The following is a 56710-nucleotide window of genomic DNA, read 5'->3' on the forward strand; positions in this document are numbered from 1 at the left end:
TCACAATTTTCCATTCACCAGGTTTTCCATCTGTTAACCAGTACAATTCATCACCATTATCAGTGTATGCCCATGGAAGTATCCCCCCACTTGAAGGGTAAACATCATGTTTATAATATTGCGGAAAATTTTTCTTTGATTGAATATATGAATTTACCATTTCCTTCTGCCTACCAAGATAAATTTCCCGCTATAGTTCGTTCCAGTTCTAGCGACACTTCCATCTGGCAGTATTTCTACACCTTTAACGAATGGGGATACAGAGTCCACACCTTTTGCTAATGTATTTTCAATTATATAATACTAGTAATTTCTGTTAATCTTAATTCATAAAAATAATTTTTAAACATTTATAACATGCCTATCTAATAAAAAAGCGCTTGTTGTCTTTCGTAGACAATCAAGCGCTTTAAGTTCATATGTTTTTAAGTAGCATAAATTTGCAAGTTTTGTAGTAGTTGTCATGATACCTTTTTTATGTTATGACAATTACTACGTTAAACCTTACGAGTTTGTACGAGTTCGTTGGTTTTATACCCATTCTAGGTATTTATATTTATCAACTAATCACTATAAATTGTAATTTCAGATTCTCTTTTACCTAAAATAAAACATCATATCTATTACGCTTCATCAAACAGACATCCCGATTTGTATAATTATTTTCGGATATAAATAAAAATATTAAATAACTAAATCAATTTGGCAGCTGAATAGTTACCTTATTTTCTCCTGAAAACACATTAAAAATCTAGTTTATTTAAATCATTATGTTTTATAAATCGAGCTACTTCCATTTCTAAATCAATTCTATTAATATTTTTATCAAAAATAAATCCCATTTTTCCATTATATTTTTTAAATTTAGTTGGCATATCCCAATACTCCATCTCATTTTCAAACTCATATAATCCAAAAGTAAGGCACATGTTTCTTCCTTTTTTTTCAAAAAAAATAATTATGTTATCTTTATCAAAGTCTTCATAAATAATATTTATTTTAGTGTCATTCATTCTTGCACACCTTCCCAAGTAGTATAAATTACTAGATTATCATTTTTAACCATACAATAAATTATTACTTACTCCCGATTCTATATAAATGATAATATTTATCATATAAACCACAACATGCATCCATTCCTGGGTTTGCACTCATTGACTTTTCGATCACTTTTTCCCATGAACCATACTTATTAAATGAAGAATCTGCCGTTGGACCATGTGGATTACCATATTTAACCTCATTTCTAGCCATTACACGCTCTAGCCCTTTTGGATCATCTATATAATCATTTAATCGATTCTGATTTCTTTGATTATTTACCGCTCTTGCAATTTCTTCAATTGAATTTCCCTCATTCTTCATTTTATTAACTAGTTCTATAATATTATCATTTTTATCATGATAACTCTGCCTTCTTACAGTTGCCTGAGCCACTTGTTCTGGATTTGTCCAGTCTAGTGCATCAGCAAATCCACCTATACTCTCCGATTTTGGATTTGGAGAAAACCCATAAACTGCATCGGGATTTTCATGTATATCTTTTGCCGCCTTTGGATTATCCATAGGATTATTCTTATAAGTAAATCTAGTATCACCCGTACCCTTAGCAACCCCCGCACTCCCAGACGTTGCTTTCTTCACATCTCCAACCTTTTTTAAATCATGAAGTTTATCAACTATTTTTACACCTTTCCCATATGGAGTCATCATCCCAACTGCTAGGAGTTTTTCACCATAGGTAGCTTCTGGGTCAAAGAGTGTGAAAAGATCACCAAATAGAAAATCGAATCCAAACTTCGCCACACCGATTAAAAACGGAATGGATATTATCAATCGTTTGTTGAAAAGCAGCGCAAAATTGTTTCGTGATCTGTAAATTTTGCTGATTTGCTTCTTGTGCTTTAAAGTTCACAGATAGTGTCGTACGCGTTGCCTTATTTATAGAGCGACTAGTGGCACTTTGCATTCTATCTGAAGCATTTCTCATTTTCGTTGCAAGTTGCGTTGCCGTATGCAACTTACTCTGAAATTCTCCCATCACTTACTCCTCTCTACCATTTATTTACAAGGGAATTATACCACGGAAAAATATTCTAATAAACCGAATGTTCGAATTTAACACATAATTAATCACCGTTACTAAAGGTAAGAATAACACTTATCTTTCAACATAACTGTGTCGGAAGTAGGTTCTACTTATACAAAAAAGATGACCTCAGCTATACGCTAAAGTCATCTTTTTCTACCTTATTATTTCACTAACTCTCCATTATAAGCTTTTATATCAAGCGGAGCAGTTAAAAATTGTGTTGCTTTACTAACGAAAGATGTGAAGTGTTCACTCGTATTATGACTCGCAACTGCCGCTTCATCTTTCCATACTTCTACCATCGTATAAACACTTTCTTTTTCTGTATCTTTATATAAGTCATAAGATACATTTCCACTTTCTTCTCTTGAACCGTGAATGAGTGGCTGAATTTCTTCTAAAAATGATTGTTGTTTTGCTGGATCTACTTGAAATATTGCGTGAATTATAATCATGGTGCTTCCCCTCTCATCTTTCACTTATTGAAGTTCTTTTATAAAATTATATCCACTCTGCAACTTTTTCAACTGGAAGACGTACTGATTGGTAACCACTGTCAGCAGCTTTTCCGATTGAAATTAACATTACTGGTACGTGACGTTCTTTATCTAATCCGAAAGCTTCTGCGATTTGGTCTTTTTCAAATCCGCCAATTGGACAAGTGTCATAACCGTGAGCACGAGCTGCTAGCATAAATTGCATTGCTACAAGACCACCGTCAATTAGTACTGTATCTTTCATTACTTCTGGTGTAACCATTGAAAAGTAACCAGAAAGTTTTTTCATTTGATCTTCTTTTACTTCTGCTGGCATTAAACCGCGCTCTACTGCTGTACCGTAAATTTCTTCTGCGTTATCAAAGTTGTTTAAGTCACCAAACACAGCGATCATTGCTGAAGATGTTTCTACTTGAGATTGATTGAATTTCGCAAGTGGCGCAAGTGTTGCTTTGGCTTCGTCACTTTCAATTACTAAGAATCTCCATGGTTGCATGTTTACTGAAGATGGTGCAAGTGTTGCTTCTGTAAGAATTTCTGTCATTTCTTCTTTGCTAATTTTTACTGTTGGGTCGTACTTACGAATTGAACGACGTCCTGTTAAAATTTCGTTAAAATCATTTGTTTTTACTGAGTTAGTCATAGTTGTATTCTCCCTTTTTTATAATTCTTTTATATTTTCTTGAATGTGATTTAACATATTTAAAAGATTATCGCGTTCTTCCTCACTTAATCCTTTAAATGCAGATGCTGCAAAACGTTCTTTTTCCTCTTGAAACGCTTGAATTTTATTTCGTCCCTCTTCTGTAAGAGAAACTAACGTAATTCTGTTATCATCTGGATTTTTACGCCTTACTATCATTTCATTTGCCTCAAGCTGCTTTAAATGCCTCGTTATCGCAGCATTATCAATATTCACTTCTTGCTGAAGTGCTTTTTGACTAATTTCACCTACTTCATATAACTGAAGTATAAGCTCTAATCGAGACTGGCTCATACCCGTACACCCTTCAAACTTCGAACTTACTTCTTTATTTAGAAAGTGTAATTTATATAAAATAATCGCTTCTTTTGAGCATGAACTTGTCAAATTAACCCTCCTTCACAATCAAAATAAAAACATTTGATGTATCAATAGTTGATATGTCAATTAATATAATCTATATCGATTTAGAATGCAAGCATTTTGTTTTCATTTATATTTTTCCAAATTAAGGCGCTTTGTCGCGTTACAAAAAATGTTAATTGCACTATAATAGTACTAATTTAAATGACTGGAGAGTGATTGTAATGCGGCAATACACAAATAGAAATGAGGAAATAAAAATGGAAAATGAAATGAGGATATTCACATATGACAACAATAAATATAGGGATTGTCGCGCACGTAGACGCTGGCAAGACGAGTTTGACTGAGCGTATTCTTTATGAAACGAATGTGATTAAAGAAATTGGCCGAGTAGATAGTGGCAATACGCAAACTGACTCAATGGAATTAGAAAGACAGCGCGGAATTACGATTAAAGCATCTGTCGTTTCTTTTTTTATTGATGATATAAAAGTAAATGTCATTGATACACCTGGACACGCTGATTTTATCGCTGAAGTGGAGCGATCATTCCGCGTTTTAGACGGTGCAATTTTAGTTATTTCTGCCGTTGAAGGTGTGCAAGCACAAACAAAAATTTTAATGCGAACATTACAGAAACTAAATATCCCAACAATATTATTCGTAAATAAAATTGATCGTAGCGGTGCAAATACTGAAAAAGTTATGAAACAAATAAAAGAAATTCTTTCAAATGAAGCATTCCCTTTCTACTCTGCCCTATACGAAGGAACGAAAGAAACCCGGATCATTGAGTACAAATCATATGACGATTGTATGGAACTGTTAGCACCATATAATGAATCATTACTTGAGTCATACGTAAATAACGAAATTGTACCGGACACTCTATTAAAAGAAGAACTCATTAAACAAATAGCGCAAGCAAATGTGTATCCAGTCTTTTTCGGTTCAGCAATGACAGGCATGGGCGTAACTGAACTGCTCGAAAATATTTCAGCCTTACTTCCAGCTAATTCTTCATCTCAAGATGAAAAATTGTCCGGTGTAGTTTTTAAAATTGACCGTGAATATTCTGGAGAAAAGATTGCTTATGTAAGAGTTTTTTCAGGTAGCTTACAAGTTAGAAAATATGTGGATATACAGCGCAATGAATCTCTACCACATAAGGAAAAGATTAAAAAAATGTGCATATTTCATAATGGAGATGCTTTACAAACTTCTACCGTTCCAAGCGGTGAATTTTGTAAAGTGTGGGGACTAAGTGATATAAAAATTGGTGATATTATCGGTGAACGAACTGATTATATAAAGGATATTCACTTTGCCGAACCACAAATGGAAGCTACTATTGATACGGTGCCTACGGAACGAATTCATGATTTGTACGCTGCTCTTATGGAACTATGTGAAGAAGATCCACTCATTAAAGTGTGGAAAGACAATGTTCATAATGAACTATACATTCGCCTTTTCGGTGAGGTGCAAAAAGAAGTCATTGAAACAACACTGTATGAGAAATATAATTTGCAGGTTACTTTTTCAAATACGCGAGTTGTATGCATTGAGAAACCAATTGGCGTAGGTAATAGCATGGAAGTAATGGGTGAAAAAGCGAATCCATTTTACGCAACAATTGGTTTTAAAATTGAACGTGGTGAACTTAACTCTGGCATAACGTATAAATTAGGTGTTGAGCTTGGTTCATTGCCTTTAGCATTTCATAAAGCAATTGAAGATACAGTATTCCAAACGTTAAAACAAGGTTTATACGGATGGGAAGTTACGGATATTTCCGTCACACTTACACATACTGGTTATGCTAGTCCTGTTACAACAGCGAGTGACTTTAGAAATTTAACACCGATCGTATTAATGGATGCTTTAAAGCAAGCTGAAACATATGTATATGAACCAGTAAATGAGTTTGAATTAACTGTACCGGAGCACGCAATTAGTACTGCAATGTATAAGCTCGCTGCCGTTCCAGCAACTTTTGCAGAGCCTATATTATATAATGATTCTTACCAATTAACAGGAGCGTTACCTGTTGCAAAAACAGAGAATTTTAAAAGAATGCTCCATTCCTTTACAGAAGGAGAAGGTATATTTACAACGAAGCCAGCTGGTTTCACAAAGCTGAAACCTCCCTTCCCTACTCGAAAACGTGTTGATTATAATCCATTGAATCGGAAGGATTATTTGCTTCATGTGTTGAAGGCTTATTAAAGTCAAAGAGGTGCAATTCGCACCTCTTTTTGCATGTATTGATAAGTTAGTTTTCCCTAACAACTTCTTTAAGTTTCTCTATTATTTTCGCTATCGCTTCAATTGAATTCTCTGTTTCAAATTCCCCAACATTTACAGAATGATTTGCGTTTTTAACAACATCAATCGTTAAATTTGTTTTATATAACTGATCCATTTGATTTGCATTATAATGGTGATCGTTATCCCCAATTACTAAAAGCCCTTCGTGACTACTATGTAAAATAGAATCAAAAATAGATTCAAAAGTTAGTAAAGGTGTAAGTAGTATCATTTTTGACTGTAAAAACTCTTCTCTCTTCATTACATCATTTGCAATCGGTATTGTTCCGAGTGACTTCCCTAAAAACATCGTATGATTGTATTGCTCACCTTTTAATACTTCCTTCATTACAGGATTAATATCATCCATCATTACTTTCGTTAGTTCTTCTATTGGTTTATTCATTACTTGTTTGTCGTAGGAATAGTGAATATGTACAACATCAATTTTGTTTTCTAGCATTAACATCGTTGCATAATAGAATAACGGCTTATCATAATTATATCCTGAACCTGAAAACATAAAGCAAACCCTACTAGAACCTTTTTCGATATGTGTGTAATGAATTACTTTGTCATTTATATGTATCTCTTTTTTAGTCCCCTTCACCCTTTTCCCCTCCGAATACGTTTATTTTTGCAAAACAATATGTTCTGTATGAACTGCTATATCCTTTACTTTTTCTTTCATAAACGCAGGCTGTAAATTATATACCTCTAAATCTTCTACCGGCACCCACTTAAACAAATACGATCTACCCTCTTCTTCCAAAATATATTGATTCGCTCCATTTGCAGGTAACTCATGTAGCTCTACTTCATAATAAAAACTAATCTCATGAAACTTTCGCTCAGAAAGTATAAAGAAATTTTCTACTGACCATATTAATCTCTTCACTTTAATAGGTACGTCTAGTTCTTCTGCCAGCTCCCGTTTTAACGCATCTTCACTATTTTCTAGCATTTTCACTCGTCCGCCCGGTACGTACCAAAAATCTTCACCGTCCCCTTGCAAAATAAGGATTTTATTATCATGTTTACAAATTGCTCCGACTCGGTAATTAAAACATGTTTCCTCAACTTTAAACGTAAGATCCACACCCATTCCCCCTTACATATTTTTTAAATATCGAACCATTACAAAACTAATATGTATGTGCTGTACAAATAAGATTACTAAATTTCTCTAGTTCGTTCAATAATTTTCGAACTTTCCAAAAACAATACACATCATTTGTCATCACAAGTATAAATACATATGTCACAATTACTGCGCACACTTTGGAAGCATTATGGGGGACGAATGCATCTCTATCAATATACAAAACTGAAAAATCAAATGATTTTCAAGAAATCATTGTAAAAGATAAAGTGAAACATCAATAAGTGGAGTTTTTATCTTTTTCCTGTTGTTTTTCAATATAGTTAAGACATTATTAAAAAGACGCAAGGTCAACTTATGTGCTAATTAATTCTTTTTCTAGAAAAAGCGTCTTTTATTGCACTTGTTACTACATTTAGGAATAATAAAATAGCCATAACTGCCGTTAGTACATTAAATTGCTTTGTTTTATAAGGAGCGAACCATTCCGTAAAGAACTCTGAATTAACGAGACGATCCCCAACTCCTCCTTCCTTGAAGTTCGGTATCCACGAATTCATATCAAGGATGATAAAAATTAGTTGCATAACGAAAAATGCTCCAATAGTTTTCAGCCGATTTCGTATTCGACTAGGACACTCTTTTTTTGATGTCATTTAAACCATCCTCCTTTTAGAACTTGCTATTAAAGAGCCTTGTTCTGATAGATACGAATAGATAATATCCATGAAACCCCATAGCACCCCACTGCTATGACAGCAAATAAAAGAAATAATTTCAAATCTGAAATCTCTTTTAAAAAGGTCAGTACGCCATTAGCATATTTATTTAATAAATATGGAGTATTTCGCATTAAATATATAACTCCAATAGATAAAAATATAAAAACTGGTACAAGTGTTTTCACTTTAAATGCAACAAAAAATGGGATGTAAAATGCTGTTATCAGCATGACTGCCAAGAAACCTAGTATGTAACTTTCTAAGGAAAGTTGAAATTCCATGCTGTCTAAAATAAAATATTTTCCAACTAAACAAAATGGGATGATTACTATTGTAAAAAGTAAGGTTCCAACGTATTTTGAACTTATAATTTCCTTCCTAGTATACGGTAATGAGTTTACTAAAATATTAGCATTATCTTTATCATCAGATTGATATGTGTTAATTACAAAAACGGCACTACAAATGATTATGACATATGCTACATCCATGCCGGCCCACAAATAGGTAACTAGAAATAAGAGATAAGCAGGCAAGAAAGTTTTTTGTAAAATCAAATCCTTTTTAATTAAGTTAAGCATCTTGAATCCCCCTTTTTCATGAAATACATAATATCCTCTAAACTTGGTTTTTCAATCACCACATCCTTATCAAATAAGTTTTCGATAGAATGTGCATTTTCAATCAATCCCTCGAAACCTGTATTTGCCTTACGTACAGAAATAAATTCACGCTCAGTATCAAACTTTAACAAATCTAGTGGTCCTTTGACTAAAACATAATCCTCTGCAATGGCATAAATATCTTTTGTGAAAATATGCTTTCCATTTTGAATTAATGTAATATAATCGGCAATGCGGTCTAAATCCGTTGTAATATGTGATGAGAAAAAGATAGTTTTCTCTCCATCCTGCATAATATTTTGTAGAACATCCAATAATTCTCTTCTGAATACAGGATCAAGTCCAGATGTAGGTTCATCCATAATAATTAGTTCAGCATGATGTGAAAGGGCAATTGCGAGAGAGGCTTTCATTTTCATTCCTTTGGAGAATGTTTTCATTTTTTTATTTAATGGTAATTCGAACAGATCTTTATAATATGTAAATTGGTTAAAATCCCATTTTTTATAAGCAGGCGCAATAATTTTAGTAATTTCCTTTAATGTGAGTTCATCATAAAACACATTATCGTCATAAACGAAGCCAATTCTTTCTTTAATTCGTTTCGCATCAGTCGAATAGTTCATGCCAAATAAGGAGACGTTTCCACTATCCGGGTTTATTAGATTCATAATCATTTTAATCGTTGTAGATTTACCTGATCCATTTCCTCCAATAAAACCCGTAACAAATCCTTTTTTTACTTCCATCGAAAAATTGTTTATTTGAAACCCTTTAAAAGATTTACTGACATTTTGAAGTTCTATTACGTTTTCCAAGAGTTTTCCTCCTCGTATAAAATTGTAAGCATTTCTTTTAGCTCATTTAAAGAAACATCCATTTGCTTAGCATTTTGAATCGCTTCACATAACTTTTCTTCAACTGTTTTTAATTTTTCTTCTTTCATAGTTTCAATGTTTTGTTCTGCTACAAAGGACCCTCTTCCGACAATCGAATTAATAAAACCATCTTTTTCCAGTTCTTCATATGCTCTTTTCGTTGTAATAATACTTACTCTTAAATCTTTTGCTAACTGACGCATTGAAGGAAGAGCATCTCCTTGCTTTAAATCACCTAGTAAAATAAGTTTTTTTATTTGGAGTCCAATTTGTTCGTAAATGGGTTCCTTTGAAGTGTTCTTAATAATGATTTGCATGCAAATACCTCTTTTGAAAAATATTGTATATATACTTTATATACAATATATACTATCGCACATTTCAAATCAACAGAAAATTTCCAAAATATAGTTACAAACACAATCTAATAATGTAATTAATACAACTTATTTATACGGGCCTCCCTTGTATTAGCCGGATTTTGAGGTGGAGGTCTTGCTACTAGCTAATACACGATAAAGACTTCGTTGTGTTTTACAGAAAAATTGGCACAACTGATAGTGTGAAAGAGAAAGAGTTTGAAATAGAAGAAAAATTTGAGGAAGTTGATATCAAGTTAGACTAGGATGAGGATGACGAAGAAGGACTGAAAAATATGTTTTCTAAGCTGTGGGAAATGTACGGGGAAGAACCAATTGAGTTATAAATTTACATACGAAAAACACCTTGTTTCTTTAGTAACAAGGCGTTTTTTCTTAATACTATGTTTAAATTGTTATCTTTCCGCTCTCCCACCACTCCATAAAAATTTCTAACGAAGGAGCAATCCACGTTCTACTATCATTTTCATGGTTCCATACGTATATATCATCGCTTTGCACTATCCCATTCAAAATGGAATAGCCAAACAAATCACCATTTCCGCCATCAGCAAAAAATAATAAACAGTCAAAAGGCATATATAAATCCTTGAAATCAACTATATTTCTCATATTCATATTTTCAGTATTAATTTTTGAAGCATCCCAAATAAAGTCTCCGTATTCACCAGCTATACCGTTTGTTTCCTGTAATAATTGATATAAATCATTCGGTAACTCCAAATGTAAACATTGTTGTATATCAGTAAGTTCCTCCTTCGTAGCCGGATTTTTCAAGCTTAAGTTTGATGAGATACTGTGAATGGATGTTTTTCCACATCACCTTTTCTCCTCCTTATGTGCAATCAAGTATATTCAAAGGACTCATCTAATTTATTGATACCACTTTTCTAACAATTCCTTCTCCCTTTTCCCTGAAATCCCTGCTTTTAATTCCCATTTCTCCACACTCTTCATCCACTTATACACGTCTGTAACTGTATCTTCTAAACTTCTAAAAGTAAGCCCTACTTTAACGGCACTCTCGACACTAATAGAAAATCCACCTTTCCACGGCTTCGTTTCACCTTCTAATGGGAAAGTTTCGGGAATCCACAAAGGCATTTCTGTCCAAGGCTGCACATTATGTTCACTCATAAACGATTCGTCTACCCAAACAAATTCAGCATCGCTATTCGTAACCTTTTTACACGTATTTAATAGCTCTTCCATCGTCAATTTATCATTCGGACCTGTTATATTGAATGTACCTGCTTTATTATTTTCTGCCATGTTGAGTCCAAAGCACGCGACATCTTTTATATCAACCATCTGCACTGGACGGTCTTTTCTTCCTGGAACTAACACTTTACCTCCTTTTGCAACACGCTGAATCCAGTATGTTAGTCGATCTGTATAATCAAACATTCCTGAAAGAAGTCCTGCTCTTACATGTAAAACACGCCCCGGCCAATACTTCTCTGCTTCTTTTTCACATAATACTTTCAGCGCACCATAATGCTCATAAGGAGAAACTTCACCATTCTCTACAGCCTTTATTTGCTCTTCCGTCGGTTCAGGTTGTAATATATAGTCTTCTTTTATGTCATGTGGAATCCAGTCTTTATATACGGAAAGACTTGAGATGAATATATAATGCTTTATATGATTTTTTAATACTTCTCCAACATTCCGAATATGATGCGGAGAAAAGCCACACGTGTCTATGACAACATCCCACTTTCGATTCTCTAAGCTTAATACATTACCATTTCTGTCACCGATTAAATGTTCCACTTCAGGGAAAATCTCTTTGTTTGTTCCACGATTAAATACTGTAACCTCGTGCCCCCTGTTCAAAACTTCTTCTACAAATGCTCTTCCTAAAAATCGTGTACCGCCTAGTATTAGAATTTTCATGGTTCTCCCCCATTCGTGATAAAAAATCTATTCTTTTGTTTAACGATTTTTTGTTGTGAAAAGTTACGGGGGATAATTTAATTTTTTCTACAAGTTCAATATATGCAATTCCGACAATTTTTCTATCTTAAAAACAATAATATGGAAATATTCATTCTGTCGATTTCCATTTCATATATAATTAAAATATCGGATATTCGATTAACCACTTATACATACTTAGGCAGGTGAAAAATATTAATAAACACATAGTTTATCATTCAACATTATGTATTTATTTTCTTACATCACTTGTATATATCATCTTGCTGAACATAGAAAATGGTCGTAATTATTTGGGGTTTACAATGGTTGTTCCGCTTTTAGCGGTTATTTCATATCAAACATTATATAAGAAACAAAAAATAGTTCATACATTTGGAATTTCACGCCCAATAATAAAAACACTAATTTTCTCCATATTATTTCCACTACTTCTAGGGCTATGTCTCCATTTTTATTTTTATATTTATGATATAAAGTTCTTATATCATCATTGGAATGAATTAGGATTTCTCTTGTTCGTTGGTCTTACAATTGGATCTTTATCTGCATTATTAGAAGAGATTATATGGCGAGGGAATTTTCATTTCTATTTACGAAAAAAATATTCATTTATGCAAACAGCTATTATTATAGCTTTGCTTTGGTCTTCATGGCATTTACCAGTAGCTATCTTTTATAAAAATTATGAGTTTCAGTTTGTAGGAATATTAAGTTATCTCTCTTTATTATTTATATTGTCTTTAATTTTGACGTACACGAGAGAATATGGTGGTTCTGTAATATCACCCGCAATTTTACATGGTATGTTTAATGTATTTTATTTAACAGATGGAGTAGAAACAAAATGGGATATTAGCCTAATGGAATTAATTAAATTTATCTTGCTGGTAATTGTGTTTGGCATGATGTATCTAATACATCGAAAAGTTAAAAAATAGTTAAAAGTACCTAAACAAATTATAAAGTACTTCAACACCTATTCAATAATCGTATAGGTGTTGAAGTTTTATAATCTTAGTTGCACAACTTGGTTAATACAACACTTTTTTCTATCGTAGAGAACAAAACAAGTTTAACTAAACCTTTTATTCTTATTTTTATAAAAATAACCATATTAATCTTTTAAATAAGGAAGTATGCACTCTTTAATTAACTCCCATCTATCCTCTGCATTTCGTATAACCTCAGTAGCAATCACTACCACCAGTTCCTTCTCTGGTACGCAGCAAATCATATTCCCACCATCACCCATAGCACAGTATGAAAAGATTCCATCTTCTTCTCGTAACCACCATAAATAACCATATTGATTTTGGTTCATTTCTGTCGATTCTTTTATCCATGATTTTGATAGTATTTGTTTTCCATTATGAATACCTTCATTCAAATACATCTGTCCAAACTTAGCCATATCCCTAACCGTTAACGTTAGTCCCCATCCGCCCGTCGAAATACCATTTGGATCGTGAACCCATCCTTTCACATCTTTTCCAAATAAGTCATCAAATCCAAATGCTTTCATTTTATAGTTTGGAATTTCTCTCATGCCGAGTGGCTGAAATAAGTATTCATTCGCAAATTCACGCGCATTTTTTCCTGTTGCGTTCGTTATAATCGCTGATAGTATATGAGCTCCTGCAGATGAATATTTAAAAGATCCAATTTCTCCGCCGTTTCCTATCCTATTTAACGTATACTGTATCCAATCTTGTTGTGTACATAGTTCTTCTAACGGTTCCTGCCAGTCTACGAATGGATGTGGAGCTGTCATCGTAAGAAGATGTCGTACTGTTATTTCAGGTGAATTAACGTTATATTCCGGGAAAAATTCTATTACTCTTTGATCAACGCTTTTTATATACCCTTTATCTACACATAGTCCAATTAACGCAGAAGTAATCGTTTTTGTGACTGACGCTATATGAAATGCATCATCTGAACCGTGACCGTTATAATATTTTTCAAAAATAACATTACCTTTCCGCACTACTAACATACCATTCATATTTTCATATTCTTCTTGTATAATCTGATCTAACTTTTCAGCAGTTTTCATTATTCTTTCCCCTTTAACCTATGATTAAAAAGGTTCGATAGGTACATATATATCAACTATATGTTTATCTTCGGGATGCTGCTTTGGATCATTTCTATATACTTCAAAAGGATATGAGTCCCTCGGCTTATATCCGCTATTTGGAAGCCACTCACCGTATAAGAAATCCCATGCTCCTTTATATTCATCCTGAAATATTTCAAAATGCCCTACTGCATACTTTCCAGAAGGTATTACCATTATTCCAATATCACTCGTTTTTACTGCGGACGCATCCGGAATTGTTATACATAAACTTGTTCTTAAATGATAGTCCTCAGTAAATTCATGATGATCGTGGTAAATGGTTAATACTTTCGTATCCTCAAATACATGATAGTTTTGCTTAGCTGCGTAATAAAATAATTTCTCTATCATTTCTGGAAAAGCTATAGTTAACTCCTCATATGTACCAATATGTCTTATGTATGCGACGTTTATATCATCCGCTGTTACAATTTCAACATTACCTCGAACCTTCTTATATTCATTGTATTGAGGAATTCCCCTTACGTCTTTGCAATTCTTGCTATTGTCGTTTCGATATTGAGATGGACTTACGCCGTAATAATTTTTAAATGTCCGAGAGAAAACTGCTGAATCTGTGAAACCGAAGTGATACGCAATATGTGTAATCGTCATGTCTGTGCGATATGTAAGTAGATGTGTTGCCCTTTCTAACTTCAAGCGATTCACATACCGAGATAACGGCTCGTCTACTATTCCTTTAAAAATTCTATGAAAATGAAACTTTGAAAATCCTGCTACATCGGCTAGCTCTTCAATTGAAAGTGAATTATTTATATGCGATTCTATATAATCTTGCACTTTATAAATGCGTCGTAAATATTCATTTCTACTTTGTTTACTCTCCATACTTCTAACCCCTCACAACAAAAAGGCTAACTTTATGCTAGCCTACTGTTACACATGTTTCAAAAACAAAACTCTACTCCCGCCGTTTCCATCATAATTTGTATGTACCGATACACCCTCTATCTCATCATCCCCAGCCTCAATTCGAAAACCAATCTCCTTATGAAACTGTATCGATTTTTTATTAACTGGTGATGTGATTGCTTTTACAACTTTACGGTTATTTGCACGAGCAACATCAAAGAAATAAGAATACAATGTCGATGCGATTCCTCTTCTTCTATACTTAGGATTTACACCGATAAAATGAACGTATGCTTCATCTTTATGCGTTTGGGAAAAGAATCCGCATAAAAAACCTAACGTTTCTCCCTCTTCTTCAATGATAAAACTCGTTTCTTGAAAGTGAACGAAGAACAATTTTGGCAACATGTCCGCCATGTCTCTCCCGCCCCACCAATTATTTAAAACAGAATGAATCTTTACATAATCTTCCCCTTGTATGTTTCTTACTCGCATGTATTTCTCCCTCTCACTCACTTCATTTTTTCATAAATTTTAATGACTGTTTCTACTAATAGGATGAATACCCAAATACCGCAAAATACAAGTACAGACTGGAATATGGATCCAATAATAAAAATAACACCAACTGCACCTGATCCTGAAATTGATACTTCCCCAAATCCTGGGTCATATATAAGAGATCCAGCAGAAAAAGCCATTAAAATAGATCCTATTAAATAAATCACACTCATTATTTTTAATATCTTTATAGAAAGATAAGAAGTTTGTTTTTCTTCCACTTGTGATAATTCGATTTCTCCACTCGCAATTCCTTTTTGCAAACAGTCTTCACATAAAAATTCTTCCTTAATTTTTTTACCACCGTGTAACGTACCTGTTATCTCTTTACACCTTGAACATTTTCGATTTATCATTTTGGTATCACTCCAATCTCATAAGATTATACTTATATAATTCTGCACTTACCTTAATATTCCTTTTATGTATTTTATAGGGAAATTAGGTGTTTTATGATGTCTAAACTTACTTTTGGTTATAAAAAGCCTACTGAACAATATGTATTAAGACCTAGTTGTTATGCGATTATTTTTAATTCCTCTTCAAAGATTGCTGCTATCCAAAAAGGAAACCATTATTTTTTACCTGGTGGCGGTATGGAAGGTAATGAAACAAAAGAAGAATGTATACATCGTGAATTACTAGAGGAATTAGGATGGGCAATTGAAATTGAACAGTATATCGGTAATGCAATGCGATATTTTTATGCTAAAAAGGAAGATACATATTATTTAAATGATGGGTTCTTCTACATTGCGAACATGGTGCAGAAACAAACTGAAAACTGTGAGGAGGATCATGTTCTAAGGTGGATGTCTCCTTTACATGCTGTAGAGCTTCTCATTCACGATCATCAAAAATGAGCGGTTGAACAAGCGCTTTTATTACGAAATAAAAAATGATCTCCTTCTATATGAAAGAGATCATTTTTACTGTTAACTTACTTTTTTCAAATTGAGAGCTGGCTTTTTGATTCCGCCTTTTTTTACAACATATAGACCCACAAAGATAATAAGTCCGCCAACAAGTTGCATCATATTGATTTGCTCCCCTATTGTTACTGCTGCAAAAATAACTGCGAACAATGGCACAAGATACATATAAACCATTACTTTCGTTGAGCCTATTTGACTAATACCGACATACCACATTGCTAACCCAAAGATGGTCGCAAAGACAATTGAATATGCAAGAGATCCCCAGCTTGGCGTATCTACTGGCCACGTTAATGTATTTACGTTAAATAAACAGTATATAACGAGAGGTACAATTCCAATTAACGTAGACCATGATGTGACTCTCATTGCAGAGTATTTTGTAATAAGAGGTTGTGCTAAAATTGGATACCATCCCCAAGCAATTGCTGCGACTAATCCAATTATATTTCCGAGCCACGCATACTCGTAAGTAGCTCCTCCTGTATGCCCTGTTAATAAAACGAATGCTGCACCAATAAACGCTACTATTGAACCAATTTGAACTTTCATCGAAAAACGTTCTTGTTTGTGTAATACTGCTAATATCCCTGTAAAAATAGGTGACATCGCAATTAATAATGAGGCCTTCGTTGCTGAAGTATATTTCACAGATAGCATAAACATCGTTTGATACATTGCCGTACCAACGATACCGACTGCTATTAATCGTAACCAATCTTTTCTTTCAATACGTAATGAGCGTTCCATCATAAATGTAATAAGTAATAATACCGGAGATGCTACTAAAAATCGTAAACTATTAAATTGAATGGATGACATATATGCCACGCCATACTTTCCAATTGTATAATTTGCTCCCCATACTAATGCTACTGATACTAGGAGCCACTCCATTTGCCATCGTTTCATCCGAATCTCCCCTTCCCTATTTAGCATAGTAAAATTGGCTGGATATAGCACCGTCCAATTGGCTGTTTTTTTCCCCAGCCAATTTGTTATACTGAATGTATATAAGAGATACGGAGGCGTTTGTATGGAATGGAAGCTAGATAACGATAGTAAAATCCCTATTTATCAGCAAGTTGTTGACTTTATTGAAAAACGTATTACATTCGGAGAACTTCCTCCAGGTAGCTTCCTCCCTTCCGAACGGAAATTAGCTACGCAATTAAATATAAACCGAAGTACAGTAACAACTGCTTATAATGAACTTCGTGCTATGGGAATTGTAGAAAGTACGACTGGTAAAGGTACACGTGTAAGTACACATATGTGGGGCGTTTCTCCAACATTAACTCCGAATTGGAGAAATTTCGTAGAAGGTGGTACTTTTTTACCAAACTTACCGTTACTTCGCCATATTCGGGCAGAAGTACAACAAAATGAAAATATTATAGATTTTGCAAACGGAGAGCTCGGTTGTAATCTCTATCCTCACGAGCAACTACAAACGATTTTACGAGAACAACCGTTAACGCATTCATTAAGTTATGATCATCCGCAAGGCTATCTCCCGCTAAGACAAGCGGTCGTAAAATATATGAAAGAATATTTAAAAGTTGAAGCGACTGAACAATCCATTATGATTACATCTGGCGCACAGCAAGCACTTCACCTTATCGTTCAATGTTTATTAAATCCCGGTGATGCTGTCGCTTTCGAAAGTCCATCGCACTGTTATTCCTTACCGTTATTCCAATCAGCAGGTATTCGTATTTTCCCATTACCTGTCGATGAACACGGTATTAATCCAGACGATGTACAAGAGTTATATAGAAAACATCGTATTAAAATGATTTTTTTAAATCCAAATTTCCAAAATCCTACGGGAACAATGCTTCATCCAAACCGTAGAAAAAAATTGTTATCACTTTGCGCAGACTTACGAATTGCGATTGTGGAAGATGATCCGTCCAGTCTACTTACGCTAGAAAAGAAACAACCTTGCCCTACTTTAAAATCAATAGATGAAAATGGGACAGTCATTTATGTACATTCCTTATCAAAAATGATTGCACCAGGCTTACGAGTTGGCTGGCTTGTCGCTCCGCAGTCTGTAGTAGAAAGGTTATCCGACGCAAGGCACCAAATGGAATTAGGAATGAGCATTTTCCCACAGTGGCTTATGCAACAATTTTTCGAAACTGTACCATTTCAGTCTCATATCGTACCGTTACGAAAACAATTAGCAGAAAAAAGAGACGTTATCGTTCGCGCCTTAAATGAGCAACTTCACGACAAAATCTCTTTTTCAAACCCGACCGGCGGTATATACATATGGGGAAAACTAAAAGAACCGATAAACGAAAAACAACTTATTATGCAAAGTTTAAAACAAGAAATCGCATTTATGCCAGGTAGTATTTTCGGTGCGAAAGATGGTTATATTCGTTTATCTTATGGAAAAGTGAATATTGATCAAATTGAGGAAGGTATTTCTCGTTTGCGTGAGGCTATTTTGGTTTGTGGAAAATAACTTTAAATAAAGCTTTCTCGTTTGACAAAAGAAAAATCTACCATTATTATCAACACGAGCCTAGTTATAGGAGTGATAAAAATGAAAATTTACGTTGATGCAGATGCTTGTCCTGTAAAAGATGTGATTATTTCCGAAGCTACGAACGTAGAAATCCCTGTTACCCTCGTTACTAGCTTTTCTCATTATTCTAATGCAGAACAGCCAACAGGCGTAGAAACAATTTATGTTGATTCTGGAGCAGATGCTGCAGATTACCGGATTATGCAGTTAGCAAAAAAAGAAGATTTAATCGTAACACAAGATTACGGTCTTGCTTCGCTTGCTTTAGCAAAAGGGTGTATCGTTCTACACCATAAAGGGTATAAGTATACGAATGAAAACATTGAACAATTGTTACAAACTCGGTATTTAAGTGCAATGGTTCGAAAAAGCGGTAAGCGTACAAAGGGACCAAAACCATTTACAGCAGAAGATAAAGAGAAATTTAGAGCGCTCTTTAAAAGTATGATTGCACTTTAGAAATGAATCTTCTATTTGTAGGGAAAGCTTTATAAAAAAGAAGAGAATATCGGAATGAACATTCTCTTCTTGGGGTTTACCCTTTTAAAATGAAGGTAAATTATCTAAGTTATTTTCTTTTATGCCATCCGGTTCACTACGTATAATATCTCTACCATACTTATGAAATACGTCCACATGAGCTAACTTCCCTGATTTTGCTTCACTAAGAGCGGTCATATAATCTAACTCTCTCCCGCTACTTGTTTTAAAAGCTATTAAATCCCCATCATCATTTTTACGAACGGCAACAATTTGTTCTTCTCCTGAATTGACTTCATGGTCTACTTCAAATTGAGCTTCCGCTTCTCCTTGATGTAAGTAATCATTATAAACTTTTTCAAAGTCTTTTTTGTCCATAAAACTCACCTCCAGCACATTTCATTAGTATGGTTGGGAGGTGTTGGTTTTATGTACCTTTTTATTACCGTAACAAGTCTTTACTACTCCAAATAAAGAATACTGGTCATTTTTTGTAGCCTAATACAAATCTATTTATAGTTCCTTACCTTCTTAATTTAAGCTAAATTTAAGTGTTAATATTTTCCTGACAACTTTATAATTGATTATGTCGAAACGAAATTTGAAATGGAGAATGGCTAAGATGAATATAGATATTAATCGTTTAACTGATATTTGTTTAGAGTATCAGCAATCTAGATTTTATGTTACTAGAATCCCTAAAGATTTCTTATCAATTGCCCAAAAACGTTTTTCTATACCAACGAATGATCAAATTATTGCTTTTTTAAGTTGTAATTTATTTGGATCAGGCAAGTATGGTGTTTACTTTACGAGTTCGGGTTTATACTGGAAAAATTGGTTATTAGGTAAAGGAAAATTGAAATGGGATCAATTAATTGAAGTGCAACAAATTGAAATTGATAAAGATGGTTTCTTATCTTTTGATGCACAAAAAAGCTTTAATATTAACGGGAGTGATTATCCACCACTGTTATTTAAAGAATTACTTATAGCTCTTACAAATTCATTCCAAAATTCTAAACAACATGATATACATCCAGTTATAAAAATTAATGAGATAAAATCAATTTGCTCATTATTTGAAACATACAATGAATTATTAGAACCTGATAACGGATTATTTGTAGACACTCATATTTCAGATAAAAAATTAAAATCAATTGAGGCACGATTTATCGTTTCAAAAGAAGAACAAATCATCGCTTTTTTAGATACATCTGTCCTTGGGAATATGGGGAAAGGATCTGATGGAGTATTAATTTGTGAATCAGGTATATATTTTAGAGAAACCTTTGTACACTTATATTTCCCATGGCATGTCTTTAAAAATATCCCTATTACTTTAACTTCAGATGAATTTGAAATTGGAAAAAGAAATATTTTTCATCTTCAACATGCTAGAATGGCTAGTCAAGATATTTTATTGTTTATCAAGAATTTAAAACAGTATATGAATAGTTTATATGAAGAACATCCACAATTACATATTTAATACATTTCTTATTACATACAAGCACATGTATAGTTAAGTCGAAAATTTCAATTCAACTAAAAAACCGATTATTTTTGTAGAGAGCCTACATGTATAATCGGTTTTTTAATCTTATTCTTTTCTTACGTACTCATTTATAATGGCATCTAGTGATTTTTTAATACCTCCGCAAATCCTTCAAAGTCTCCAATATATCATCTGTAAAGGCTGTACTACCTTCTGCCTCTAAAACTCTGAAATAAAAACTTCTTAGGAAAGTTCTAATATTTTGTACTAAAATAGCATGCTGCGGATGTCGGATGTCTTCAACAGTTGCTATACTATGTAGCCAGTTGCCCCACTCTTCTTCTGTTAAAAGATTTTGGTTACGTAACGACATAATTGGCGTTACTAATCTCTCATCCTCAAAGTGTATATATACGTAATCATGTAAGCGAACCTTCTGACGAACAGCAGCTAGTATTGCATATGAAAACTCACGATTTTGTATTGTACGTGCTAACGCATCTAGTGCATCAGCCGCATGCGCCGTAGAGTGTGCCCAACCTTTTCCTTCTACGTAGCCTCTTACATCTTCTTCTAAATATACATATTCCAGCACTTGTTCTGCTACACTGTACAGTTGTTCTTCGGATAATAACGGTTCTCTTTCATGAACAGATAAAATAAGTGGTGGAATTAATACGGAGAATGCACGTTTAAAAACAGAGTCTGTGCCCTTTTCACCAATTTTATAAAATAAATAATCAGGACTAATTGCTTGTAACATTAATCCTCTTAACTCTTTTTGTCTAAACACATCATTTGTAATCCATGTATGAAGCGTACTATAAATTAAATCATCGCGTAATTCAGCATCTGGTGATCCGATATAATCTAGCATCCACTGTGCATACGGATATGCATCTACATCTTCTGGTACAGCATAATTATTATTTTTAATTTGTAGTAGTTCTTCTTTTAATTCTAGTACTTCATTCATTATATTTCCTGTCCCCTTTTTACTTTATTAACATATTTTCGTCTTATCCCCTGTAATTACCTATCCTTATATGAACTTGATTCAATTATATATAATTTATCCTGATAAATAAAAGGAAATACATTAGAACATCGCAGTCTCTCACTTTGTTTACATGCATTTCATGTAAGTTTAAGTTATAAAATAAAGGATGTTTTTTCTTTTGTATTCACACATAGTTACAATCAAAAATTTAATCATTTTAGAACTTGTTTAATAAATTCTGTTTTAGCTTTTGTGTATGCTTCTCTATCTTGGTTAAATCTTTTAGCTAAATCTTGTTTAAGATTTGAATACTCATAAACTAATTGTGGATTTTCTCGTAAGCGGTTACGAAATAAAAGTTGTTGCTCCCATCGCTCAGTTCCTTTAACCATTAAATGCAAGTGAGCTACACGCCTATTATTATTAACTTTCACAAAGAACCTTCTCCAAGGTCTCTCATCTAATTCTGGGCTTACATAATGCCAATTATATATGGCCAATGCAGCTGAAATATCTAGTACTCTATCAAATGAGTCTATTTCAGCCATTAGATCAATGATAGGTTTTGCAGGTAAACCAGGTATGGATGTACTTCCTATATGTATTACTTTTCTTATACCTAGAGGAGCAAGCAGTTCATATAATTGCTGCTCTTCACATCGGCCTTTATCTTGCCAATCAGGATTTGCATTAACTATCTCTACTGACTCATTCGCCCATACAGGCCAATCGTTCGGATTCTCTTTTTTATCCATCCAAAACATCACCCTTTCACAAATTTTTTGCTATATAAACGATATTAAATTCCTTTACATATAACTAACGGATCGTCAAAATTGCTATTCTGAAAAACAACATCCGCACACTCTTTCGGATTATGCTCATTCGTTTGCGAATGTTGTTTTTCCTGACGCTGTAATACCACTTACTCCAACCCTTGTTGGATGGGTTACGTTTAATTTTAAAATATGATCTACAATTTCTTTCATACGTTGTTTTCGGTTCATGATATTTCCTCCACACAAACAGTTTACATAATATTATTATGAGTGAGATTTTGTGTCACTATTTGTCGGTAAGTCGATATCCTTTGTCGAATCGTTGATATATTTTAAGTTACGATAGATATATTTGAAAAATCGTTGATATATTATGATTGGCTTACTTTCCCTTAAATCCTCGATATAAAGCAGTGCGTAACTCTTGTTTGTATTCTTCAATCTCTGGCATATTGAGTTCTTCTGCTAGCCTGATGGCCAATTCAATATCATACGGTACACGTACGAGTTGAATGGAAAAGCTCGCTGCTTCTTTTTTATCGTAAGTTCCTTCAAATATTAAATAGGACGCTTGTGTAATTTCAAGAGGATTACCTACACTACCAGCATTACATAACGTTTTCCCTCTGAAATTTTGAACGAATGCTTGGTGAACGTCACCGTAGCAAACGACATCTGGTTTTCTTTCTCCTTCTATATTCTCTGTGAGCTCACTGTTTTCGAACATACTAATACGCTCTTCTCTTGAGGCATGTGGTTGTATTCTTTCATATAAACTTCTTGGTGAGGCGTGGAACATACGAATCAGTTTGCCGCTCATAAAAAATTCGATTGAAAATGGTAAGCTTCTTAAATAGTCATTTTGTTCTTCCGACAGTTGTTTTTGATGCCATTTTAACGCCTCAAATTCAGTCGGTTTTGTAATGAAATCATCCCAGTTCCCCATTACAACTCCTTCACATTCTTTACGAATGATTTCAATCACTTCGCTAGAATGAGGACCTTTCCCGACTAGATCTCCAAGACAAATGATGCGCTCGATTCCTCTTACTTTAATATCTTTCAGTACAGAATCTAATGCTGGAATATTACCGTGAATATCTGAAATTACCGCTATTTTATCCATATGAATCCCTCCATTACTTATTGTTTATTATATCCTCATGTTGTGATTGATACCATTTTGGAATATAGGATGAAAAATTGTTATGATCTTCGATAATTCGGTTTAATCTCTCTTTCATATCATTAACTAAATGTGGCGTACTTCGGTTTGTCCATACGATATCAGCTGGGAATGTCATTGCTGCATATAATGAGTACAGTTGCCAAAAATGAAGCGATGGTTCGCCTCCGCAATAACCTTGAACTTGTCCAACCGCAAATGGTTTGCTTATTCTTGTAGTAAAAATCGCTACGTTATAAAAATCGTGTATTGGATCGCCAAAATCATATCCACCAAAATCGATAACGATAAATTCCTTATTATGAATCATACTATTTGCTGGATGGAAGTCATCGTGTAAAAATGTGATTGGGCGATTTTTCAATAATTGTTTATGCTCCCCTACAAAACTTAATACTGGCTTCAAATCAAGGAAGTCTATTTCATAGTTTGCTAACGCTTCTACGTATCTTTCGTATTTATTCCATCGAACCGTTTCCCATTTATTACTTGCACTTTCTCTTTCAATTGAGTGGATTCTCTTTAATACTTCCCCTGCTTTTCTTCCTGCATAATACTGTTCTTCCACCGATAGCTTCCCTAAACCTTCTTCACCATTTACACCTTGGGCCCATTCAAATACTTGAACACATTTATTTAAATCCTCCAGCTTTATAAAATGAATTAACTGAGGCGTAGGAATATGTAATAACTCTAATTGTTTCATATACGTATATTCTTCTTGTTTACGTTCAAAATGAACAGCATCACATACTTTTACAAAATAAGTTTCTTCGTTCTTTAATTCAATTTTATATTTCTCTTCATGTGAAAAACCTTTTGAAATAGCTGTACACTTTACAATACGAGGCCATTCTAGTTTTCTCTCTATCTCTCTAAGTATTTCCTTCACAACGTTCACCTCTATCAATATATGTACAAACTACCTAACACTTCATGCTCTCGTTTATTTTCTCCTTTAAATTCCACTGCAAATGGATATTCGCCATGATTCTTTATGTATTCTTGCACTAGACCTTCTCCAACCGGTTCACAAAACTGTACTTGAATGTCACCAAACGATACACTTTGACACTCCGTATTCCATTCTTCATTTTTCACGACTGGGCTTGCAGCTAGCCCCATGACTGCTTTCCATTTCCGCACTGTTTCTCGAACATTTTTCACTGCGTAATGAATCGTTTCAATTTGTTGTACTTTGTTTTTATGTTCAGTGATCGTCCCAATGTTACGTAAATCGTTTCTTCTTTCTTCGTCTGTTTCATTCCACTGTATAAAGAAGGGGAATTTCGGTCCGTTTTCCTCTTGCTTTACAAATAACATTTTCCATTCTAAAAGGCGGCCATCTTTCCTCATACGTTTTCCTTCAAATGGTCCTATCGTATGTAAACCGTGCTTACTAAACTTAACTGCTAGCTCTTCAATGGCATCTGTTCGAATTGCGATTTGTAGCATCCCTTCTCCACCTTGTAATTTCACTACTGTTTCTTGTACTAATGGATTGTCTGCTTCTTTCGCTTTTTCTTCATGCTGAACTGCTAAAAACTCTATATACGATAAATCAAAATAACATAAACTATTCCAAGTACCCCAGTTCGTATGTTCTCCACCTATTGCAGTATGGAATCCATGCGCCTGCATTTGTTTTGCCGCTTCCTTCGGTGTACAATTCACTGCGTGTACGAGATGATCAAATCGTAACATGTCTTTCTCCCCTTTCTCTCCATCCTTTTATTGTATATTTTATTTTTCTTTCATTCAATTCAAAAAACTTTAAAACCCAGTTGATTTATACGATTAATATGTATTATAATGAAACAAATTTAATTATTGCTGATTGGAAAAACCAAAGGCACTTTTCTCATACGGGAAAAGTGCTTTTTTCATTTATTATTACAGGGGGATTATTTATGCAGAAATTAATTGTCTTTGCTATTATTGGATTTTTCGCTCAATTGATTGATGGAGCACTTGGAATGGCGTACGGGGTAACATCTACCTCACTATTACTAATGTTTGGTATCGCACCGGCTGTAGCTTCCGCTTCTGTTCATTTAGCTGAAGTCGTTACAACCGCCGCTTCTGGTGCATCTCATATCAAATTTGGAAACGTTGATAAATATACCGTTTCCAGGCTTACATTGCCAGGAGCAGTTGGTGCATTTATTGGGGCATGTTTTTTAAGTAATTTACCTGGCGATGTCATTAAACCGTACATTTCCGTATTTTTATTTACTTTAGGGGTTTATATTTTATTACGATTCCTCATTCAAAAACAAATTGTCACTTCAAAGAAACGTATGTCTGCAAAACAACTTGTTCCGCTTGGCTTATTCGCTGGATTCGTTGATTCAACTGGTGGCGGTGGCTGGGGACCGATTACGACACCTGTACTTTTAGCAAGAGGAAATGAAGCTAGAAAAGTTATCGGATCTGTAGATACGAGTGAATTTCCTGTTTCACTTGCTGCAACAATTGGTTTCTTCATATCACTTGGCTGGGAACAAGTAAGTTGGGTTTGGGTATTTTCTCTCATGCTCGGTGGTATCGTTGCGGCACCAATCGCTGCATGGTTAGTACGCATCGTTCCTTCTCATTTACTTGGCGTATTAGTTGGTGGCCTTATTATCTTTACAAACATTCGTACATTGCTTACTACATTTAAAGTGGATCCAACGATTATTTCACTTTCTTACGTGGCAGTTGGTCTTGTCGTTATTATTTCTATTTTTATTGCTGTTCGTAATCATTCCAAACGTTCTAACGCATCGACAGCCGGATATCCGAATGATCAAAAACAAATGCTTCCATAACGATAAAAATACCGCCCGATATACTTCGAGCGGTATTTTTCATTTTTCTATTTTCCAATTAATCATCGTTTCTGTAGTGCCAGTTCTCTTCATATGTAATTTCTCTAATACACGAATCGATCCCTCATTTTCAAGAAGTGTCTCTGCAATAATTGTTTCTACCTCTCCTGTTTGAAAAGCCCAATTTATTAGTTCTCTTACAGCTTCTGTCGCATACCCTTTATTCCAATATTTCTCAATAAATCCGTAACCAATTTCTACTGTATGTTCCTCATTTGGTTTCCCTTTAAACCCAATATCACCTAGAACGATGTCATCTTCTTTGCGAATGACATACCACGCACCCCAAGGTAATACATTCTCATCTTTTTTTACTTTTTCTACATGCCCTACAATATGTGGACCACTATTATATCCTTGCTCGTTAGCAACGTGAATACTCTCTTCTCTACACGGCACTATATAGAGCCTTTCTGTTTCTAATTTCATGTTGATTTCCCCTTTTCAATTAAACAATACCTCAATTTTATCAGAAATAAAAAGAATATTCATTCTACTTATCAGATTTATACTTATTCTTTGAAACGAATTTAAGGAATAATCCTCTTTTAATAGTTATGTCGAATTATATTTTCAGAATTTTCTTTTATTTTTAAAGGGTTTTCCAATATTTTTTGCGAAACATTTGTATAACAATTTCTTTCTTTATTTTTTGTTACATAACAGTAGGTTCGGGTGGAGTTTTGCAAGCGTTTCCTATACAATAACCGATATTTTTTGACTTTTCCTAACAAAATATCTTGCAATATATTCAGAAACTCATTACAATTGCCATATATTAAATATCTTAGCAATATATAAATCCTCATCAATCCGATGAGGTAGAGGTTGCGACTTTTAAGAGTAAAACGGACGAGACACAGAGAATGTCACTGACTCCGTTTGAAAGGAAAAGTTGCCGAAGTTTATATTTCTTCTCTGGAAATATGAGCTGGGGCTGTCTCCGAAAGGAACAGAACTGTCACGTTTACAAAATTACCGTGTAAACGTGGGGTGCTATCTTAACGGAAGGGTATGATGGGGTGGTTATTTGTGAAACGTTCCGCCTAATTCCTGTGGCGGTTTTTTGTATTTTTCTCCCCCGCTCCTTCCTAACCTACAAGAAAAGGAGTGTTGAACATGAATAGCGCAACAAATCAATCTACCTCTAAAACGCAAACTACACAAGGACAAGGTGAATTAAAACGCGGATTAAAATCTCGTCACCTTACGATGATTTCTCTCGGTGGTACAATCGGTACCGGACTATTTCTTGCCAGCGGTGGTGTCATCCATTCAGCTGGTCCTGGCGGTGCACTAATCGCATACGCCGCAATTGGAATTATGGTGTATTTCTTAATGACAAGCTTAGCTGAACTTGCAGCTTACATGCCTGTTACTGGATCTTTTAGCACGTATGCAACAAAATTTGTTGATCCATCACTTGGCTTTGCACTTGGATGGAACTATTGGTATAACTGGGCCATTACAATTGCTGCTGAACTCGCTGCTGTAACATTAATTATGAAATTTTGGTTCCCAGATACCCCTTCCCTCATTTGGAGCGGATTATGTTTAGCTATTATTTTCCTTTTAAACTATTTATCTGTTAAAGGGTTTGGTGAATCTGAATATTGGTTCGCACTTATTAAAGTAGTTACTATTATTATCTTTTTAATTGTCGGCTTCATGATGATTTTTGGAATTATGGGCGGCGAATCTGTTGGCTTTAAAAACTTCACTGTTGCAGATGCACCATTTAACGGCGGCATTATGGCAATTATCGGTGTATTTATGGCTGCTGGGTTCTCATTCCAAGGAACTGAATTATTAGGTGTAGCTGCTGGTGAAACTGCTGATCCAGAGCGTAACATTCCGAAAGCAATTCGTTCAATCTTTTGGCGTATTCTTTTATTCTATATCCTTGCGATTCTCGTTATCGGTTTATTAATTCCTTATACAACTGAAAGCCTTGCCGCAAGTGATGTAACAGTAAGTCCATTTACACTTATTTTTGAAAAAGCGGGCGTTGCCTTTGCTGCTTCTGTTATGAACGCTGTTATTTTAACGGCAGTACTATCTGCTGGTAACTCTGGAATGTATGCATCAACTCGTATGCTTTGGGATTTAGCTCGCCAAGGGAAAGCACCAAAGTTTCTTGGTAAATTAGATAGCCGCGGTGTACCTGTTAACGCATTAATCGTAACATCGATTGTCGGTAGTATCGCTTTCATTGCTTCTTTATTCGGTGACGGTGTTGTATACATTTGGTTATTAAACGCATCAGGAATGTCTGGCTTTATCGCATGGGTCGGCATTGCAATTAGTCATTATCGCTTCCGTAAAGCATATATCGCACAAGGAAAAGATTTAAAAGACTTACCATATAGAGCAAAATGGTTCCCGTTCGGTCCAATCTTTGCATTTGCACTTTGTGTCATCGTAATTTTAGGACAAAACTACGGCGCATTTATGGGCGAAGCAATCGATTGGAACGGTGTACTCGTTTCTTACATCGGTTTACCACTCTTCTTAGTACTATGGTTAGGATATAAATTTACGAAGAAAACGAAAGTGATTCCACTTGATAAATGTGAATTGAAATAAAGTGAAACGAGCAAACAAATATGTTTGCTCGTTTTTTATTCCAATGCTTCTCCCTTCCCTATTGCTCCTGTTTTTGCAATAATAAAGGAAATATAAATAAAGGTTGGGATACCATGAACATTCGCATTACTGATGAAGCAAAAGCAGCTATACATAGATTAGAACGTGAAGACAAAAAAATCATTCGCATTAGAGGAACAATGACAAACTCTTGTAGTATTTTCGTTGATGTTGATTTAATTTGGGATACATATGATGCAGATGATGTTGTATATGAAGGTGCTGATTTTATTGTACAAATGGATTCATTTACGAAAGACTACACTGGTGATACGGTGAAACTTGATTATAAGACGACAGGTTTTAGTATTACGACTCCGAGTGAGACTTTAGTTTATGGATTGTCGATAAAAAAATAAAACTTGTTCTCAACTGACCACTGAGGTGAAAAAAATGGGTAAATATGTTCCATTAAAATTTTTATTTAACGAAGAATTGGCAGAAAAAATGGCTGATTCTATTTGTAAACACGATCCTACTTTCTCTAAAAGAAACTTTGTATCTTCCGTAACATGTAAAGTTGAAAATTTAGAGTTAAAGCAGCGTATTGAAGTAATAGCAGATGAATTACACAATGCTTTACAAAAAGATTTTCATGCAGCAATACATATTTTACTGAAAACATTGGGGCCAGAAAATACAACAGAAGTAGGCACATTTACAAACGGATATATGTACATGCCTATCGCAAAATACGTTGAAAAATATGGACTTAACGATTTTGACTCCTCTTTCAACGCCATGTATGAAATAACAAAAAGGAATACTGCTGAATATGCCATTCGGCCTTTTCTTGAAACATATCATGAAGATACACTAGACATATTACAACAGTGGATTCATGACGAAAACAGCCACATTAGAAGATTAGTTTCTGAAGGTACAAGACCAAGACTTCCTTGGGCTAAAAAAATTGGAGCTCTAAAAGGTGACTTTAAGAACAATTTACAACTTCTTGAACCTTTAATGAATGACCCTTCTAAATATGTTCAAAAATCTGTAGCCAATCATATCAATGACATTACGAAAGAAAATAAAGAACTCGTTTTTCAATGGTTGCAACAATTGCGTGATAAACAGCATCCAGTTAATCCTTGGATTATAAAACATGGGTTACGAACGGTTATTAAAAATGGTACTTTACCAAAAGATTTTTCTTTTTGAGTATTTTAAACAAAACCGCTTATGCTTCAAGAATGAAGTATAAGCGGTTTTTCCTTTTGAATAAAGCAATAATAAACGTAAAAAGTGCTTTAAAATTCTTCTTTATACCTTTATTTTACTAGCTCTTCTATGTTATCATTTTTCTTGATTTTTTCTGATGATAGCCAGAGTGAATAACTTGTTCCATCCTTGTTCCTTAAAAATATGTTAAATTCCTTATTATATAGTTCTTCTTTAAGAATAGTGACTACCTTTCTCAAATCCTCTATTACATAGGAATCATTTCTATATTTTATCTCACTGTCATTGAAAACTAAAGTCAATTCATACTCTAGACAGTTGCCGTCTTTCGGCTGTGAACAAGTAATATCTTCAATTACAAAACGATCATTTTGAATTTCATTTAACCTTTCGCCTACTTTTGTTTCAGTTTGAATCAAATATGTCCAATAACCTCTTACAGTGTTTTTCATTGTTAAAAGCAGTTCTTCTTTCGTTATAGCTTTTTGCACATTATCAAAAGGTAAGCCTATAGATTCACCATTATGATCCTCAATTTCAAGTTTTGTTATCTTTTTATTACTCTTCTGAATGAATTGGAATAGAGCATATAAACGATCTAATTCTTTTGATTCAAATTGACTGTAATCAATCTTGTCACTCGTTTTTAAAGTTAATAATAACTTATCAGTTGGTTTCTCCTCTATATAATCATCATCCACTATATATTGAAAAACATTTTTATTTTCAGGTTCCACGTAACCTAATTTTTTAATTTCTTCTAGCATGGGTTTGAATTTCTTATATTCCTCATATGTTTTTTTCCCGTATTGATATTCATCCCCTTTTATTCTTGAATATAAGAAACCATCTACCTCTACTCTAAATTGAATATTTTTATTATTTTTTGCTTGAACAGTATGATATGTATGTCCCATATTCCCTTCATGTATAGCACCCCAATCTGTTACAATCACATCAATTCCGTGCTTTTTTTTCACATATTTTTTCACCTGATCTTCATCTTCATAATTACAACCACTTAAACATAAGAAACATAACAATAGCAACATTACATTTTTCATTCTTTTCATATAGCACCTTGCCCTCTTCCTTGCATAAGAAATGTTCGCTAATTAAAGACTGTATAAAAAAGAGAATAATAACACCTATACATTATTATTCTCTTTTTTATAGAAGCGGGTCGAATCACAGGCAATAACCCATCCTATAACGATTAATGTTACAGATAATAACTTAAGGCCCGTCTTATATATATAATCCAAATCTTTAAGGTAAACAAAGGATATTACTCCTAATACAGCACCCACTATCCCTAGAATCAAACCCTTATACTTTTGTAAAAACATCTTATTCCCCCTTTCGTACAAACTAAATATTCCATATATAAACAATACTAAATTATGGAATATTTTCAAAGAATAAAATTTTTATATTCAGTATATATATATCAATTTCTTATATAAATAAAAACATCCCCATAGATAAGTAAATCTAAAGGGAGTGAACGGTTCCACTTTTTTATAAACAGTACGACTTTATTGTTATGTAACAGAAATGTGAAATATCATATTTCACAAAATATCTTGGCACAATGCAGTTTCACTATATAGCCCATCCAAAATTTAGTTGTACTCTCACCTTGCCTTATAACTTCAAAGGATTTCCACTCGATTATCCCGAATATACAAATAATCACTCTAACAAGGAGCGAATTTATATGAATCTATTCGAACATGAAACGTAAAAACGTTCCACTTTAATAAGAGGTCCTCCTTTTTTCTTTTCTCATCATATCATTTACTTACAAAATAGGAGGATACAATTATGAAACGTGATCCATTATTTTTAACTTTATTAGAAAGTGCAAATACACATTTTAGCGGCTGGGATTTTTCTTTCATTTCAGAAACGGGTCGAATGAATAGCGAGCCTTTATCGTGGTCGTACGGCAGCACTGCTTTCCAGCTTATGCAGCGTGCAAAATCAATGCTTGATATGGGGACTGGCGGCGGAGAATTTTTATCTATGTTACAACCGTTCCCATCAACTATTTTTGCGACTGAGGGCTATGCTCCAAACGTGCCAATTGCTCGAAACAAATTAGAACCTTTAGGGGTTACAGTTATAGAGGTAACGGATGATACTGCTTTACCATTTCAAGATGGTCAGTTTGATTTAATGATAAATCAGCATGAATCATATGCTGCCTCTGAGGTAAACAGAATCCTTTCTCCAAATGGAATTTTCCTTACACAACAAGTTGGTGGTCTCGATTGTGCGGAACTAAATGAGCAGTTTAGCGCACCGCTAAATAGCGAATTTGCAAGTTGGTCGCTTGAAACGGCATGTAGTCAGTTAGAGGAAAATGGATTTACTATTTTAGAAGCAAAAGAAGAGTTCCCTTTTCAACGTTTTTATGACATTGGTGCGATCGTCTATTATTTAAAAGCAGTTCCGTGGCAAATTCCTGATTTTACTGTCGAAGGTTACTATGAGGAATTATATCGTATACATGAGATCATCTTGCAAAAAGGATATTTTGATGTGAAGCAACATCGTTTTATGATTAAAGCGATTCGCGGTTAATCATGGAGCATATGAAAAAGAGATGGATCTACCATCTCTTTTTTTATTTTCACTCAATATTTTCTATATTTAAACACTTCGTTTCACAGTAATAGCCTTTGCCACCAACATAAACTTTTTCTATTTTATTCTCGCTATCGGTTGCTAATTTAACTAATATTTCGGAAGGCGAGTGTAAAGAATAACCTTGTTCAAATACATAAACTTCTTTTTGTAAGTAGCGCTGTTCATAAAGGTAGCAAGCTAATGCACCGTTTGAAGTTCCAGTCGCTGCTTCTTCATTGATATCGTATAGCGGAGCAAAGTTTCTGCATATAATTCGATTGTCATTAAAAGTATATAGATGCATCCCGACAACATTATAATACTTGCTGATTTCTTTAATTTTTTCAAAATTAGGTTGCATTGTATGTAATTGTGTTTCGCTTTTTATAGGAATTAAAATATCTTTTAAGCCCGTGGAGACAATTTGAATTGGGTATGCATTGTCTATATCTTTAATGTCAAAGCAGTCGATAAACTCATTTGGAGATATAACATCATAGAATATCGGTTCGTTTTGTTCCATGAATATGATGTCATCTTTTATGGTAATAGTAAGAACACCGCTGTTCGTTTCAATCGTATAGCGATTCTTGAAAAGTTTATTTACATGCATCAGTATCGCGAAAGAGCCAATTGTGGCATGACCACATAAATCAACTTCCTCTTTTGGTGTAAAATACTCAAATTTATAATCAGCAATTTCGGACTCTGATATAAATGCAGTTTCCGCATAGCCCAGTTGTTTGGCTATTGCCATTTTTTGAGTAGTGGTCAATGTATTCTCCATAAATACTACTCCTGCTTTATTTCCGCCTTTATGATCCTTGCTAAATGCACTTGCAACATAAACAGATATTTTCATAAGACACCTTCCTTCCTCACTTATAGTAAATTGTAGCATAGAACGTACTACGTATATATATTGTTGGATAAATTTTCTATAAAGCAAGAGACAAACTATTTTTTTAGTATCTGAACTCTCCAAAAATAGTTTGTAGCGCCTCTAGTTCGTTAAGTAAGTTCGCTTCTCGCAATCGCATCAGCTAATGTAATAAGTTGCTCGTGCGTTATCTTTCCGGCTAACTTTTCTTTTATAACTTTTTCCATTTCTTTTGTAATGGTCATACCTTCTAGTTCTAGGCTCGCTTTAGCTGCCTCGAAAGCTTTATTCAGTTCTTCCTCGCTTTTGAATGCCATAGTTTAAGTTATCTCCTTCACATCATTTTCATTTCCTTTTCTAATGAAGCAAATTGTATACTTATACATACGTCCATTTCCTTCCCTTTACACATGAGTTATTTAGCTTATTTTTAAGTGAAAACACTCGCCTTACAATTCCTTATCACATAATATATAGTACAACTTTCATACGTAAGCACTTTACGTAAAGCGAAAGAATCCTTTTTAGAAAGGAGAATTAACATCGATACTATAAGCAATGAATTTCTAAAACTTTATTACGACAGCAACGTTTGGTTACATGATACACACTGGCTTGGGGTCCCCATTTTCAAACTTCCCTCTGATCTTTTTTTGTATCAAGAAATTATTTACGAATTAAAACCCGATTTAATTATTGAATGTGGCACTTGTTATGGTGGTAGCGCATTGTATTTAGCTTCTATATTAGATTTAATTGGAAAGGGTCACGTTGTTACTATTGATATATTCCCTCAACCAAATCGTCCATCCCATGACCGAATTACGTATGTAACAGCTTCTTCTGTTTCTGTACATGCCGTTCAAACTATATTAAATATGCGCAAACCTGATGATGTGATTTTAGTTATTTTAGATTCTGATCATAGTAAAGAGCATGTATCAAAAGAACTTTTACTTTATAAATCTATCGTTACTACTGGTAGTTATATTATTGTAGAGGATACATCTATTAATGGAAATCCTGTTTCTCCCGATTGGGGCCCTGGCCCAATGGAAGCTGTAGAAGAGTTTTTAGCTAAAAACAACAACTTCATAATTGATGAATCTAAACATAAGTTTTTCATATCATTTAATCCAAAAGGTTTTTTAAAGAAGATAAAGTGAAACTTTAATAAGTGGGGGGGTCATCCCCACTTATTATTAGTTGAACCAATCGGGCTGTTACGGGCAGTTGATCTCCCACCTAACTCCTTTGTACAGCTGAATTTTGAGGTGGGGGGCTTACTGCCCGTTAATGCGGGGTAAAGTGAAACTTTAATAAGTGGGGTTGTGTATAACCCCACTTATTCTATAATCTTCATTTTTGAAAAAGGATAATATACAAATTCCACTTTGCCTATTATATTATCTTCTTCAATATATCCTAAGCCATTTCGACTATCTCTACTAAGTTCACGGTTATCTCCCATTACAAATAATTTATTTGGCGGGATTTTCGTCTTTTGAAAGTTATAAAACACTTGCGTATTATTGAATAAATCTTTATTTGTATACGGTTCTTCTTGCTTTTTATCATTCAAATATACTGATCCATTCTTTATGTTAATTACGTCACCAGGAAGTCCTATTACTCGTTTTACATAATATTTCGACTCATCCTCTTCCTTTATAATGACAATTTCTCCGTGCTCTAAATTTGAAAAATGTACTGCTGCTTTATTTACAAATACGTAGTCTTCTTCATATAAAGTCGGTTGCATCGATTTCCCTTCCACTTTACATAAAGTAAAAGAATGATAGGCTACTACCAAAACAAACACGAAGAGTATGTATTTCCCCCAGCCTCTTTTAATCTCCTGTTTCATATCCATTCCCACCTTATTTAAACGCTTTTTAACTCAAAAAATATATCACTGCACAATATGTCTCCATGCAGTGATACTATTTTTACTGGGCCTTGTTCGGCTGTTCTACTGGGACTGGATTTCCACCCGCTCTTTTCGTTTTCAATTCAAAATACGCATCCAAAATCTCTTTACCAATCGCGGAATTAATTCCTGATTTGTCATCATTCACCCAAGGTACAACAACTGAAAAAGCTACTTCCGGATCAGCATCATATGGTGCATAACCGGCAAGAGTTAAATTATAACATTTTTTCCGGTTATTGTTTTCATCTCTTCCAATATCACTTTCTCCACCGTATACAGTTTCAGCTGTTCCTGTTTTTCCAGCTGGTTTATATGGTAATCCTTTAAACGTTGCCGTACCTGTTCCGTCAGTTTCTTGAAAAACTCTTCTAAATCCTTCTTTTACATGATTAATGTATGAAGTGTCCATATCCACTCGATTTAAAATAACTGGTTCAATAGACCGAACAACTTTTCCAACATCCTCTGGTCTATGTGGTTGCTCTCTCACTTCTTGCACAATTTGTGGTTTCATTCGGTATCCGCCGTTTGCAATTGTTGACATATATTGAGCAAGCTGAAGCGGCGTATATGTATCGTACTGTCCAATCGCATAATCAAGTAAAAAGCCAGGTATGTTATCCGTTCTACCCATTTGACCAATCGATTCATTCGGCAAGTCAATACCAGTTGGTACACCTAAGCCAAACTGTCTAAAGTAGTAACGCATTTTATTAAATGTCTCTTTTTTAATATCTAACGGATTGTTTGGCACATAATTAATACCTGCCATTTTTAATGCTGTATTAAACATATAAACGTTTGATGAAACTTGTAAAGCTCTTAAATCATCAATATCACCAAAATCTTTCCACGATTTCTTTGGCTTAGTACTTCCTTTAAAATACATTGGTGCATCAAAGAAATGCGTATACGGCTTAATTGTTTCAGTTTGATATCCGGCTAATAACGTAGCCCCTTTCACAGTTGATCCTAACTCATAAGAACTTGTCATCGTTCCTAAAGCGAAGTCTTCTATTTGCATTCCGCCATCTTTATTTACAATTTTCTTTCCTGCCATTGATAAAATTTGGCCGTTTTTCGGGTTCATCATTACAACGAACGCGCGATCCATCATCGGCTCTGCAGAATGAAATGCTCGTAAATTCTTTTCAAGACTTTCCTCTACTTTTTTCTGTAACTCCATATCTACTGTTAACATTAAATTATTTCCACTTTTTCCTTCAGTCACCTTTTCTGTCCGAATAATATTTCCCGCTTTATCCGTAATATTTTTAGACTGTTCTTTCGTTCCATGTAATGCATCTTCGTACTGTTTCTCGATGTAACTCTTACCAATGCGATCATTTCGGTTATAATCACGCACTAAATAATAATCTAACTGTTCTCTCGGCAAGCCCTCATTTTCAGTCGAAACGCTACCAAGTATGGAACGAAGTATTTTATCATTTGGGTATTCACGTTCCCAATCCACTGTCGTATCTACTCCTGGCAAACTTGCCAATCTTTCACTTACGATTGCATATTCATTTTGACTTACATCTTTTTTAACAATTTGCGGCGTCATTTTATATCCCGCATTCATCCTACTTTTAATTGCTAGTACTTCTAAATCCTCTTTTGATAGTTCGCTTAATTCTTCTAGCGTAATTCTTTCACGGCGCAACTCTTCAACTTTTTTATCTAATTCTTTCCCTTCTATCTCTTGCTTCCTAAATGCACTCTCATCTTCTTTCGTTACTTTTTCTGCTGCTCGTTTTTCATTTAACTGCATCCAAAAATCTTTTTTATCTGTTTCTGTCAACTTATTTATATCTTCTGGCGACATTTCAATTAGCTGTGCTAAGTTTCTTGCTACTTGTAAAACTTCTTTCGAATCTACTCCTTTCATTTTCGTATATGTAACGGTTCGTAGCGGTTTATTATTTACAATCAATTGACCTTGCCGATCAAACATTTTCCCTCTAGGAACAGGCGTGCTTACCGTTACATCTTCCTTTTTGTTCACTTCATTTCTATACGTTTCGCCATCAATGATTTGTACTTTACCTAATTGAATTATAATAGCTGAAAATAAAAGAAAGACGATAAAAAATAGTACATTTAATCGAAAAGGAATATGAGTCTTTTTCTTTTTCGATTGTTTCTTCTGCTCCTTTTTCTGTCTCATTTCGCTCCCTCGCTTCATTCTATTAACATTTCTACATAGAACCATTATGTATCAAATTTATTTATATGATATATATAGAATTTTATATTAATTACTAAAGAAATAAAAGATTTAATTTTCAGTTTTTTAATTTTATGTCCTATTTATTACCATTCCCCTTAATTCGTCATAACATGAATTTTATTCAAACAAAAAACTGAGGTGTTCTCTATACACCTCAGTTTTTCATAAAAATAATAACTTATTTAACCGACGATACACCTTCAACAAACTCACCAATCTTATTTTGAAAAACAAAATCAAAGTTATATTCTTGCCCTGTTAACTCTTCATTTACTAAAATGGTCGTTGCCCCTATTTCCCTCTTTGCGATTTGCGGGAATGAAGCGACGGGTTGTACTTTTAATGACGTTCCCATAACGATAAGTACATCTGTTTCATATAAACGTGTTATCGCATTTTGATATTGCGGCAATGTATCTCCGTATAAAACAACGTCTGGATTTAAAATGAAATTACATTTCTGACAGCGAGGCACTTCATGATCAATCATATACTGCAAGTCATATCCCGCTTTACATTTTGGACAATGCGCTGTTTGCAGTGTTCCATGTAGATCAATAACATGTTTACTACCACCTAATTGATGTAAACCATCAATATTTTGCGTTAAAATTGTAATATCTTTCCCTTGCTCTTCTAATTCAGCTAAAAAACGATGCCCACGATTTGGTTTATATTGATGAAACGTATTAATTTGAAATATTTCTTTATAATGCTTCCAAAACTCTTTCGGACTTCTGTTATAATACCCTCTTGATAAGTACATCTCCACATTCGCATCAGCATACAATCCATTTGCTGAACGAAAATCTGGGATACCACTTTCCGTACTTGCACCAGCGCCTGTTAATACTGTCATTTTCTTCGCTTTTTCTAAAATTGAACGTACTTCTTCAAATTGTTGCACAACAATCACCTCTATGTATTTTCCTATTCTTATTATACCAGTTGTTTACAGGAGGTGTTGTATGATTCGTTTTGTTTAGTGCGTCGCGCCCCCAACCTCTACAATATCCACCTCAACTGTCGTCGTTACTTCAACTGCCAATTCTATCCCTTTACGAATAGTAGTAAGTGACATACTCGGTTGGCCTGGATAGTTACTCGCTTGCTCTGGTAAAAACGGAATATGAATAAATCCGCCTTTCATTTTTGTATCATGTTTCTCTAGTTCATGCATAAGACCATAAAAGATGTGATTACAAACGAATGTACCTGCTGTTTGTGAAACGGAGGCCGGTATGCCTTCTTCTTGTAGTTTTTTTACAATTGCTTTCATCGGAAGTGTAGACCAATAAGCAGCTGGTCCTTCTTCTATAACCGGTACATCTACCGGCTGATTCCCTTCGTTGTCAGCAATTCTTGCATCATCAATGTTAATTGCGACACGCTCTACCGTAATATCTGGTCTACCCCCAGCTTGTCCGATACATATAATTATTTCAGGGGTTAGTTCTTCTATATATTCTTTTAAAACTTGTATTGATTTATGAAATACGGTCGGTACTTGTTTACTAATAATCTTGTACTCTCCGATTGTTTTTTCATGCAAACTTTTTGCGACTTCCCAAGCTGGGTTGATACTTTCTCCGCCGAACGGATCGAACCCTGTTAATAATACTGTTTTCATAGTTTTATCCTCCTAGTTAGAAACGATATACAAGGCCATACATAATAAACATATTTATGATAAAGATTGAAAGAGCAATTGGTACTTGCGCTTTAATAACTGCATTTTTATCTTTTAGCTCTAAAAGCATTGCCGGAACGATATTAAAGTTTGCTGCCATTGGTGTAAGTAGCGTTCCGCAATATCCAGCAAACATCCCGAGTGCTGCCATAATTGCTGGGTTCCCCCCGTGCATTTGAACAATTAAAGGTAAGCCAATTCCGCCAGTAATAACGGCAAACGCCGCGAAAGCATTTCCCATTACGACTGTAAAGAGCATCATTCCTAAACAATACGCCATAACAGCAACAAACGGATACTCTGTCGGTAACACTTGGCCGACTAAATCAGAAACGACTTGGCCAACGCCAGATTTTGCGAAAATACCGCCAAGTGCTGCTAGCATTTGTGGTAAAATAACAGCCCAGCCGACAGCTTGTAATAGTCTACTTCCTTCTTGCACAGGCGTTGTTATTTTCGATTTTGTAATACGCATAGCCGCAACGAATGCAAGTAATGCTCCTAGTGCTAAAGCTACTAGCGTTACTTTATCCGGATCAACAAGGGAGACATTCCCCCATTTAATTTTCCCTAACGTTAACGTACCGATAATTGTAAAAATAGGAATTAATAGTGCAGGCATAAAAATTTTATTTTTTAATTTCTCAGCATGTTTTACACGTTCTTGTACTGGAACTTCTTTCTCCTGAGACTTTGTTACTTTATTTAGTGAAGCTAAAATAACCATTGCGAGCACAATACAGCCAACGTAAAACGAAGGGATTACATTTCCGAATAAAAATGTAACTGCAAATAACGCCCAAAATAAGCTAGAACCAAATCGATTTGGATGCTCACGATCAAACGCAATACGAACAGCGATAAAGGCAACGATTATACCTAATACATAATAGATTGTATCCATAGTTATGATGTTCATATTATATTGCCTCCTTCTCTTCTTTTCCTTCTGTCTTCATTGTTTTCTCTATATATTTATCAAACCTTCTAAACCTAATCCAGCTCACGATAAGTGCAGATATTGCAGTTGGAATACCCCAAAGTGCCATATCCCATACACCGACATGCATACCTACTGAATCGAAGAATCCTTTCATTAATAAAATGGCACCAGTTGCGATAAAAATGTCTTCTCCGAAAAACCAAGCTGTATTTTCCGCAGCCGCTGCGTTTGCTTTAATCTTCTCTCTTAATTTTTCAGGAAGTTTACCGTATTTACCTTGCGCAGCCCCTTCTGCCATCGGTGCAACAAGCGGTCTTACTGTTTGCGCATGACCACCAATATTAAGCCCTAGTGCTGCTGATGATTCTCTTATCGTAAAATATGACATTAATACTCTTCCAGTTGTTGCACCTTTTGATTTCGTTATAAGTGCTTCTGCTCTTTCTTTTAAACCGTAACGCTCTAAAATTCCGATTACCGGTAAAGTTAATATAATTGGCATAGACATATATCTATTTTCTATGAAAAATTTACCGAACATGCTGATCACATCATAAAAACTTAATCCTGAAACCATACCAGTAACAATACCTGCAACCATAACGACTAACAGTGTATTTAATCTAAATAAAAAGCCAACTGCAACAAGTAGTATCCCGATTAATTTAATCATTCCAGCACTTCCCCCTATTTTTTATTTTGGTGCACAAATAGAAATACCATTAAGTACGAATGTTCTGTATATTTTCCCCGCAAATTGAACTGCTTTTTCCCCATCACCATGTAAACAAATCGTTTTCGCCTGAACCGCTACTTTCTCGCCATTCACCGAATTTACATATCCTTCTTTCACCATTTGAAGCACTTGTTTTATCGCTTCGTCTTCATCTTTTATTAGCGCATTTTCTTCTGTACGGCTTGTCAGCGTTCCATCTTGCTTATACGTACGATCTGCAAAGGCTTCTTGTACGAGAGTTACATTGTACTTTTCTGCAGCCTGTATAAACGCCTCGCTATTTGCTAATCCGTAAAGTAATAGACTTGGATTCACATGAGAAATTGCCTTTGCAATTGCATCTGCAATTTCCGGATCAGTCGCCGCCATATTATATAAGGCACCGTGTGGCTTTACATGCTGCATTTTCCCGCCTGCCGCTTTCACAAAAGCGTCTAATGCGCCAATTTGATATAAAACATAGTCGTATACTTCACTTGCTGAAACATTCATGTTCCTTCTACCAAATCCAATTAAATCTGGAAACCCAGGGTGTGCGCCTATTGCTACATTGTGCTGCAGTGCCTTTTCGACCGTTTTCCTCATTACGGCCGGATCACCCGCATGAAAACCACAAGCAACATTTATAGAGGAAACGAACGGAAGAATTTCATCATCATTCCCCATTTTATAAGCTCCAAAACTTTCTCCTAAATCACAATTTAAATCGATTGTCGTCACGATATTTCCCTCCTAATGTCAACTTCGTAAAGTGATGAATTTCTTTAATAGATTCATATTTACTTCTTGTTCTATGTACAATTGTTCCGCTTCCTCAAGCGTAATTTTCTCAAAAGAAACATAGTCCCCCGGTTTTAACTGAGCAAGAAGTGGTAAATCTACTGAAATAATATTTCCCATTCTCGGATAGCCACCTGTCGTTTGCCTATCTGCCATTAATATAATCGGCTGTCCTCCATTAGGAACTTGAATAGTCCCAAATGTAACGGGACTCGATAAAATTTCTTTTTCTTCCACTCTATTTAAAACTTCTCCTTCAACTCTATAGCCCATACGGTCAGCGTAATTAGATACTTTATACTCTTTCGTAAAAAATGCTTGTATACTTTCTTCTGTAAATTGATCATATTCAAAATCAGTTATGATGCGAAGCTTAGAGTACTTCTTATACTGTGGCAGTATGCTGCTGCTAATTGCCCATTTCGTTTTGTTTCGCTCATCGTTTTGTAAGTTTTGAATGCAATGACTCGCCATTTCTGTGTGCGTTCCAATTTGAAAATAATCTCCCTTTTTCAGCATTCTTCCTTCAATACCACCAATTGCAGCACGTATGTAAGTACTTTTGCTTCCCATCGTACGATCAATATGTATACCACCTGCAAAAGTCACATACGCTCTGCAACCGCTTTTCACTTTCCCAAAACAAAGCATACTACCTTCTTCCGCTAAAATGGGACGCCATAATGGAATACGCTTCCCATTCAGTAACGGCTCCATATTTGCTCCGCCAATCGCAAGTAAAGTCGTTTTCTTTATTAACAATTTAGGCCCCCTGATCGTCATTTCGAGTCCCGCTTCATTCTCTTCATTACCGACTAACATATTGATCATCCGGAGTGCACTTTGATCCATGGCCCCGCCAACTGGTACACCGTATTGTTGATAATGAGCTCGCCCTAAATCTTGGACTGTTGTAAACATTCCTGCATGTAAAACCTCTACATCCATTCTTTAGCCCCCTCAAGTGATACATACTCTTCCTTCGTTATTGGGATAAATCGTAAATACATACCACTTTGAATATAGGTCGGTGTTTCTTGTTCTGGATTAAATAATGAAATAGGAGTTCGGCCAATAATATTCCATCCTCCTGGTGTTTCAAGCGGATATATACCTGTTTGATTTCCGCCAATACCTACCGAACCAGGAGAGATTTGTAACCGTGGTATTTCTTTTCTAGGTGTTTCTAGTTCTTTTGATAGTCCTCCTAAATACGGGAACCCTGGTGTAAAACCTAGCATATACACAAAATATGTTGTTTCACTATGTATTCGAATTACATCTTCTACTTGCAAACCGTGATAATGTGCGAGCTCTTCTAAATCAGGTCCATATTCTCCTCCGTAGCAAACTGGTATAGAAATATGTTTCACATCTCGTTTCAACTCTTCCTTATACGTATCGAACATTCCTGTTATGTATTGGCATACGTAATCATACGGTCTTATCTTTCTATCATTTCCCTTCCATACTTCATATAAATTGTAGTAAACAGCTAATGAAGTAAACGACGGAACGCATTCAATCATTCCTGCAAACTGATGTTGCTGCAATGCTTGAAATAATCGTTGCACTTGTTCGTACGTATCCATCCCAATTTCTTCACCAAATGTAACAATAATTGCTTGATCCCCTAACGCAGAAAATTTCATCCCACTCCCTCTTTCTATGCCAAAAAGCCGAGTTCTTTCGAAATGCGATGTGCTGTTTCTTTCACCTTCGCGATAAAATATGAAATATTACTTTCGCTATACTCAATTGCTAATCCCGAAATACTAATACCTGCTACAACCGTTCCATCGCTTGCAAAAATAGGCGCTGCTATAGCCGCAGTATGATTTTCTAACTCAGAGTAGCTAATGGTATGTCCTTCCTTTTTCGCCATTTGTAACACTTCTAGCAATTGCTTCTTATCCACGATTGTTCCATCTGCAAACTGCTTTAAATCCGTTTCCTCTATGTATTTCCGTTTCTCTTCCTCAGAGAAATACGATAGTAAAATTCTCGGACATGCACCAGCATAAAGTGGTGCTCTTCTTCCAACCGCCGTATACACGCGTACAGGCTGAACGCCTTCCATCTTTTCCACATAAATCGCGTCATTACCATCTTGAATAATTAAATTAACTGCCTGTCCTAAACTATTTCTAAGCTCTTTCATATATGGAATCGCAATATTTCTTACGGATAATCTTTGTGAAACAAGTTGACCGAACCGTAAAAAAACGACTCCGAGACGATATTTCCCCTTCTCATTTTTTTGTAAAAACTCCATTTCTTCTAACGAGCCAATTAAACGATAAACAGATGTTTTCGGCATACTCGTAAGCTGAACCATATCTGTTAAACTTAGCTCTTCATGCTCATAAAACAACTCTAAAATATCCATTGTCTTAACTGCCGTTTTATTTATACTCATTCTATCTCCCTTTTGTTCCGAATTTCGGAACTTAAATTCCGTTTTTTGAAACGAACATATAATTTAAAATTATAAAATATTCTTTCAATTCTATCAATATTTTTTTCACGTACATAATCCGATATATTTTGTCCGCTATTAAAAAAACACATATAATATGTGATTTATATAAAATGAAAATCTCTTGGATGATTGATAGAACTTTAACACCTGAAGAACGAACTATTAGTGAATGTAATTTATATTGGAGTGATTCGCTTCCTGACAGTGAATATAAAATTAACTTTAGAAATCACGACGGTTCACTTTCCAAAGTACATATTGCCACAAAACTATTAGAATAAAAATTACAATAAAAAAGTACGGAAGTTTAGATTTGAAATAAAATTTGATTACCTTTCATTCATAACACCGATAGAAAAGAAAATATAAAAAGCATGTATTAATCAATACATGCTCTTCTCATAGTTATTCGAAATATTTTTTTAACATAATTGATTGTTCCTTCGTACAACTAACAAGTCTATTAGTTACATATTACTTATTTTTCAAAATCGTTCTTTTAGCTTTTTTAATAATTCTACTAGTTGATTTTATGTCAGTATCCTTTGCCCATTCTTCACACAGGTTCATTACCCAATCCGGTTTCGTTTTACTTGCATCATTTAACCAGTTTCCAACCGAATCTTGTACATATTTTGATGGATCTGATTTAAGTAAACTAAGAATGGGAAGTGCTTTTTCAGGTTCTTGTTTTAATATTTCAATATGTTTACTCCATACACCTCGAGGACGAATAGATTCTACAGAGAACCTGCGAATATTCTCATCTTCACTTTTTGCCCATTCTACTAACAATTCCACACTTTCTTCTATATTTTGTGAAAGACCTTCTCTAATAGACATCCAAGCGATTTCTCGAACACCAAAATGATGATCCGCCGCAAAAGGTTGAATATACGTTAATATATCTTTTAATGTGTTATTTGATTTTTTATTCATAAACGCTGCCCAACATCGTACACTATCTGAAATATGATTAGATAATTTTAACAGTACGTCTTCCTTGTTTCCTTCATTCTCTTTGAGTATAATTTCATCCAATAAAGTTCCTGTTATTCGTATGACTTTCATTCCTGTTTCAACGTTTTGTTTTTCTAATTCAGCTACTATACATTCCAAACTATTCTCGAGTCCTATTGAAGGTAAGACATTTTTAAGTAATTCAATATGATTTATAGCTAACCATTCTGTTAGATTAACACTTTCTATTTTCCCTTGCTGTAGTAATTGTAAGACCTCTTTAGGAATTTCGTTTACTTTCCTGGCTCCTTTCCTGTTTAAGATAACTTCTGCTTCTTTCGTTATCATTTAAATTCCCACCTTGCAATACTATCTTCAAATAAACAGAGGCCATTCTGAAAAATAATAATCAAAATGACCTCTGTCTTTCTTAAATGAACATTCAGTTTTACAAAAAATGTGATTTAAATCCACTGGAAGAATATTTCTCCCATACTTCTTTATAACGCTCTTACTTGTTTCAACGGCCAGAAAACAGCTTGGCCTTTTCCGACAATTTCATCTTCTGAAATAAATCCGAACATTCGACCGTCTTTCGAAACTTCACGATTATCTCCTAAAACAAACACTTGGCCTTCTGGCACTTTCGTTTTTCCAGTGATTTGTTCTAACGTAAAGTCTGGAGTTAATACACGGCCTGCTGCTTTTTCTTTAAACTCTTTTAAATATGGTTCTTCCATCGCTTTTCCGTTTACATATAAAACATCGTTTTTATACTCCACTGTATCGCCTGGTAAACCAATTACTCGTTTTACTAAATCGTATCCTTCTTTTCCGTGGAAGACAATAATATCAAAGCGCTCTAATCCACTTATACTATAACCAATCTTATTTACGAGAACTCGCTCGTTATTTTCTAAAGTGGGCATCATCGATTCACCTTGTACTAATGAAGGTGTAAATAAAACACCGCGAATAATAGCGATTAATACTAGTGTAAATCCTATCGTTTTAGCCCATGAGAATAATTCTTTCTTCGTATTTTCCTTCATCGTTTCTCCTCTTTCTTACGTGTTTATTGTATGATTTGAACTAATTCTTGCGCTAAATTAAGATCAATTTCAGAAAAACATGATTTCCCTTCTCTTACCGCTGTACCGACATGAGCTTGCGAAATTCCAGTTTCATCTAGTAATTTCTTTATATTTTCTTTCGTCACACCAGCTCCAACTACAAGCTGAATTTGGCCATCACTTACCTTTTGCATATCTGTAAGCACCGGAATATTATCAACTATATTTCCTTGTCCACCTGAAGTTAAAACGTGAGTCACTTTATGAAACTTCTTTAAAGTTCTCATCGCTTCTACTGGATTTTCTATATCATCTATCGCACGGTGGTACGTTACATTTATTCCATCTACAACAGATAGTAAATCTGCTAGTTTCTCTTCATCCACTTCATTTTTTTCATTTAATACACCTAATACAACACCAGCTACTCCAAGATTTTGAGCAACTACAATATCCTCTTTCATCATTTCAATTTCTTCTTCCGTATATGTAAAAGACTTCGCATGCGGACGAATCATAACGTGAATCGGTATATGTACTGCTTCTACCGCTTTTTTAATAAAAGCATAACTCGGTGTTAAACCGCCTTCTGTATAAGATGAAATTAATTCAATTCGGTTCCCGCCAGCTCGTTCAATTCGTTTCACATCTTCTAAACATGTTGCAATAACTTCTAGCATGAGATGACCTCTTTTCTTGCTTTTTTCTTATTATACAGTAGGTGAAATAAGAAGCATAGCATTCTCCTATAAAACGATAAAAAGAAGAATGAAAAGAAAGATTTTTTCAATTGATAACGTGTATTGGTAGTGTTATATTTCTCATATTCTACAAAAAAGGAGTAACCCCCTAGAACGCCTGACTAGGTGTCACTCCTTTTTATTTTACAAAAATACTAGTTTTCCCTATACATTTAGTTATTTTTCTTTGTTACTTCATTATAATAGTGGCTAAATGCTTCTACTAATGCGTCAACTGAAGCATACAGTTCTTCTGGTGTATTATCTACCCCTCCCATTTCAATAAGTAAAGCATTTGGAGAAAGGTCTTGATTATATACTCCGTTCCCGCTTTTACGATCTTTAATAAAAATCCCTCGGCTTAAACCGTAATACTTCTCATCTAAATATGAATTTATTGCCGTTACTATTTTTTTATTTTGTTCAAAGTTAGGATTCTCTCGTCCTAATATAAAATAGAGACGAGCATAATTCTTTCCATTAATCTTTTTTGTTGTAATATTTTTTCGTGCATCATCTCTATGAAGGTCCATTGGAAACATAATATTTTTATCTTGCGCCAATTTATCTTGTAATATTTGACGGGATCCCTTGTAAGATTGTGCCCAATTTAAATTTTTATTTCGCAGAAAATCCCTCATATTTGTCGTATCATGTGAAACGCCTATTCCTTTTTCTTCTAACTTTTGTTTTAAATAGTTTCCAACAAACGTAATATTCACTTCATTATTTGTACTAGAGGCATCATCTGGTATAGTAGCACCTGGAATGAGAGGAATAAATGACTCCCAACTATGTGTATGATAAATAAAAACTTTATTTTCACCGTTATTTTGTGTATTTGAATTGTTTTCTTTCTCACTCTTTGGGTGCTCAATAGCAGAACCTTTATCCTTAATATTCTCTAAAGGAATGCTGGATTCTTCAGGAATGTTCGTATAATCTGTTCCTTCCCCAGCAATTAATATTTCCGAATAAAATTGATTCATATTTGGAAGTTCTCGAGTTAATAAGCTTCGAAGGTCATTTACATTAATATTTGTAGAAAGTGAAAGTAAAAAAGATTCCAAAGACGCTCGTCCTTTTTCTTTATGAAATTCTTCTGCAAAATAACGATTCTCACTGCCTATCATATACATAAGGCCTTTAGTAGAATTCGTTCCTAATAATTGGTTAATATAATAAGATTTAAATACGTTTGAATTACTAGAAATGAAGAATGAAGTGAGAATACATATAATCGTGAATAAAAGACATATCATGACATACTTTATATTAAATACTTTCAGTTTCACTTTATTCATTTTATATCTCCCTTCATTTACTATATTCTTACGCATAATTTTTAAGTAATATGATTAATAATTTAATAGAATTGCTTCAACTACTATGTTTTCATTTAAGCTCTTTCCGTAAAGCGAATGAGGTTAAAGTTGCCTTGCGCAGATACCCTCAAAAATTTTAAAAGAAATTAAATAACCTGAGTCTATATAAATATAGAACTCAGGTTATTTAATACTGTTTACTCGACAGGAGGCACTGCATTGATATGGACTTTTTTATTGTCCATATCAATGCCTAATTGGTCTTTCAATAACTTCATACCTTTTTTTGTAAGATGAACAGCCCGATTCTTATCCGTTTTTGTAATCCATTCCTGTTCAAAAAATAGTTTTGCTATTGCAGATCCTAACCAACCAGAAATATGGTAGCGTCGTTCACTCCAATCAAGACAAGGTTTTGCAAATACCCTTCTCTTTATATCTGCCGTTTCAACATTTATTCCAAAATTCAGAAACCACCGCTTACCTTGTTCCGTTACAATGTATTCTCCTTCCTTTAAAATTATAAATTCCCTATGTAGTAATTTTTCAGTTATCTCTACACCGAGTCTGCCTGCAAGATGATCATAGCAAGTTCGAGCATAACGAATTTGTTTTAACTGATCCGATTGTTTTAAAGACCGAACTTGGACTGTTGGTGCAATTGTTCCTAACTTTTCAAGAACTTCTGCTACCTCTTGATTAGCAAGTCGATAGTAACGATGTCTACCATGTTGTTCAACTGTAAGTAGATTCCCCTCTACTAATTTAGAAAGATGAGAACTAATCGTTGGATGTGACACTTTTGCATTATAAGCCAATTCGCTAGCAGGTAGTGCTTGATTATTCATTAAACAATCCAAGATGATTGCTCTTGTAGGTTCAGCAATTAGTTTAGCTATATATGAGATATTCGGATATACATTCATATTTCGATGATACCCTAACTATTAAATTGATACAATTATTTTAAGTTTAATAGTAAAGGAGAATGTATTATGAATGCAATTGATCTTAGTATATTAAATTTAAAAGAAACGAGAAGGCGCTCAGAAAAATTATGGAATTCTCTTCCCAATAATTTTCTTAATTGGAAGCCTGATCATGAGGCTATGTCCTTTGGTGAAATGATTCGTCATGTATGGAGCTCAACTTTTTACTATCATATGATTTTAAAAAACAACGGCTCAATAAATGATATACATTTCCCGTATGATGACGAGCCGATTACTTGTGTAAAAAAAGAAACTGAATTGGCACAAGTATACTTTACTGACTTCATAGAATATGTACAATCCATAAGCATAGCTGAGCTAGATTCAACCCTTATTGATCGAAGCGATGTTGGCTATCAAAGATATTTAGGCGACATGCTATTACGAATTGCCTATCATGATGCGGTCCATGCAGGGCAATTTTTACAATATTTACGCATGATAAACTTGGAAAGACCTTTAATTTGGGATTAAAAGTTTCCCAACTAACATTGCAATAAATATTTTTTCAGCCAATAACAATCCAAAATCACGATAACCATTTATATTAAAAATCTACATCTCAATTTGGTACGTCGTACACATAAAAAGCACGTGTTTGATTAATAATCAAACACGTGCTTTCAAAATAACTATATTGTCCATAAACAATAAAATGCAAGTTAAAAAAACTACGACCGAAACGCCGCATCCGCTAATATAGATAGTGTTGCATCATCCATCGGCGGATTGTGCAATCCTGCTCTGACATTTAAATAGTAACGGTGAAGTGGATTTTTTTCTGATAAACTTTTTGCTCCTACGATGCGCATTGCTTTATCAACAATAGATATCGCTGCATTCGTTACGGCATATTTCACTGCTGCTAGTTCTGCTTGCAGTGATAATTTATCTTCTGCCTCATCGTACTTTTTCGAAATTTGATATAAAAAGACGCGAGCTTGCATAAGCTCGAGTTCTAATTCTCCAACTAATCTTCTAATATTCGGTAATAAACTAATAGAATGGTTTAAACTATTTGGCTTGTATGATCCCGCAAACTGAACTGCATAATTTCTTGCTGATTGTGCAATTCCTAAATAACATGCTGGTATATGTAGCAACCAGCCAATACCCTTTTGTTTCACTTTCCCGCCCTTTACATCTGTAAAAAAGCGACTTTCTATCTCTACATTTTGTAAGACAAGGTCGTGACTAGCAGTCCCTCGCATCGCAACGCTATCCCACGTTTCTTCAATGGATACACCGAGCGTATTTCTTGGAATGACAAACTCACCAACTTCTTCACGGCCTTCCATACTTGCTGAAATAATAAAATAATCAAGTACTGGCGCCATCGTTGTAAAAATTTTTCTTCCATTTATAATCCACTTCTCGCCTTGTTGAACCGCTATTGTTTCTGGTTTTCCACCACGCGTCGGACTCCCTGTTTTCGGCTCTGTTGCCGCCCTGTTAAAGAGCGCCCCGTTACGTACTTCTTCGCAAAACCATTTGAACATCTCATCATTCCAAGAGCGATTTTCCGCTAGCTCTTTCACAATGCCAAGATGCCAGCCAATCGATAATGCAGTAGCTCCGCAGCCTTCCGCGATTTTCTCTTGAAATAAAACGAAGTCATATAAAGAAATCGCACTACCACCAAATTCCTTCGGTAACGTTAATTTCGTATATCCAATATCTTTCAAATCATTTATATTTTCATACGGAAATGATCCTAATTCACTTAATTGATGCTCTCTTTCCATGAACTTCGGAATCAATGTATTTATTTGCTCAATAATGAAAGATTGTTTTTCTGTTTCAACAAATGAGAGTGCCATACTATAATCTCCTTTATGTTCGATTCATAAACCGTTCATTTTGTCATTATGATTATATGAAGCTACCTCTCTATTGTTTCACTATTCCGATAAAAATACAATGTTTTTGACTAATAAGAAAAGTTCCTATTGAAAGATAGGTTCTTTTCTTATTAGTCTCCCTTCAATGCCTTTAACGGCAAAGAGGTTACATATCCAATATACGAGAATAATTCTTTAAAGAAGAATGGTATTTCTGTATCTAACGTTTTATATGCTGATGTCGGCGTTGGTGAAGCATACGCTTCAATATTAATATGTTTTGCGATTCTCATTGCGCGTTTCATATGAAGTGGATCACTTACAATCGTGTATGTGCGTATTCCGTTCTCTATTCCAACTTCCTTCGCATTCTTTAAATTTTCTTCAGTGAAAAGTGATTTTGTTTCAATTAAAATATCTTCCTCTTTTACACCTTGTTTCATTGCATATACTCTTGCAGTACGCGCTTCCTCAAGCTCTGCCTCAAACTTTGTACCACCTGTAAAAATAATCTTTTTAATATTTCCGTTCTTATATAAAGAAATCGCATGATTAATTCTTTCTTTAAATACAGGAGATGGTTTTCCATTCCATGAAGCTGCTCCTAGTACGATACCAGCATCCGTTCTCACGCTATCATCTGTTTTAAAACGATAGCTCCAAATATCGTAAGCTGCGTAACTTACATATAAAATAGCAGAACAAATCATTAGTAAAAATACTTGAAAGATTCGTCTTTTCTTACTCTTCTTATTTTCTTTCATTTGTAATTGCCTCCGTACATCATCCATACTTCTATAAAAAAACATTTATATCAAATCGTTTTGTTTGAATTTATTTAAAAGAAGGAACTTTACTTGTTATTTATATATAAAAGGGTTTTCATTTAAAATTGAGGATTATCAATTCATTTTCATTTGCGGTTTTCATTACATTTTAAAATTCATAAGTTTATTACCATACAACTACATTGTAACGAATTTTTTCTCAGAAGGGAACGATGAAACAAAAGGAATTAAAATAAAGTAGCATTTTGTAAGAAAAAAGGTATATTTTTCATACCTCACGAACAATATACCTTTCAAAACACGAATTATAACTTTTCTTTATACAACTCTAATTTTTCTAACAATTGTTCTTTTACGCCTGGCCATTCACTCGAGATGATACTATACACAACCGCATCTCTCACATAGCCATTCGGCAATTTTCTTTCATTTCTAAGCACACCCTCTTTAACTGCACCTAACCTTTCAATTGCTCGCTGTGCTTTTTCATTTCTTACATCTGTCTTAATTTGTACCCTCAGCATATGCAATTTTTCAAAAGCATACTGGAGAAGCAAATACTTACACTCAGTATTTATACTCGTACGTTGCACACTTGGATGATACCACGTTTGTCCTAACTCGATTGTTTTATCTTCTACTGAAATATTATATAGACGTGTACTTCCTACAATCGTATTCGTCTGTTGATCCACTACAACGAAAGGTATTTGAGTCCCCTTCCCATAACCTTGTATCGCTTTTTGAACATATTGCTGCATATCTTGCGCAGTATCCATTTTAGAAATTAAATACGCCCAAATATCTCGATTTCCTTCTACAATCGAAAACAAAGTTTCGACATCATCACTATCTATTAACTGTAACTTTGCTCTTTCATGAATTATTTCCATTTGTTCCCCTCCTCTTTTTTAACTATATCATACAAAAAAACATCTTATAATCTACATATCGTAAACTAACAAACATAAAAAAACTCGCTTTTCTTTAAAGCGAGTTCATTCTTTATAGAAGTATGTAAGCAATCGGCGTAATAATAAGTAACGTTAATATCGTTCTTTGTACATAGAGAATAATAAGTTCCGATACTTTTAACGGAATGTCTGTCGATAAAATACAAGGAATGGAAGCTGAGAAGAACAATATAGATGATACCGAAACAACCGCAATGACAAACTTTGTCACAAGTGGTGCACTTACTACTAATAATGATGGCAAAAACATTTCCGCAATACCAACGGATACCGCTTTAGCAGCTAAGTCTGCTTCTGGTAATTGTAATAGCCATGTAAATGGATAAAAAATATAGCTGATCCAATCAAATATTGGTGTAAACTTTGCTAAGATGATACCCATTAACCCTACTGACATAATTGATGGTAAAATTCCCATCGTCATGATAAAACCGTCTTTTAAGTTCACTGCAATATTTTTCATAATACTCGGTGCAGACTTTGATACTTCTAACGCATCTTCCCAAGCTCGTTCTAGCATTTTTTCTTTATAAACAGGCTCTGGGAACCCTTCTTCTGTTACATATGTATCTGGTTTTCTACTAAGGGGTGGGATTCTTACGGTGATAGCAGTTACGATGAATGTGACAACAAGAGTAGTCCAAAAATAAACATTCCATAAATGCATAATGTCTAATGTTTTTGCGATGATGATCATAAATGTTGCGGATACTGTAGAAAAACCTGTAGCGATAATGGCTGCTTCTTTTGTCGTATATTTTCCTTCTTTATACACGCGGTTCGTAATTAATAACGCCAATGAATAGCTCCCTACAAAGGAAGCAACCGCATCGATTGCTGATCTTCCCGGTGTTTTCCATAACGGTCTCATAATCGGACGGCAAAATGTACCGATAAATTCTAGTAATCCGTACCCGACTAATAACGCTAAAAAAGCTGAGCCAATTGGAACGAGTAAACTTACCGATATTACTAGTTTCTCATACAAAAACGGCCCTACATCTGGCGCAAAGAACCAGGCTGGTCCCACTTTAAAACAATATAGTACACCGAAAACGACGCCAACTACTTTTAAAATAGAAAAACAAATGTCTACGATAGAAGCATTCCATTTCTTCGTATAAAACGGATAAATCGCACCCATTACCATAACAAGTAGTGCGTAATAAGGTACTACTCCTGGAACCGAAGCCCGGACCCAAGATACGATATGATCAATCATAATGGACGAAGCACCATTTATCGTAACCGGTACGAAAAACATAAACACCCCAACGAGACTAGCGAGTATAAACCGAAGAATGATCCTCTTCTCACTCCCTGTCTTAATTACATTCCTTTTTAATTCAATTTCACTCAAAATTCGACACCTCCTATTTTTCTAAATATTCTGTATAATCATGTTAGATTCCTTCTTTTGATTTCTAATATTTAATCATATGAAAAAGCCTATTTTGAAATAGGCTTTTTCTATTACCTCTCATAATCATCCACAATCACTTGAATGACACGATACGATTCTTCCGCCACTATCTTATTACTAATCTTATTCGCATCATACGTAATTAACGCCTTCCAAAGTGTCCATCCTCTCGCCCTATTCCACGTTTCTTCATCTATGCGCAATACTTCTTTAAATACATTTCTACTATTCTTATCAAAAAACGTCCAAGCCATCGCCGCATCACAAGCAGGATCCCCTACTCCTAAAATACCAAAATCAATTACGGCACAAAGCTTTCCATCCTTAACGAGTAGATTTCCTGGTGCAACATCTCCATGAACCCAAACTGGTTTACGCTCCCACGTTGACTGAAGTGCTAAATCCCAAAGATGCTTTAATACTATTTCATCAAAAACATCCTTATTATTTTCGATAGCACCTCTCGCCTCTTCATCATATACAGATATAAGCCCGCCTCGGTAAAAATTATGTGCTCCAGCTATCGGTCCGTTAGTCGCATCAATGGATTGCAATTCTATTAAAAATGCTCCTAAGTCCGCCGCAAATTCATTTAGGTCACGGACATTTTGTTTCGTAACAGTATCTCCTTCTATCCACTTATTAATAGACCAAGGCCAGGGATACTCCTCAGATGGATTTCCTTTCGCAAGTGGTGTAGAAATCGGTAAAGAAAGCTCCTTACTTAATATAGGTAGCCACTTATTTTCTTTCTCTACTTGTGGTGCATATGCCACGTCACTTGGCAATCTTACACTCATCTCATCCCCTAAGTGAAATGTTCTGTTATCATGCCCACTAAACTTTACAGGTTTCACTTCTAAATGTGCCCATTCAGGAAACTGTTCCCCTATTAACCTTTTAACTAAATCGGTATTAATTTGATCCATTCACTATCCCCTTTTCTTTTGAAACTTACTAAGTCCATCTATACTCCCAACATATTCAAAACCATTTCTCTTATAAAAATCATTCAATATGCGATTATGCCCTACACAATCTAGTTTCAAAAACTCTTTGTCATGTTTTACATTCTCTTCTACCCACCGTAAAATCCATTCTCCTATTCCGTTGCTCTTATACTTCCGTTTCACCGCAAATCTATGAATATATAATGAATTAGAAACTTCCTCTTTACCAAAAATATATTCATCCCATTCATTTTGTTTAGGAGATACTGTCACTGTACCGATAATTTCATCTTCCTTTGTAATCACATATGTATATTTCTCCCTTATCCCTTCTAATATTTCAGCTGTAGCTTCCCCGCCTAACAAATACTGCCACTGATCAACTCCTTTATGTTGTAACCACTTTGCTACTTCTTTTAATAGAGCAATAATGCTATCGCTTTCATTTTCAGTAGCAGTTCGAATCTTATATTCTTTTGTTATTGTATTGCTCTTCATATTTTCATGTCTCCTTTCAAATTACTACTATACTGATAATCGCGTTCTACCGTCATTTTCGTCTGTCACGTATTCAACGTAAAAATCTTGATTCAGTGCGTTTTCATACATCAACTCAATCGCTTTTTGATCTTTAGCGTAAATTGTGACGTATGTACAATCCGCAACTAGTAAAACTAATTCACACTTGCTCTCTTTAAATTCTTCATATGTTTCAATATCTCCTAGTACTTCCCTTTTTGGATACGCTTTTAAATCTGCAAAAATAACATAATATATATTGTCTTTAAATAATTTTTTCAAACCTGATCCTTCCACTATACTTGGTTCTTCTGGAAATAATGCCTCATCCAATCCACCACGTGCTACTAAGTATGACTCCTCACTCCCCACCCACCAATCAAATGAAGAAATATCAATTCGCTTTAACACTCTCCAAAGTAAATTATCATATTCATTTGGAATATCTACTGTAATTCCTCTTTTCATTTATTTGCTCCTAGTTTATTTGTTTTCGTTTTCATTCCATACA

General features: G+C 34.6%; 67 protein-coding genes, 2 pseudogenes and 1 riboswitch. Of the genes and pseudogenes, 15 read left to right on the top strand and 54 right to left on the bottom strand.

Going from position 1 to position 56710, the window contains the following annotated elements; all coding sequences use genetic code 11:
• Positions 1–180 precede the first annotated feature (180 nt).
• The 7 genes and pseudogenes from DN392_RS31300 to DN392_RS24525 form a co-directional block, all read right to left on the bottom strand.
• Positions 181–297, bottom strand: a pseudogene (locus tag DN392_RS31300) (hypothetical protein); the annotation flags it as partial.
• 446 nt (positions 298–743) lie between these two features.
• Positions 744–1013, bottom strand: coding sequence for a hypothetical protein (locus DN392_RS24495; protein WP_064471180.1), 270 nt, complete (start codon positions 1011–1013; stop codon positions 744–746).
• Positions 1014–1077: 64 nt separating this feature from the next.
• Entirely contained in the window at positions 1078–1713 is a 636-nt protein-coding gene (locus tag DN392_RS30955) for a hypothetical protein (RefSeq protein WP_370512829.1), read from the bottom strand.
• A gap of 61 nt (positions 1714–1774) precedes the next feature.
• On the bottom strand, positions 1775–2044 hold the full coding sequence (locus DN392_RS24510; RefSeq protein ID WP_061671896.1) for a TIGR04197 family type VII secretion effector: 270 nt from the start codon (positions 2042–2044) through the stop codon (positions 1775–1777).
• Positions 2045–2256: 212 nt separating this feature from the next.
• Positions 2257–2550, bottom strand: coding sequence for a putative quinol monooxygenase (locus DN392_RS24515; protein ID WP_048560639.1), 294 nt, complete (start codon positions 2548–2550; stop codon positions 2257–2259).
• A 46-nt stretch (positions 2551–2596) separates the two neighbouring features.
• Positions 2597–3235, bottom strand: a complete 639-nt coding sequence (locus DN392_RS24520) for a nitroreductase family protein (protein WP_088321657.1) — start codon at positions 3233–3235, stop codon at positions 2597–2599.
• Positions 3236–3253: 18 nt separating this feature from the next.
• Complete coding sequence (locus DN392_RS24525; RefSeq protein WP_000204172.1) at positions 3254–3682, bottom strand: MarR family winged helix-turn-helix transcriptional regulator; 429 nt, start codon at positions 3680–3682, stop codon at positions 3254–3256.
• 264 nt (positions 3683–3946) lie between these two features.
• Here DN392_RS24525 and DN392_RS24535 point away from each other — a divergent pair, with 264 nt between their 5' ends.
• Positions 3947–5890, top strand: coding sequence for an elongation factor G (locus DN392_RS24535; protein ID WP_088091599.1), 1944 nt, complete (start codon positions 3947–3949; stop codon positions 5888–5890).
• A gap of 46 nt (positions 5891–5936) precedes the next feature.
• Here DN392_RS24535 and DN392_RS24540 read toward each other — a convergent pair whose 3' ends face one another.
• The 6 genes from DN392_RS24540 to DN392_RS24565 form a co-directional block, all read right to left on the bottom strand.
• Positions 5937–6581, bottom strand: coding sequence for an alpha/beta hydrolase (locus tag DN392_RS24540; protein ID WP_088091600.1), 645 nt, complete (start codon positions 6579–6581; stop codon positions 5937–5939).
• A 21-nt stretch (positions 6582–6602) separates the two neighbouring features.
• Positions 6603–7070 carry an NUDIX hydrolase gene (locus DN392_RS24545; RefSeq protein WP_088321656.1) on the bottom strand — a complete coding sequence of 156 codons (468 nt, stop codon included), beginning with the start codon at positions 7068–7070 and terminating at the stop codon, positions 6603–6605.
• A gap of 365 nt (positions 7071–7435) precedes the next feature.
• Positions 7436–7729 (bottom strand): YfzA family protein, encoded by a 294-nt coding sequence (locus DN392_RS24550; RefSeq protein WP_064057543.1) that lies wholly within the window; start codon positions 7727–7729, stop codon positions 7436–7438.
• 29 nt (positions 7730–7758) lie between these two features.
• Positions 7759–8376, bottom strand: coding sequence for an ABC-2 transporter permease (locus tag DN392_RS24555; RefSeq protein WP_006927587.1), 618 nt, complete (start codon positions 8374–8376; stop codon positions 7759–7761).
• Positions 8364–9236: an ABC transporter ATP-binding protein gene (locus DN392_RS24560; RefSeq protein WP_088321655.1), complete on the bottom strand. Its 873-nt coding sequence runs from the start codon at positions 9234–9236 to the stop codon at positions 8364–8366. Before DN392_RS24560 ends, DN392_RS24555 begins: the two co-directional genes overlap by 13 nt.
• Positions 9224–9613 carry a GntR family transcriptional regulator gene (locus DN392_RS24565; protein WP_001165710.1) on the bottom strand — a complete coding sequence of 130 codons (390 nt, stop codon included), beginning with the start codon at positions 9611–9613 and terminating at the stop codon, positions 9224–9226. Before DN392_RS24565 ends, DN392_RS24560 begins: the two co-directional genes overlap by 13 nt.
• 302 nt (positions 9614–9915) lie before the next feature.
• Here DN392_RS24565 and DN392_RS31415 point away from each other — a divergent pair.
• A pseudogene (locus DN392_RS31415) lies at positions 9916–10002 on the top strand (DUF4240 domain-containing protein); the annotation flags it as partial.
• Positions 10003–10063: 61 nt separating this feature from the next.
• On the opposite strand, the gene DN392_RS24570 reads toward DN392_RS31415, so the two are convergent.
• Positions 10064–10453, bottom strand: coding sequence for an SMI1/KNR4 family protein (locus DN392_RS24570; RefSeq protein ID WP_255448078.1), 390 nt, complete (start codon positions 10451–10453; stop codon positions 10064–10066).
• A gap of 96 nt (positions 10454–10549) precedes the next feature.
• Positions 10550–11575 carry an SDR family oxidoreductase gene (locus DN392_RS24575; protein WP_064469854.1) on the bottom strand — a complete coding sequence of 342 codons (1026 nt, stop codon included), beginning with the start codon at positions 11573–11575 and terminating at the stop codon, positions 10550–10552.
• 227 nt (positions 11576–11802) lie between these two features.
• Here DN392_RS24575 and DN392_RS24580 point away from each other — a divergent pair, with 227 nt between their 5' ends.
• Positions 11803–12558 (top strand): CPBP family intramembrane glutamic endopeptidase, encoded by a 756-nt coding sequence (locus DN392_RS24580; protein WP_071742360.1) that lies wholly within the window; start codon positions 11803–11805, stop codon positions 12556–12558.
• A 176-nt stretch (positions 12559–12734) separates the two neighbouring features.
• Here the strand turns inward: DN392_RS24580 and DN392_RS24585 are convergent, their stop codons facing one another.
• The 4 genes from DN392_RS24585 to DN392_RS24600 are packed head-to-tail and all read right to left on the bottom strand — an operon-like array spanning position 12735 to position 15532.
• Complete coding sequence (locus tag DN392_RS24585; protein WP_000844671.1) at positions 12735–13676, bottom strand: serine hydrolase domain-containing protein; 942 nt, start codon at positions 13674–13676, stop codon at positions 12735–12737.
• A 24-nt stretch (positions 13677–13700) separates the two neighbouring features.
• Positions 13701–14591: an AraC family transcriptional regulator gene (locus tag DN392_RS24590; RefSeq protein WP_064057542.1), complete on the bottom strand. Its 891-nt coding sequence runs from the start codon at positions 14589–14591 to the stop codon at positions 13701–13703.
• A gap of 48 nt (positions 14592–14639) precedes the next feature.
• On the bottom strand, positions 14640–15110 hold the full coding sequence (locus tag DN392_RS24595) for a GNAT family N-acetyltransferase (RefSeq protein WP_061671903.1): 471 nt from the start codon (positions 15108–15110) through the stop codon (positions 14640–14642).
• Positions 15111–15127: 17 nt separating this feature from the next.
• Positions 15128–15532 (bottom strand): DUF3980 domain-containing protein, encoded by a 405-nt coding sequence (locus tag DN392_RS24600; RefSeq protein ID WP_061671904.1) that lies wholly within the window; start codon positions 15530–15532, stop codon positions 15128–15130.
• 96 nt (positions 15533–15628) lie between these two features.
• Between DN392_RS24600 and DN392_RS24605 the strand changes: the two genes are divergently transcribed.
• Positions 15629–16039 carry an NUDIX hydrolase gene (locus tag DN392_RS24605; RefSeq protein ID WP_061671905.1) on the top strand — a complete coding sequence of 137 codons (411 nt, stop codon included), beginning with the start codon at positions 15629–15631 and terminating at the stop codon, positions 16037–16039.
• 72 nt (positions 16040–16111) lie between these two features.
• Here the strand turns inward: DN392_RS24605 and DN392_RS24610 are convergent, their stop codons facing one another.
• Positions 16112–17023, bottom strand: coding sequence for a DMT family transporter (locus DN392_RS24610; protein WP_088321654.1), 912 nt, complete (start codon positions 17021–17023; stop codon positions 16112–16114).
• A gap of 124 nt (positions 17024–17147) precedes the next feature.
• Here DN392_RS24610 and pdxR point away from each other — a divergent pair, with 124 nt between their 5' ends.
• Together pdxR and DN392_RS24620 are read left to right on the top strand one after the other, a co-directional pair.
• Positions 17148–18590: a MocR-like pyridoxine biosynthesis transcription factor PdxR gene (pdxR, locus tag DN392_RS24615; RefSeq protein WP_088321653.1), complete on the top strand. Its 1443-nt coding sequence runs from the start codon at positions 17148–17150 to the stop codon at positions 18588–18590.
• Positions 18591–18671: 81 nt separating this feature from the next.
• Positions 18672–19112: a YaiI/YqxD family protein gene (locus tag DN392_RS24620; RefSeq protein WP_000708783.1), complete on the top strand. Its 441-nt coding sequence runs from the start codon at positions 18672–18674 to the stop codon at positions 19110–19112.
• An 84-nt stretch (positions 19113–19196) separates the two neighbouring features.
• Here the strand turns inward: DN392_RS24620 and DN392_RS24625 are convergent, their stop codons facing one another.
• Positions 19197–19511, bottom strand: a complete 315-nt coding sequence (locus DN392_RS24625; RefSeq protein WP_064057539.1) for a DUF3892 domain-containing protein — start codon at positions 19509–19511, stop codon at positions 19197–19199.
• A gap of 244 nt (positions 19512–19755) precedes the next feature.
• Here DN392_RS24625 and DN392_RS24630 point away from each other — a divergent pair, with 244 nt between their 5' ends.
• Positions 19756–20628 carry a hypothetical protein gene (locus tag DN392_RS24630; RefSeq protein WP_064057538.1) on the top strand — a complete coding sequence of 291 codons (873 nt, stop codon included), beginning with the start codon at positions 19756–19758 and terminating at the stop codon, positions 20626–20628.
• A 157-nt stretch (positions 20629–20785) separates the two neighbouring features.
• Here the strand turns inward: DN392_RS24630 and DN392_RS24635 are convergent, their stop codons facing one another.
• The 6 genes from DN392_RS24635 to DN392_RS24655 all read right to left on the bottom strand — a co-directional run bounded on the left by DN392_RS24635 (position 20786) and on the right by DN392_RS24655 (position 25303).
• A complete protein-coding gene (locus DN392_RS24635) occupies positions 20786–21610 on the bottom strand; it encodes a DUF2785 domain-containing protein (protein WP_064057537.1) in 825 nt (274 codons plus the stop codon).
• A 236-nt stretch (positions 21611–21846) separates the two neighbouring features.
• The gene (locus DN392_RS24640) at positions 21847–22389 is read right to left on the bottom strand and encodes a GrpB family protein (RefSeq protein WP_064449309.1); all 543 of its coding nucleotides are present in this window, start codon (positions 22387–22389) and stop codon (positions 21847–21849) included.
• A gap of 126 nt (positions 22390–22515) precedes the next feature.
• Complete coding sequence (locus DN392_RS30960; protein WP_016087316.1) at positions 22516–22641, bottom strand: hypothetical protein; 126 nt, start codon at positions 22639–22641, stop codon at positions 22516–22518.
• Between the two features lie 154 nt (positions 22642–22795).
• Positions 22796–23539, bottom strand: a complete 744-nt coding sequence (locus tag DN392_RS24645; RefSeq protein ID WP_064449310.1) for a metallophosphoesterase family protein — start codon at positions 23537–23539, stop codon at positions 22796–22798.
• A gap of 13 nt (positions 23540–23552) precedes the next feature.
• Positions 23553–24491: an aminoglycoside phosphotransferase family protein gene (locus DN392_RS24650; protein ID WP_064057535.1), complete on the bottom strand. Its 939-nt coding sequence runs from the start codon at positions 24489–24491 to the stop codon at positions 23553–23555.
• 14 nt (positions 24492–24505) lie between these two features.
• Positions 24506–25303: a VOC family protein gene (locus DN392_RS24655; RefSeq protein ID WP_064057534.1), complete on the bottom strand. Its 798-nt coding sequence runs from the start codon at positions 25301–25303 to the stop codon at positions 24506–24508.
• Between the two features lie 98 nt (positions 25304–25401).
• On the opposite strand from DN392_RS24655, the gene DN392_RS24660 reads away from it, so the two are divergent.
• Entirely contained in the window at positions 25402–26412 is a 1011-nt protein-coding gene (locus DN392_RS24660) for a sulfite exporter TauE/SafE family protein (protein ID WP_064057533.1), read from the top strand.
• Between the two features lie 39 nt (positions 26413–26451).
• Here DN392_RS24660 and DN392_RS24665 read toward each other — a convergent pair whose 3' ends face one another.
• Positions 26452–26901, bottom strand: coding sequence for a GNAT family N-acetyltransferase (locus DN392_RS24665; RefSeq protein ID WP_064449311.1), 450 nt, complete (start codon positions 26899–26901; stop codon positions 26452–26454).
• Positions 26902–27286: 385 nt separating this feature from the next.
• Positions 27287–27479, top strand: a riboswitch (Lysine riboswitch).
• Between the two features lie 112 nt (positions 27480–27591).
• On the opposite strand from DN392_RS24665, the gene DN392_RS24670 reads away from it, so the two are divergent.
• From DN392_RS24670 to DN392_RS24680, 3 genes are all read left to right on the top strand, one after another.
• On the top strand, positions 27592–29058 hold the full coding sequence (locus DN392_RS24670) for an amino acid permease (protein WP_064057531.1): 1467 nt from the start codon (positions 27592–27594) through the stop codon (positions 29056–29058).
• A gap of 113 nt (positions 29059–29171) precedes the next feature.
• Positions 29172–29477 (top strand): iron-sulfur cluster biosynthesis family protein, encoded by a 306-nt coding sequence (locus tag DN392_RS24675; RefSeq protein WP_064449312.1) that lies wholly within the window; start codon positions 29172–29174, stop codon positions 29475–29477.
• A gap of 34 nt (positions 29478–29511) precedes the next feature.
• Positions 29512–30282 (top strand): DNA alkylation repair protein, encoded by a 771-nt coding sequence (locus DN392_RS24680; RefSeq protein WP_000521706.1) that lies wholly within the window; start codon positions 29512–29514, stop codon positions 30280–30282.
• A gap of 110 nt (positions 30283–30392) precedes the next feature.
• Here the strand turns inward: DN392_RS24680 and DN392_RS24685 are convergent, their stop codons facing one another.
• Together DN392_RS24685 and DN392_RS24690 are read right to left on the bottom strand one after the other, a co-directional pair.
• On the bottom strand, positions 30393–31376 hold the full coding sequence (locus tag DN392_RS24685) for a hypothetical protein (protein WP_000827142.1): 984 nt from the start codon (positions 31374–31376) through the stop codon (positions 30393–30395).
• Between the two features lie 75 nt (positions 31377–31451).
• Positions 31452–31652, bottom strand: a complete 201-nt coding sequence (locus DN392_RS24690; protein WP_046959839.1) for a hypothetical protein — start codon at positions 31650–31652, stop codon at positions 31452–31454.
• A 478-nt stretch (positions 31653–32130) separates the two neighbouring features.
• Between DN392_RS24690 and DN392_RS24695 the strand changes: the two genes are divergently transcribed.
• The gene (locus DN392_RS24695; RefSeq protein ID WP_064057528.1) at positions 32131–32892 is read left to right on the top strand and encodes a class I SAM-dependent methyltransferase; all 762 of its coding nucleotides are present in this window, start codon (positions 32131–32133) and stop codon (positions 32890–32892) included.
• 49 nt (positions 32893–32941) lie between these two features.
• On the opposite strand, the gene DN392_RS24700 is transcribed toward DN392_RS24695, so the two are convergent.
• Positions 32942–33799, bottom strand: a complete 858-nt coding sequence (locus DN392_RS24700) for a PhzF family phenazine biosynthesis protein (RefSeq protein ID WP_000704332.1) — start codon at positions 33797–33799, stop codon at positions 32942–32944.
• A gap of 149 nt (positions 33800–33948) precedes the next feature.
• Positions 33949–34134 carry an antitoxin VbhA family protein gene (locus DN392_RS24705; protein WP_000874723.1) on the bottom strand — a complete coding sequence of 62 codons (186 nt, stop codon included), beginning with the start codon at positions 34132–34134 and terminating at the stop codon, positions 33949–33951.
• A 225-nt stretch (positions 34135–34359) separates the two neighbouring features.
• Between DN392_RS24705 and DN392_RS24710 the strand changes: the two genes are divergently transcribed.
• Complete coding sequence (locus tag DN392_RS24710; RefSeq protein WP_033658741.1) at positions 34360–34983, top strand: CmcI family methyltransferase; 624 nt, start codon at positions 34360–34362, stop codon at positions 34981–34983.
• Between the two features lie 179 nt (positions 34984–35162).
• Here the strand turns inward: DN392_RS24710 and lepB (DN392_RS24715) are convergent, their stop codons facing one another.
• From lepB (DN392_RS24715) to DN392_RS24760, 10 genes are all read right to left on the bottom strand, one after another.
• Positions 35163–35684 carry a signal peptidase I gene (gene lepB, locus DN392_RS24715; RefSeq protein ID WP_000806884.1) on the bottom strand — a complete coding sequence of 174 codons (522 nt, stop codon included), beginning with the start codon at positions 35682–35684 and terminating at the stop codon, positions 35163–35165.
• Positions 35685–35766: 82 nt separating this feature from the next.
• Entirely contained in the window at positions 35767–37920 is a 2154-nt protein-coding gene (locus tag DN392_RS24720; RefSeq protein ID WP_064449314.1) for a peptidoglycan D,D-transpeptidase FtsI family protein, read from the bottom strand.
• Between the two features lie 241 nt (positions 37921–38161).
• Positions 38162–38890, bottom strand: a complete 729-nt coding sequence (locus DN392_RS24725; protein WP_064449315.1) for an NAD-dependent protein deacylase — start codon at positions 38888–38890, stop codon at positions 38162–38164.
• Between the two features lie 75 nt (positions 38891–38965).
• Positions 38966–39613 carry a pyroglutamyl-peptidase I gene (gene pcp / locus DN392_RS24730; protein ID WP_064449316.1) on the bottom strand — a complete coding sequence of 216 codons (648 nt, stop codon included), beginning with the start codon at positions 39611–39613 and terminating at the stop codon, positions 38966–38968.
• Positions 39614–39629: 16 nt separating this feature from the next.
• Complete coding sequence (locus tag DN392_RS24735) at positions 39630–40592, bottom strand: DUF979 domain-containing protein (protein WP_060631397.1); 963 nt, start codon at positions 40590–40592, stop codon at positions 39630–39632.
• A 1-nt stretch (position 40593) separates the two neighbouring features.
• Positions 40594–41289: a DUF969 domain-containing protein gene (locus DN392_RS24740; protein ID WP_000593393.1), complete on the bottom strand. Its 696-nt coding sequence runs from the start codon at positions 41287–41289 to the stop codon at positions 40594–40596.
• A 21-nt stretch (positions 41290–41310) separates the two neighbouring features.
• Entirely contained in the window at positions 41311–42072 is a 762-nt protein-coding gene (gene pxpA / locus DN392_RS24745) for a 5-oxoprolinase subunit PxpA (RefSeq protein ID WP_064057523.1), read from the bottom strand.
• Between the two features lie 18 nt (positions 42073–42090).
• Positions 42091–43080 (bottom strand): 5-oxoprolinase subunit C family protein, encoded by a 990-nt coding sequence (locus tag DN392_RS24750; protein ID WP_064057522.1) that lies wholly within the window; start codon positions 43078–43080, stop codon positions 42091–42093.
• Positions 43071–43784: a 5-oxoprolinase subunit PxpB gene (pxpB, locus tag DN392_RS24755; RefSeq protein ID WP_000672248.1), complete on the bottom strand. Its 714-nt coding sequence runs from the start codon at positions 43782–43784 to the stop codon at positions 43071–43073. The genes DN392_RS24750 and pxpB overlap by 10 nt, the downstream gene beginning before the upstream one ends.
• Before the next feature lie 14 nt (positions 43785–43798).
• Positions 43799–44551 carry an IclR family transcriptional regulator gene (locus DN392_RS24760; RefSeq protein ID WP_048566130.1) on the bottom strand — a complete coding sequence of 251 codons (753 nt, stop codon included), beginning with the start codon at positions 44549–44551 and terminating at the stop codon, positions 43799–43801.
• Between the two features lie 173 nt (positions 44552–44724).
• Here DN392_RS24760 and DN392_RS30520 point away from each other — a divergent pair, with 173 nt between their 5' ends.
• Complete coding sequence (locus DN392_RS30520; RefSeq protein ID WP_165502246.1) at positions 44725–44895, top strand: hypothetical protein; 171 nt, start codon at positions 44725–44727, stop codon at positions 44893–44895.
• Between the two features lie 193 nt (positions 44896–45088).
• Here DN392_RS30520 and DN392_RS24765 read toward each other — a convergent pair whose 3' ends face one another.
• From DN392_RS24765 to DN392_RS24785, 5 genes are all read right to left on the bottom strand, one after another.
• On the bottom strand, positions 45089–45922 hold the full coding sequence (locus DN392_RS24765; protein WP_088321651.1) for a DNA alkylation repair protein: 834 nt from the start codon (positions 45920–45922) through the stop codon (positions 45089–45091).
• Between the two features lie 152 nt (positions 45923–46074).
• A complete protein-coding gene (gene lepB / locus DN392_RS24770; protein ID WP_000662493.1) occupies positions 46075–46626 on the bottom strand; it encodes a signal peptidase I in 552 nt (183 codons plus the stop codon).
• Between the two features lie 23 nt (positions 46627–46649).
• Positions 46650–47327: a copper homeostasis protein CutC gene (locus DN392_RS24775; protein ID WP_088091608.1), complete on the bottom strand. Its 678-nt coding sequence runs from the start codon at positions 47325–47327 to the stop codon at positions 46650–46652.
• Between the two features lie 233 nt (positions 47328–47560).
• Positions 47561–48691, bottom strand: a complete 1131-nt coding sequence (gene spoIIP / locus DN392_RS24780; protein ID WP_001045275.1) for a stage II sporulation protein P — start codon at positions 48689–48691, stop codon at positions 47561–47563.
• Between the two features lie 218 nt (positions 48692–48909).
• The gene (locus DN392_RS24785) at positions 48910–49638 is read right to left on the bottom strand and encodes an ArsR/SmtB family transcription factor (RefSeq protein WP_064057521.1); all 729 of its coding nucleotides are present in this window, start codon (positions 49636–49638) and stop codon (positions 48910–48912) included.
• Between the two features lie 69 nt (positions 49639–49707).
• On the opposite strand from DN392_RS24785, the gene DN392_RS24790 reads away from it, so the two are divergent.
• Complete coding sequence (locus DN392_RS24790; RefSeq protein ID WP_048566126.1) at positions 49708–50178, top strand: DinB family protein; 471 nt, start codon at positions 49708–49710, stop codon at positions 50176–50178.
• Between the two features lie 197 nt (positions 50179–50375).
• Here the strand turns inward: DN392_RS24790 and DN392_RS24795 are convergent, their stop codons facing one another.
• From DN392_RS24795 to DN392_RS24825, 7 genes are all read right to left on the bottom strand, one after another.
• Positions 50376–51524, bottom strand: coding sequence for an acyl-CoA dehydrogenase family protein (locus tag DN392_RS24795; RefSeq protein ID WP_064469869.1), 1149 nt, complete (start codon positions 51522–51524; stop codon positions 50376–50378).
• Positions 51525–51676: 152 nt separating this feature from the next.
• The gene (locus DN392_RS24800) at positions 51677–52309 is read right to left on the bottom strand and encodes a YdcF family protein (protein WP_000662227.1); all 633 of its coding nucleotides are present in this window, start codon (positions 52307–52309) and stop codon (positions 51677–51679) included.
• Between the two features lie 329 nt (positions 52310–52638).
• Positions 52639–53226, bottom strand: coding sequence for a GNAT family N-acetyltransferase (locus tag DN392_RS24805; protein WP_000402564.1), 588 nt, complete (start codon positions 53224–53226; stop codon positions 52639–52641).
• A 112-nt stretch (positions 53227–53338) separates the two neighbouring features.
• A complete protein-coding gene (locus tag DN392_RS24810) occupies positions 53339–54667 on the bottom strand; it encodes a YjiH family protein (protein ID WP_064469870.1) in 1329 nt (442 codons plus the stop codon).
• Between the two features lie 113 nt (positions 54668–54780).
• Complete coding sequence (locus DN392_RS24815; protein ID WP_064057520.1) at positions 54781–55659, bottom strand: aminoglycoside phosphotransferase family protein; 879 nt, start codon at positions 55657–55659, stop codon at positions 54781–54783.
• A gap of 3 nt (positions 55660–55662) precedes the next feature.
• A complete protein-coding gene (locus tag DN392_RS24820; RefSeq protein ID WP_088321631.1) occupies positions 55663–56178 on the bottom strand; it encodes a GNAT family N-acetyltransferase in 516 nt (171 codons plus the stop codon).
• 27 nt (positions 56179–56205) lie between these two features.
• Positions 56206–56667: a DUF2691 family protein gene (locus tag DN392_RS24825; RefSeq protein WP_088321630.1), complete on the bottom strand. Its 462-nt coding sequence runs from the start codon at positions 56665–56667 to the stop codon at positions 56206–56208.
• Positions 56668–56710: the final 43 nt, after the last annotated feature.

It is taken from the genome of Bacillus sp. BB51/4 (genome assembly GCF_008368845.1).
In the GTDB taxonomy this organism is placed as follows: Bacteria; Bacillota; Bacilli; order Bacillales; family Bacillaceae_G; genus Bacillus_A; species Bacillus_A wiedmannii.

What these genes read in the sequence shown, in the direction of transcription:
- pcp (WP_064449316.1), bottom strand. Translation starts at nt 39,613, where the DNA reads ATGAAAACAGTATTATTAACAGGGTTCGATCCGTTCGGCGGAGAAAGT.
- lepB (WP_000662493.1), bottom strand. Translation starts at nt 46,626, where the DNA reads ATGAAGGAAAATACGAAGAAAGAATTATTCTCATGGGCTAAAACGATA.
- DN392_RS24785 (WP_064057521.1), bottom strand. Translation starts at nt 49,638, where the DNA reads ATGAATGTATATCCGAATATCTCATATATAGCTAAACTAATTGCTGAA.
- DN392_RS24630 (WP_064057538.1), top strand. Translation starts at nt 19,756, where the DNA reads ATGAATATAGATATTAATCGTTTAACTGATATTTGTTTAGAGTATCAG.
- DN392_RS24740 (WP_000593393.1), bottom strand. Translation starts at nt 41,289, where the DNA reads ATGATTAAATTAATCGGGATACTACTTGTTGCAGTTGGCTTTTTATTT.
- DN392_RS24720 (WP_064449314.1), bottom strand. Translation starts at nt 37,920, where the DNA reads ATGAGACAGAAAAAGGAGCAGAAGAAACAATCGAAAAAGAAAAAGACT.
- DN392_RS24790 (WP_048566126.1), top strand. Translation starts at nt 49,708, where the DNA reads ATGAATGCAATTGATCTTAGTATATTAAATTTAAAAGAAACGAGAAGG.
- DN392_RS24700 (WP_000704332.1), bottom strand. Translation starts at nt 33,799, where the DNA reads ATGAAAATATCTGTTTATGTTGCAAGTGCATTTAGCAAGGATCATAAA.
- DN392_RS30960 (WP_016087316.1), bottom strand. Translation starts at nt 22,641, where the DNA reads ATGAACCGAAAACAACGTATGAAAGAAATTGTAGATCATATTTTAAAA.
- DN392_RS24640 (WP_064449309.1), bottom strand. Translation starts at nt 22,389, where the DNA reads ATGGATAAAAAAGAGAATCCGAACGATTGGCCTGTATGGGCGAATGAG.
- DN392_RS30955 (WP_370512829.1), bottom strand. Translation starts at nt 1,713, where the DNA reads ATGACTCCATATGGGAAAGGTGTAAAAATAGTTGATAAACTTCATGAT.
- DN392_RS24590 (WP_064057542.1), bottom strand. Translation starts at nt 14,591, where the DNA reads ATGGAGAGTAAACAAAGTAGAAATGAATATTTACGACGCATTTATAAA.
- DN392_RS30520 (WP_165502246.1), top strand. Translation starts at nt 44,725, where the DNA reads ATGAAAATCTCTTGGATGATTGATAGAACTTTAACACCTGAAGAACGA.
- DN392_RS24605 (WP_061671905.1), top strand. Translation starts at nt 15,629, where the DNA reads ATGATGTCTAAACTTACTTTTGGTTATAAAAAGCCTACTGAACAATAT.
- DN392_RS24775 (WP_088091608.1), bottom strand. Translation starts at nt 47,327, where the DNA reads ATGCTAGAAGTTATTGCAACATGTTTAGAAGATGTGAAACGAATTGAA.
- DN392_RS24735 (WP_060631397.1), bottom strand. Translation starts at nt 40,592, where the DNA reads ATGAACATCATAACTATGGATACAATCTATTATGTATTAGGTATAATC.
- DN392_RS24660 (WP_064057533.1), top strand. Translation starts at nt 25,402, where the DNA reads ATGTATTATAATGAAACAAATTTAATTATTGCTGATTGGAAAAACCAA.
- DN392_RS24825 (WP_088321630.1), bottom strand. Translation starts at nt 56,667, where the DNA reads ATGAAAAGAGGAATTACAGTAGATATTCCAAATGAATATGATAATTTA.
- DN392_RS24575 (WP_064469854.1), bottom strand. Translation starts at nt 11,575, where the DNA reads ATGAAAATTCTAATACTAGGCGGTACACGATTTTTAGGAAGAGCATTT.
- lepB (WP_000806884.1), bottom strand. Translation starts at nt 35,684, where the DNA reads ATGAAACAGGAGATTAAAAGAGGCTGGGGGAAATACATACTCTTCGTG.
- DN392_RS24585 (WP_000844671.1), bottom strand. Translation starts at nt 13,676, where the DNA reads ATGAAAACTGCTGAAAAGTTAGATCAGATTATACAAGAAGAATATGAA.
- DN392_RS24820 (WP_088321631.1), bottom strand. Translation starts at nt 56,178, where the DNA reads ATGAAGAGCAATACAATAACAAAAGAATATAAGATTCGAACTGCTACT.
- DN392_RS24535 (WP_088091599.1), top strand. Translation starts at nt 3,947, where the DNA reads ATGACAACAATAAATATAGGGATTGTCGCGCACGTAGACGCTGGCAAG.
- DN392_RS24795 (WP_064469869.1), bottom strand. Translation starts at nt 51,524, where the DNA reads ATGGCACTCTCATTTGTTGAAACAGAAAAACAATCTTTCATTATTGAG.
- DN392_RS24765 (WP_088321651.1), bottom strand. Translation starts at nt 45,922, where the DNA reads ATGATAACGAAAGAAGCAGAAGTTATCTTAAACAGGAAAGGAGCCAGG.
- DN392_RS24695 (WP_064057528.1), top strand. Translation starts at nt 32,131, where the DNA reads ATGAAACGTGATCCATTATTTTTAACTTTATTAGAAAGTGCAAATACA.
- DN392_RS24515 (WP_048560639.1), bottom strand. Translation starts at nt 2,550, where the DNA reads ATGATTATAATTCACGCAATATTTCAAGTAGATCCAGCAAAACAACAA.
- DN392_RS24520 (WP_088321657.1), bottom strand. Translation starts at nt 3,235, where the DNA reads ATGACTAACTCAGTAAAAACAAATGATTTTAACGAAATTTTAACAGGA.
- DN392_RS24655 (WP_064057534.1), bottom strand. Translation starts at nt 25,303, where the DNA reads ATGTTACGATTTGATCATCTCGTACACGCAGTGAATTGTACACCGAAG.
- DN392_RS24690 (WP_046959839.1), bottom strand. Translation starts at nt 31,652, where the DNA reads ATGTTTTTACAAAAGTATAAGGGTTTGATTCTAGGGATAGTGGGTGCT.
- DN392_RS24680 (WP_000521706.1), top strand. Translation starts at nt 29,512, where the DNA reads ATGGGTAAATATGTTCCATTAAAATTTTTATTTAACGAAGAATTGGCA.
- DN392_RS24600 (WP_061671904.1), bottom strand. Translation starts at nt 15,532, where the DNA reads ATGATAAATCGAAAATGTTCAAGGTGTAAAGAGATAACAGGTACGTTA.
- DN392_RS24760 (WP_048566130.1), bottom strand. Translation starts at nt 44,551, where the DNA reads ATGAGTATAAATAAAACGGCAGTTAAGACAATGGATATTTTAGAGTTG.
- DN392_RS24565 (WP_001165710.1), bottom strand. Translation starts at nt 9,613, where the DNA reads ATGCAAATCATTATTAAGAACACTTCAAAGGAACCCATTTACGAACAA.
- DN392_RS24665 (WP_064449311.1), bottom strand. Translation starts at nt 26,901, where the DNA reads ATGAAATTAGAAACAGAAAGGCTCTATATAGTGCCGTGTAGAGAAGAG.
- pxpB (WP_000672248.1), bottom strand. Translation starts at nt 43,784, where the DNA reads ATGAAATTTTCTGCGTTAGGGGATCAAGCAATTATTGTTACATTTGGT.
- DN392_RS24685 (WP_000827142.1), bottom strand. Translation starts at nt 31,376, where the DNA reads ATGAAAAGAATGAAAAATGTAATGTTGCTATTGTTATGTTTCTTATGT.
- DN392_RS24550 (WP_064057543.1), bottom strand. Translation starts at nt 7,729, where the DNA reads ATGACATCAAAAAAAGAGTGTCCTAGTCGAATACGAAATCGGCTGAAA.
- DN392_RS24595 (WP_061671903.1), bottom strand. Translation starts at nt 15,110, where the DNA reads ATGCGAGTAAGAAACATACAAGGGGAAGATTATGTAAAGATTCATTCT.
- DN392_RS24670 (WP_064057531.1), top strand. Translation starts at nt 27,592, where the DNA reads ATGAATAGCGCAACAAATCAATCTACCTCTAAAACGCAAACTACACAA.
- pdxR (WP_088321653.1), top strand. Translation starts at nt 17,148, where the DNA reads ATGGAATGGAAGCTAGATAACGATAGTAAAATCCCTATTTATCAGCAA.
- DN392_RS24610 (WP_088321654.1), bottom strand. Translation starts at nt 17,023, where the DNA reads ATGAAACGATGGCAAATGGAGTGGCTCCTAGTATCAGTAGCATTAGTA.
- DN392_RS24635 (WP_064057537.1), bottom strand. Translation starts at nt 21,610, where the DNA reads ATGAATGAAGTACTAGAATTAAAAGAAGAACTACTACAAATTAAAAAT.
- DN392_RS24675 (WP_064449312.1), top strand. Translation starts at nt 29,172, where the DNA reads ATGAACATTCGCATTACTGATGAAGCAAAAGCAGCTATACATAGATTA.
- DN392_RS24645 (WP_064449310.1), bottom strand. Translation starts at nt 23,539, where the DNA reads ATGGATAAAATAGCGGTAATTTCAGATATTCACGGTAATATTCCAGCA.
- DN392_RS24495 (WP_064471180.1), bottom strand. Translation starts at nt 1,013, where the DNA reads ATGAATGACACTAAAATAAATATTATTTATGAAGACTTTGATAAAGAT.
- DN392_RS24510 (WP_061671896.1), bottom strand. Translation starts at nt 2,044, where the DNA reads ATGGGAGAATTTCAGAGTAAGTTGCATACGGCAACGCAACTTGCAACG.
- spoIIP (WP_001045275.1), bottom strand. Translation starts at nt 48,691, where the DNA reads ATGAATAAAGTGAAACTGAAAGTATTTAATATAAAGTATGTCATGATA.
- DN392_RS24750 (WP_064057522.1), bottom strand. Translation starts at nt 43,080, where the DNA reads ATGGATGTAGAGGTTTTACATGCAGGAATGTTTACAACAGTCCAAGAT.
- DN392_RS24805 (WP_000402564.1), bottom strand. Translation starts at nt 53,226, where the DNA reads ATGGAAATAATTCATGAAAGAGCAAAGTTACAGTTAATAGATAGTGAT.
- DN392_RS24625 (WP_064057539.1), bottom strand. Translation starts at nt 19,511, where the DNA reads ATGGACAAAAAAGACTTTGAAAAAGTTTATAATGATTACTTACATCAA.
- DN392_RS24705 (WP_000874723.1), bottom strand. Translation starts at nt 34,134, where the DNA reads ATGGCATTCAAAAGCGAGGAAGAACTGAATAAAGCTTTCGAGGCAGCT.
- DN392_RS24815 (WP_064057520.1), bottom strand. Translation starts at nt 55,659, where the DNA reads ATGGATCAAATTAATACCGATTTAGTTAAAAGGTTAATAGGGGAACAG.
- DN392_RS24800 (WP_000662227.1), bottom strand. Translation starts at nt 52,309, where the DNA reads ATGAAAGAAAATAAGAAGAGTAAGAAAAGACGAATCTTTCAAGTATTT.
- DN392_RS24555 (WP_006927587.1), bottom strand. Translation starts at nt 8,376, where the DNA reads ATGCTTAACTTAATTAAAAAGGATTTGATTTTACAAAAAACTTTCTTG.
- DN392_RS24620 (WP_000708783.1), top strand. Translation starts at nt 18,672, where the DNA reads ATGAAAATTTACGTTGATGCAGATGCTTGTCCTGTAAAAGATGTGATT.